The sequence below is a fragment of the Rhizobium rosettiformans genome (assembly GCF_016806065.1).
Taxonomy (GTDB): domain Bacteria; phylum Pseudomonadota; class Alphaproteobacteria; order Rhizobiales; family Rhizobiaceae; genus Allorhizobium.
The window spans coordinates 449676-506297 of the sequence record NZ_CP032405.1; the positions used below are offsets into that span (position 1 = coordinate 449676).

Sequence of the window (56622 nt, forward strand, 5' to 3'; positions counted from 1 at the left end):
ATCCCGGCCTTGCCGAAGATGCGGTACAGGAGGCGCTTGCGGGTGCGCTGCGCAACGCCAAGGCCTTCGCCGGGCGGTCCGCCTTTCGCACCTGGGTCTTTGCGATCCTGCGCAACAAGATTGCCGACCAGATCCGTTTCAAGCGCCGCCAGTCCCAGATGATCGCCATGCCGCTTGGTCACTTCCCGGACGAGGATGAGCCGCGCTACTTCGACGCCAAAGGCCACTGGGTACCGGAAAACAGGCCGAGCGACTGGGGAAATCCGGAGGTTGAATTGCTGGGCAAGGATTTCTGGCGGGTCTTCGAGACCTGCCTCGATCATTTGCCTCCCGACCAGGGCCGCGTCTTCATGATGCGTGAATTCGTCGAGATGGAGACATCGGAGATCTGCGCCGAGATCGGCATCACCACCACCAACATGCATGTCCTGATGCATCGCGCCCGGCTTCGCCTGCGCAATTGCCTCGAAGGGCACTGGTTTGCACCGGAGGAGAGCCTGTCATGATGTGCGAAAACGCCACGAAACTCGCCTCGGACGAACTCGATCGACGCCTGTCAATTGGCGAGACCTTGCGGCTGCGGCTGCATCTCTTCGGCTGTGACGCCTGCTCGGGCTTTGTCCGGCAGATCGGGATGATGCGCAAGGCAACACGCCGCTATGTCGCGACTGACGCATCCGATAAGGGAGATCGCTGATCAGCGCTCGCCAAGGTCCTCGATCGACAGAAGCAGATCGGTTGCTAACCTCGTCGCAGCGCCCGTCGCAATCGCCATCTGCGGCAGGATCATCCATTCGAGCGTCCAGGCGGCTCCGGATCTTTCCTGCTCATGCACCATCGCCTGATGCAGGCCCGCAATCTGCACGGCGTTGAACCGGGCGAGCGTCACAAGCACTTCCGCCTTCACGGGATTGCGCTTGTGCGGCATGGCCGAGGACGCACCGCCGCCGCCGATCACCGCGGTGCCATTGTCCGCCATCAGCGCCAGATCCTGCCCGATCTTGCCGAGGCTGCCGGTGATTTGAGCCAACAAACCGCCGATGTCCGCAATGACCCCGCGCTGGCTGTGCCATTGCGGGCGGTCAGCGAGCGACAGCAGATCGGCGAGCCGGGCGCGCACGGCAAGCGCCTTGTCGCCGAGCTTTTCGAGCGTGCCGGCAGCCCCGCCGAATTGCATCGGCAAACCCGATTCCAAAATGTCCTGGACGGCCGCCTTGTGGGCAACCACCGGCGACTTCCAGCTCGCAAGGCGATCCGAAACCGTGATCGGGATCGCCGCCTGCATACGCGTACGACCCATCAACCGCTTCGCACCGAAACGCGTATCCAGACCGTCCAGCGCATTGGCCACGGCTGCCAGTCTTTGATCAAGGATCGAAAGCACAGTCGTCAGCCGCAGCATGAGCCCCGTATCGATGGCATCCTGGCTGGTCGCGCCGAAATGCAGATGTTGGCCTTGTTCGCCGAGAGCGGCACGCCACTGCCGCACGAGATCGGGAATGACCACGCCGTCACGACCGATCGCCTGCTTCAGGGCATCGAGATCGGCAAGAAAGACCTCCGGCAGAGCCGCAATTGCGTGTGAAGCCTCGGCAGGGATCAGACCCTCCGCGGCCTCCGCCTCGGCAAGTGCCACCTCGAAACCGAGCATGGCTGAAAGCTCGGCTGCGGCCGAGAACTGCGCTCCGATCTCCTCGTCGCCCAGGAGGCCGGACAGGATCGGATGATCGAAGACAGATGCGCTCATGCAGATATCGAGGCCCTTCTCAGATGTCGAAGAAGACCGTCTCCTTCTCCCCCTGCAGGTGGATGTCGAAGTGATAGGTCGAACCGTCACGCTGCGCAATCAGCGTCGGCACGCGCACGCGGTGCTCGATGCGCGCGAGAATAGGATCCTCGGCATTGGCCGCCTCTTCGTCACCGAAATAAAGGCGCGTGTTGAGCCCAAGATTGATGCCGCGCGCGACGATCCAGAAGGAAATATGCGGCGCCATCAGGCGTCCGTCCCGGAACGGCACCCGGCCCGGCTTGATCGTCTCGAAACGGTATTCACCGGTCGTGAGATCGCAAGGGCAGCGTCCCCAACCAGTGAAGTTCGGATCCGCACTGCCGCGCGTCTCGGACGGACTATTGTAAAGCCCGTCGGCATCCGCTTGCCAGATCTCAATCAGCGCATCCTTGAGCGGCGTGCCGGAGCCATCGATGACACGACCGGTCACGGTGATACGCTCGCCGCGCGTCTTGTCGTTGACCATGGTGGTGCCGAGATCGACGGGATAGACGCCCTTGATGTCGGCGAAGTTCGGCGTAAGGCCGATGTGGACGTAAGGGCCCGCCGTTTGGCTGGCGCTTTCCTTGAGGTAGCCGAGATCCTGGACCATCAGTTCCCCTCCATCCGGTTTTCAAACAGGGTCGAGCGGCGACCGCGCAGAACAATGTCGAACTTGTAGGCGCGGGCATTCATCGGGATCGTTGCCGACCAGTCGAGGGCTGCCACAAGCTGCTCGATCGCCGCACGATCCGGGATCGTCAGCACGATCGGACACTTCCAGATCATCGGATCGCCCTCGAAATACATCTGGGTGATCAGACGCTGCGAAAAGCCGTGACCGAAGATCGAGAAATGGATATGCGCCGGCCGCCAGTCGTTGACGCCATTAGGCCAGGGGTAAGGACCGGGCTTGATGGTGCGGAAGGCGTAATAGCCGTTCTCGTCGGTGATCGTGCGCCCGCAGCCACCGAAATTCGGATCGAGGGCCGCGAGGTAGCTTTCCTTCTTGTGGCGATAGCGACCGCCGGCATTGGCCTGCCAGAATTCGACGAGAGCCCCCGGAACCGGCCGTCCACGCTCATCGAGCACGCGGCCATGCACGATGATGCGTTCGCCGATCGCGCTCTCGCCTGATTTGGCGAAGTTGTGGATCAGGTCGTTGTCGAGCTCGCCGAGCATGGAGTGGCCAAAAACCGGGCCTGTTATCTCGGACTTCGTGCCGTCAAGCGACAGAAGCGCCTTCTGCGGCGAGCGCAGGACGGAGGTCTTGTAGGTCGGGGTATAGGCGGGCGGATGCCAGTTGCGATCGCGCGCAAAGAAGGCGCCCGTCTCCGGCTTCTTGTTCGAAAGGTCAGTCATGGCTCCCTCCCCCGGTTTCCCCGGCGTCTATCCTATCAAACACGTGCTTGGCGATCTTGAAAGCCCTGTTGGCGGCGGGAACACCGGCATAGACGGCGACATGCATCAGCGCTTCAGTGATGTCTTCGCGGCTTGCCCCGGTATTGACGGTGGCGCGCACATGCATCGCGACCTCCTCGTCATGGCCGAGGGCTGCCAGTAAAGCGATGGTGATCATCGACCGCTCGCGCGGGCTGATGCCGGGACGCGACCAGACAGTACCCCAGGCACCCTCGGTGATCATCTCCTGGAAAGGCTGATCAAACGGCGTGGCGGAACCCGACGCGCGATCGACATGCGCGTCCCCCAGCACGCGCCGGCGTGTCGCCATGCCCTGTCGAAAGCGGTCGGAAGGACGAACAACGTCAGCCATGGGCTGCCTCTCCTGAGATGACGGGCGCGAGAAAGGCCTCGATGATGGTGGTGAGCATTTCCGGCTGCTCCACACAGGGAATATGTCCGGCGCCCTTGATGACTTCGTAGCGTGCGCGGGGCACGAGCTTGGCAAGCGAGAGCACCAGATCGGGTGGCGTGGCTCCATCCTGATCCCCGACCACGCAGAGCGTGGGCACTGCGATGCGCCCCGCGGCCTCGGTGTAGTCAGCATCGCGGATCGCAGCACATGTGCCGATATAGCCGTCGACCGGCTGGCGGAGCATCATGTTGCGATAGCCGGGGAAGGCCGGATCGCTGTTGCGGAAGGCCGGAGTAAACCAGCGCTCCATGACGCCATCGACGATGCCATCAAGACCGCCCTCCTCGATGGCTGCGATGCGGGCAGCCCACATCTCCGCCGTGCCGATCTTGTGGGCCGTGTCGCAGAGGATGAGCGCCTTCACCAGATCAGGCCGACGCGCATAGAGGCCTTGCGCAATGAGACCGCCGACAGAAAGACCACAGATGACGGCATTGCTGACCTTGAGATGCTCAAGCAAGCCGATCAGATCGTCGACATGATCCTCGATCGTATAGGGCGCCTGCCCGACATCAGAGAGACCATGGCCGCGCTTGTCATAGGTCAGCAGCGGATAGCTGCCGGCGAGCCGGACGATCACGTCGCGCCAGATGCGAAAATCGGTGCCCAGCGAATTGATGAAGACGATGACCGGCTTGTTTCCTGGCCCACCAATGATTTGGTGATGCAGGCTTACGCCGTTGAGCTGAACGAACTGCACGGGTTCCTCCTCCGTTATATGCATATTGCTCATGCGGTTTGGTTAGGTAAAATGATGTTTTCCATCTTATTCCTAACCGCAGGGTTATGTTTCCCGATGATCGACAACCGCGTGAAGTTTCGGCACTTGCAAACCTTCGTCGAGGTGGCACGTCAAAAGAGCGTCATGAAGGCAGCGGAACTCCTGCATGTCAGCCAGCCAGCCGTGACCAAGACAATTCGGGAACTCGAGGAGGTGCTGGGTGTCGCGGTGTTCGAAAAGGATGGTCGCGGCATCCGCATCACCCGCTATGGCGAAGCCTTCCTCAAGCACGCAGGCGCCGCACTGACAGCGCTCCGCCAGGGTTTCGATTCCGTCTCCCATGCCCTGCATGCCGATGCCCCGCCGATCCGGATCGGGGCGCTCCCGACGGTCTCAACCCGCATCATGCCGCAGGCGATGACGCTGTTCCTCAAGGAGGATGTGCCCGCCCGCATCAAGATCGTCACCGGCGAGAACGCCGTCCTTCTCGAACAGCTGCGGGTCGGCGATCTTGACCTCGTCGTCGGCCGTCTCGCCGCCCCCGAACAGATGACCGGCTTCTCCTTCGAGCATCTTTACTCAGAGCAGGTGATCTTTTGCGTCCGCGCCGGTCATCCGCTCCTCTTGGCAGGCTCCGACCTGTTCGGCGAGCTTGAGCGCTATCCCGTGCTGATGCCCACACGGGCTTCGATCATCCGCCCCTTCGTCGAGCGCTTCCTGATCGCGAACGGCATCTCCGGCATCCCCACCCAGATCGAAACGGTTTCCGACAGCTTCGGTCGTGCCTTTGTCCGCCAGACGGATGCGATCTGGATCATCTCAGCCGGCGTCGTGGCGACCGACCTTGCCGATGGCACGCTGGCAGCCCTGCCGATCGACACGAGCGAAACAAAGGGACCTGTTGGACTGACGGTCCGGGCAGACGCCGTCCCCTCCATGCCGCTTGCGCTTCTGATGCGCACGATCCGCGAGGCCGCCACCGAGGTGGCGAAGACCTGAACCTCAGGGCAAGAGCGGCTTCAGCCGAGCCTGCATCTCGCGCAGGGCCGGCAGGCAATGTGCCGGCAGCTCTGCAGCCGGCAGGATCGCGGCCGGCGCGCCGACATTGATGGCTGCCACCACCCGACCACGGTCGTTGCGGATGGGAACCGCGATCGAACAGAGGCCGATTTCCAGCTCCTGATCGATAACGGCATAGCCCTGCTCGCGGACCCGGGCGATTTCCGCTTTGAGCTGCGCAGGATCGGTCAGCGTGCGCGGCGTATGCGCTTTGAGCTGCGAGGCCGCCAGAATGGTATCGACCTCCGCATCCGGAAGCGCAGCCAGCAGCACCCGGCCCATCGAAGCGCTGTAGGCAGAAAGCCGCGACCCTGGCATCAGATTGATCGACATCACCCGCTTCTGTGCGGCGCGAGCGATATACACGATCTCGGTATTGTCTAGGATCGAGGCCGAGGCGCTGTGCCCGAGACGCTCGGACAGCTCATCCAGATGCGGCTGCAGAAGCACCGGCAGCGGCGTGGCGGACAGCCAGGCATGGCCGATCCGCAGGATCTTCGACGTCAGCGAGAAGAACTTCCCGTCATAATCCGCATAGCCCAGCTCGGCGAGCGTCAAGAGGCAGCGCCGTGTGGTCGCCCTGTCGAGGCCGCTCAGATCCGCAGCCTCGCTGATACTCAGGCGCTGGCGGTCGACACCGAAAGCTTCCAGCACCTTCAGCCCCTTGGCAAAACCGCCCATGAGATCCCGCTCTCCGATCCCCATATGCATCCCCAAAATGTGCGATTATCGAACAAATATCAAATATCGCACAAATTGCTTGCTGTCGATGGATGGAGGGACCTATTTGTTAGACGAGGAGCCGGGTGACCGCGCTCGAGGAAACGGGAGTTCCCATGGACAAGAGAATTGCAAGCCCGGCGGATGCCGTGGCCGGGATCGGCGATGGCGCAACCGTCATGATCGGAGGCTTCGGTGGCTCCGGCGCACCGATCGAGCTCATTCATGCGCTCATCGATAAGGGGCCGAAGAACCTGACGGTCATCAACAACAATGCCGGAAACGGGCGCATCGGCATTGCCGCGATGATCGATGCCGGCATGGTTAGGAAGATGATCTGCTCCTTCCCGCGCTCATCCGATCCCCGCGCCTTCACCGACCGCTATCTCGCCGGCGAGATCGAGCTGGAACTCGTGCCGCAGGGCACGCTTGCCGAGCGCATCCGCGCCGGCGGCGCCGGCATCCCGGCCTTTTACACCCCGACAGGCTTCGGCACGGAACTGGCCGAGGGCAAGGTGATCGCCGAGTTCGATGGCCGCAAATATGTTCAGGAACGCTGGCTGAAGGCCGACTTTGCCATCGTCAAGGCACATCTCGGCGACACCATGGGCAACCTGACCTGCCGGATGGCCGGCCGCAACTTCAATCCGCTGATGTGCATGGCGGCTGCCAAGACCATTGCCCAGGTCTCGAAGATCGTGAAGCCCGGCGAGATCGATCCCGAGCAGGTAATCACCCCCGGCATCTTCGTCGATGGCGTCGTCGAAGTCGCCAACCCGCAACAGGAAGAAGAGCTCATCCGGGCCGGAGTGGTATACGCATGACCGACGCAGCTGCAATCGACACCCGCGAAGACATCAAGCTCTCCAACGCCCAGATCGCCTGGCGGGCCGCTCAGGACATCCAGGACGGCGCCTATGTCAACCTCGGCATCGGCTTTCCGGAAATGGTCGCCAAGTTCCAGCCCGAGGGACGTGAGGCCATCTTCCACACCGAAAACGGCGTGCTGAACTTCGGCGAAGCGCCAGCCGCCGGCGAGGAAGACTGGGACCTGATCAACGCCGGCAAGAAGGCGATCACGCTGAAGCCGGGGGCGGCTTTCTTCCACCACGCCGACAGTTTCGCCATGGTGCGTGGCGGCCATCTCGATGTCGCGATCCTCGGCGCCTATCAGATCGCCGAAAACGGGGACCTCGCCAACTGGCGCGTCGGCTCCAAGGGCGTTCCGGCCGTCGGCGGCGCCATGGATCTCGTGCATGGCGCAAAGCAGGTCGTCGTCATCACCGAACACGTCACCAAGGACGGCAAGCCAAAGCTCGTCGAGCGCTGCAGCTTCCCGCTGACCGGCGTCGGATGCATCACCCGTGTCTACACGAGCCATGCCGTGATCGACATCGTCGACGGCAAGTTCGTCGTGCGCGAGAAGCTCGCTGCTATGACGATGGACGAGCTCCAGGCCATGACCGGCGCCAAGCTGCATACCGACGGACCGGTTGCTGACCTCGTCGTGCCCGCGCTGTAAGGATTACAAGTCATGACCGAAGCCTATATCTGCGATTACATCCGCACGCCCATCGGCCGTTTCGGCGGTTCGCTCTCCTCCGTCCGCGCCGATGATCTCGGCGCCGTGCCGCTGAAGGCGCTGATGGAGCGCCATGCGGGCATCGATTGGGAAGCCGTCGAGGACGTGATCTACGGCTGCGCCAACCAGGCCGGCGAAGACAACCGCAACGTCGCCCGCATGTCCGCTCTGCTCGCTGGCCTGCCCGTCTCCGTGACCGGCACCACGATCAACCGCCTCTGCGGCTCCGGCATGGATGCCGTGATCACGGCTGCCCGTGCCATCAAATCAGGCGAAGCCGAGCTGATGATTGCAGGCGGCGTCGAAAGCATGAGCCGCGCACCCTTCGTCATGCCCAAGGCCGACACGGCCTTCTCCCGCAATGCCGAGATCTACGACACAACCATCGGCTGGCGCTTCGTCAACCCGCTGATGAAGAAGCAATATGGCGTCGATTCCATGCCGGAGACCGGCGACAATGTCGCGATCGACTTCAAGATCTCCCGCGAGGATCAGGATGCCTTTGCAGTGCGCAGCCAGGCCAAGGCGGCAGAAGCTCAAGGCAATGGCCGGCTGGCAAAGGAAATCACGCCCGTCACCGTGCCGCAGCGCAAGGGCGACCCCGTCATCGTCGACCGCGACGAGCACCCGCGCGCGACATCGGTGGAAGCGCTCGCCAAGCTGAAGCCGGTCAATAAAATGGAAGGTGCCACCGTCACCGCCGGCAATGCGTCGGGCGTCAATGACGGGGCCGCCGCCCTGATCATCGCCTCGGAAGCTGCGGTGAAGAAATACGGCCTCAATCCCATCGCCCGCATCCTGGGTGGTGCGACAGCGGGTGTTCCGCCGCGCATCATGGGCTTCGGCCCGGCACCGGCCTCGAAGAAGCTGCTCGCTCGCCTCGGCCTCACACAGCAGCAGATCGACGTGATCGAGTTGAACGAAGCCTTTGCGAGCCAAGGCATCGCCACGCTCCGCGATCTCGGCATCGCGGACGACGACCCGCGTGTCAACCGCAATGGTGGCGCCATTGCACTTGGCCACCCGCTCGGCATGTCGGGCGCTCGTATCGCGGGAACGGCAGCGTTGGAACTGAAGGAAACCGGCGGACGCTATGCGCTCTCCACCATGTGCATCGGCGTCGGGCAGGGCATCACCATCGCCCTGGAACGGGTCTGATATCAGATCGAAGGCGCCCCATGCGGGCGCCTTTTCAATTCAGGGGTTGAGGAAAGCAAGGATCAGCTGATGCACCGCCCCTCCAGGTGACATCTCCACACGGTCATAGTCGCTGTGGCGCGCCACATGCGCATCCGAAATCGGCTTGAGTTGCGCCTGTAGTGCCGCGCGCACCTTCTTGCAGCCCGGATCGTTTTCATCGCGCAGCCCGATCGACACATCCTGGATGTTCTGGGTCAGATCCTTCATGAACTGCCCGTGCAGCTTTTCGTGCTCGACGATACCGTCGTAAAAGACCTGCCACTTTGCCGCCACGTCGGGAGAAAGCTTCTGAGCGGGCTTCGGCAGTGTATAGGTGATAATTAGCCTCGGCTTGGCCGAAGCAAGGACACAAGCCTGCCCCTGCTGCTGATAGTCCCGCTGCCAGGTCAGCTTGAAGGTCGTGTGTGCGATGACACGACCAAGGCTGAGCTTGGGTCCACGCTCGCCGATTGACTGGTAGAGCGCCATCGGCGTCGAACCATTGACGGTGTAGTGATCGACCTTTTCCGTCGCCTGCCACTCTTGGGCTGCGGCCGGTATCGCTGCACCGACAAAGACGAAAAGGCCGACGAACGCATGAAGTCTTGCTATCACGGTCAAAAAAGCTCCCTGGATCGGCCATCCTGATATCTGCGGCGCCAAGGAACTGCAACGAACATCTGGCTTGGAGAACGCCGATCGCCGGATTTTAATAATCAGCAATTTCCGTAATTTTAACGGAATCTCATATAGCTTTTCCGACTTGATGCTAAGGGGAGAAGGGGTGAGCGTGAGCGACAAAGGGACGATGACGGGCAACAAGTCACCCGCAGGACGCTGGCTCGAACTGTTGAAGGTTCCAAGCGGCAACCCCGCGCTGACCGTCGCTCAGTTCGAAGCCTTTTCGAAGCAGGTCCCGCTCCTCTATTTCATCCTTGCAACGAACATGATCTCGCTATCCTGGACCCACCAGGGTGCGGCGCCCGACTATCTCGTCGTCTTTCTGCCGGCTGTCATGGCTACTCTCTTTGCAATGCGCTCGCTGATCTGGTTGCGCGGGCGCAAGCGTGAGCGCACGCCGGAACAGGCCTATCGACAGCTTAAGGCCACGAATATCCTGTCCTTTCCGATCGCGGTGTTCTGCACCATCTGGTCGATCTCGCTCCTGCCTTATGGAGACCCCTATCAGAAAGCCCATGTCGCTTTCTTCATGGCGATCACCGTCATCGGCTGCATCTTCTGCCTGATGCATCTGAGGTCGGCAGCCCTGATCGTCACGGTCACGGTCAACTTGCCCTTCTTCGTGGTCATGTTGATGTCGGGCGAGCCGACGTTTATCGCCACAGGCGTGAATGTCATTCTGGTGACGATGGCGATGATCATGATCCTCGTCTCGCATTACCGCGACTTCCGCCAGCTGCACGAGTCCCGCAACGTTCTGATGTTGCAGCAGCAAGCCCTGCAGGAGCAGAACAAGGCGATGCAGGCGCTCTCCGACGAGAACCTGCGCCTTGCCAATCTCGACAGCCTGACGCTGCTCGCCAACCGACGCAGCTTCTTCCACATGCTCGAAACGGCCTTCAACCGCGCCAGCAGCAGCAATGGCCGGCTGGCCGTGGGTGTGATCGATCTCGACGGCTTCAAGCCTGTCAACGATCTCTACGGTCACTCAGCCGGTGACAAGGTCCTGATCGAGATCAGCAACCGCCTGTCGACGATCACGGACAAGCGGCTATCGGTCTACCGTCTCGGCGGCGACGAATTCGGTCTTCTGCTACAAGGCGACGTGGCCGAGGGCGACGCCATGGCGCTGGGCGAAAAGGTTTGCGAACTGATCGCCGAACGCATCAATATCGGGAGCGGCATGGTGCAGGTGACCGGCTCGGTCGGCTTCGCTCTCTACCCGGACGTGGGCGAGACGGGCCAGGAGATCTACGAACTCGCCGACTACGCCCTTTACACAGCCAAACGTCGTCATCGGGCCGGCACGGTCATCTTCAACGCGGTCCAGGCGAACGAGCTAAACCGGCAGAAGATCGTCGAGGAGGCGCTGGTCGCAGCCGATCTCGACAAGGAACTGTCACTCGTCTACCAGCCGATCACCTGCGTCGACCGGCGCATCTGCATTGGTTTCGAGGCCCTCGCCCGCTGGCAAAGCCCGCGCATCGGCCAAGTATCGCCCGCCGAATTCATCCCCGTGGCAGAGCACAACGGCCGCATCACGCTGATGACCCGCATGCTGCTGAAGCGGGCGCTGAAAACAGCCGCACTCTGGCCTGACAATGTCTATCTCTCCTTCAACCTTTCTCCGCACGACCTGACGTCACCGGAGAACACGCTGAAGATCGTCTCGATCGTGCTCAAGAGCAATTTCGATCCCCGCCGTATCAATTTCGAGATCACCGAAACCGCCGTCATGCACGACTTCGAGCAGGCGAGCGCCTCGATCCAGATGCTGCGTGAACTCGGCGCGGGCATCTCGCTGGATGACTTCGGCACGGGCTATTCGAGCTTGAACCACGTGCACAAGCTGCCGCTCACCAAGATCAAGATCGACGGGAGCTTCGTGCGCAATATCCATAACCGCAAGACGAGCTTCAACATCGTCAAGTCGGTGCTGGCGCTGTGCTACGAGATGGAGCTGGAAGCCATCGTTGAGGGAGTCGAGACCGAAGAAGAACTGCGCATCCTCGAAAACCTCGGCGTCCGAGCGGTCCAGGGCTACTACTTCGGCAAGCCGATGACGGCAGAGGAAACCCTGAAGCGGCTCGCCCTGCAGGATGCTCAGGCCCTTGCTTCCTGAGATCTCACAATGAACGCATCCTCATCGACGCCTTAAGACGCCGGACCGTGTCCGCATCCGTGCGACGAACGGATTGATCCTCAAAACCGAGCTCGACCAGTCGATCCTGTCCGCGGTCAACCTGGCTGCAAGAGGCATGCAGTTCTCGGATTTCAGGGACAGCAAGGAAATGGGCCGCATTCTCCGGCCGCACACCACCACCGGGCATGATCGAGATGCGTCCTGCACCGTGGCGGGCGAGACGTTCGATTGCGGCAAGCCCCTGCTCCGCATGCCGCGCGCCGCCTGAGGTGAGAACGCGGGAAAACCCGAGTTCGATGGCGAGATCGAGCGCGACCTGCATGTCGGCGACCACATCGATTGCCCGGTGGAGGGTCAGATCGAGACCGTCGGCCGCTTTGATCAGCCGCCGGATCGCGTCGATATCGAGCGCAGCAGTATCGGTGGTCGCACCGATCACCACACCGGCCAGCCCCGCCTCCCGCGCAGCATGAATATCCGCCTCCATCACGGCGATCTCATCCATCGAGTAGGTGAAATGCCCGGCACGCGGACGGATCAAGGCATGCACAGGGATCGGTGCGCGTGCAGCGATCGCCATGAACCCACAAGACGGTGTCAGGCCACCCGAGCCAAGCGCCGAGCAAAGCTCGATACGGTCGGCCCCACCGACAATCGCAGCTTCAAGACCCGCGAAGTCATCGACGCAGATTTCGAGTAGCAGTCCTGATGCTTTGCCTTGGGAAGTCGCGGCCACCTGTTCTTCACCCTTCTGTTTTGAGCTTCGGCGTCCTGTCGAGCACCCACAAGAGACCGACGCCGATGGCTCCCGCGATCGAGGCGATGATCGCCGTGCCCGCATAGTCGCTGATGCTGGTGCCGAGCGCAAACATCAGCGAGGCCATTCCACCGCTCAAGAAGATGTTGACGGCAATCAGCGAGCTGCCGAGACCGGCGCGGTCGGCGATCAGGTTCTGCAGATAGGTGATCGGGATCGCAATGATGCCGGCGGCGCCAAGGCCTGCAACGACAGTGAGCAGATAGACGTCCATCGGTCGGTCGGCGAGACCGAGGAAAACGAGATAGCTGCAGTAGATCAGCGCTGCCGTGACCATCGCAAAGAGGATGGAGGTGCGCGCTTCGACCCATCCCCAGAAGAGGATGAAGATGATTTCGAGAAAGGCCACGATCCCGACGATGACGCCGACATCAGCAGATGTGCCGCCCGCCTTGCCGGTGACGATCAGAGGCAGAACGGTGCCATTGGCATGCAGCATGGCCGAGATCAGCGAAATCGCCAGAAGCCTTGGCAGGACACTTGCCGAGCCGATCTGCCGGATGGAGCGGAAGAAGGAATAGTGCTGCCGTTCCCCCTCCTGCACGGGTTTGGAACGATCGAGCCCGAAGACGAAGAGCAAGAGACAGACGAGACAGGCGAGGCTTGCAAGCAGAAAGGCCGGCAGCATGCTGGGCCGACCGACGAGCAGCGCCCCGACAATGCCGGGCACGAGCACCCAGGAGGCGGAAAGGATGGCCCGGACGGCCGAATTCACCGCCATCAGCTCGCGTACCGCCATGCCGGAAGAAACCGCCCGGATATTGGCAAAGATCAGCGAGTTGATCGTGCCGAAAACCGGGATCAAGACCAGCGTCGCGATGGCAAACATGACAGGCGTCGGCACCACGTAGACGAGCCCGAAACCGATGATGCCGAAGATGGCGGCCAGGATCATCGGTGAGCGGAAATGGCCTAGCCGGTCAGCGATGATGCCGGCGGTTACGCTGGCGCTGACATTCACCACAGCCGCGAGGAAAATCAGCACCGAATAGACGGCGTCCGACAGTCCGAGTTCACGGATGCCGATCAGCGACATGTAGGGCGACGTCGCAGCGCCGGAGAAGCCGAAGAAGAAGATCGCGGCCGCACTGACCCGGATCGGCTTGTGGCGATAGACCACCGAAAAGGAGGACAACATCAAGGGTACAATCGGGTTGGGGATCGTGCCGCCGGAAGGGCGGCACCGACATCAAAGTCTCAAGGGAATCGCGTCGAGAAGAAGACTTGTGGCCTATAGCTGAAATCCTTGACGAAGGGATAGCTGGGCTGGTGGCGGCGATGGCTCGGCAGGTTCTCGATATCCTGGTTGATCACGCCATCAGTCAGCGCCATCAGGTTAGGATTGGCGATCGGCGCGAGCTCCGGCGAGAGATAGCCAGACTTGACGACGAGCAGCCGCACCGTGGTCGGATCGAGCCCGAGCCGGGTGAAATCCGAGATATTGTGATAGGGCCGACGCCGCGCTGCGAGCACCAGCGTGATGCCACCGATCCTGACGACGGCTTGACTGTTGGCAACCGAACCCGGATTGTCGAGGAAGACGACATCCGCCTCGACCTCGACGGAAGGGCTTGCCGGATCAAGCGAACCGCCAACCTTCAGCGAAACCCGCGCACCGGCACCTGCCGCAAAGCAGCGTTCGACGGCGGGTCGGTCGGTAATGCCGGCGATCAAGACATCATCGATCGACCGGGCCAGAAGCGCCTTCAGCACATCCGCCCGATCGCCAACGCCGCCCCCGGTCGGATTATCGCCGGAATCCGCCAGGATGACCGGCCGTGTCTCGGTGCGTTCAGCGATATCCAACATCTCCGCCAGCGGGCCCGTGACGGGGCCGAAACGGAAGTCTTCACGCGCATCCCAATAAGACTGCGCAATGGCAGCCGCGACCTTTTCCGCCGCAGCCTTATCCACGGCCGTGACGACGGCGCAGGCCGTGCCGCGGGGCTCGTCGGCCCAGACATAGCCCACCAGCAGGTTGGCATCCCAGATACCGGGCACGGCATCATGCTCCGGCAGCTTCAGATAGAGGCTCTTTGCCGGCTCATCCTCGGTTGAGGTCCGCTCGCCGGGCAGGAGAACCGGCACCGGCGCCCAGGCGACGCCCGGCTTTTCGCCGGTCTTCAGCGCCCGAACCAGCATCGACCAGGCTCGGACCATTGTCTCGCGCACATCGATATGCGGCGCAGTGCGATAACCGGCAAAGATATCGAGCTGATCGACGATCTTCTGCGTGACATTGCCATGCAGGTCGTAGCTCGCAGCAACCGGCACTTCCGGGCCGACAACAGCGCGGGCTGCCGAGATCCAGTCACCCTCGGCATCGTCCATGCCTTCGACATTCATCGCGCCATGCATGGCGAGATAGAGCCCGTCGATCGGCAGTGCAGCCTTCAGCCGCTCAAGGAACTCTGCCTTGAAACCTTCATAGGTAGCGCGCGCCAACGGACCGCCCGGAACCGCACGCGCATGCAGCAGCGGCAAATGCTCGATATCATCCGCTTCGAGGAAGTCGAAATACTCATGCGCGAGCAGATCCGGCCCACGCAGCACGCGAAAATCCTCCGGCTGCATCAGAACGGGAGACGAGGTCGAGCACTCGGTATGGATACCGCCGACGGCAATGCGGAAATTCATGGGGCTCAAATCCTCAGTAGTGGGGGCTTAGGCGGACGATGGCGGCAAAGCGCAGCCAGTCCTTGTTGTCCTTCGGCGTCCAGGCCGCTTCAGCGATGGCTGGAAGACGCGGGAAGACGAGGTGGTTGAAGTAGTCGCGGGTCAGGAAATGTTCGCACCAGATGCAGGCCTGCACGCCGCGCATGCGCGCTGCAAGCTCCGGCGGAAACTCGGCGACCGCCTCGTAAGTATAGGTATGCTTGGGCGGCACGGTGCCAGCCCAGCTGGCACCCGGCTCCTGGAAGGCCTCGTCCTGCACCATGTCGAGATAATAGGCCTGGCCCGGGGTCATGACGACGTCGTAGCCTTGGCTTGCGAGCTCCAGCCCGACCTCCGGCTTCTGCCAGGCCATTAGTAGAGTTCCCTCGGGATCAACGCCGCCGCCATGGCTGACCTCGTCCCAACCAGCGAGCTTGCGGCCGCGATCGGCCAACATCTTCTGGATGCGCTTCATGAAATAGCTCTGAAGCCCGAAGGTGCCTTCGATGCCTTCCTGCTCCATCAGTTTCCGCGCGAGCGGCGAAGCCATCCAGGTATTGGCCGCCACTTCATCACCGCCGATATGGATGAGCTTCGACGGGAAGAGCTCGACCATTTCGTCGAAGACCTTGCCCAGCACCTCGTAGGTGTATTCGATCGCGGGGTTCAGCGCATTGTTCGGATAGCCCTGCACCGAGCGATAGCTATCGGGCGCTTCCTGGCCGTCGACAAGCTCCGGCAGGGCCACCAGAATGGCCGTGCTGTGGCCGGGCACATCGATCTCCGGCACCACTTCGACCTGAAGGGCGGCGGCATGGGCAACGATGTCGCGGACCTCGTCCTGCGCGTAGAACCCACCGACAGGCTCGGCCCCATTGCCGAGCTGCGGCAGAAGCGGCTCGTCGGGGCCGCGCAACACGCCAAGGGTGGTCAGCTGCGGGAAGGCCGTGATTTCCAGGCGCCAGGCTTCGTCATCGGACAGGTGCCAGTGGAAGGTGTTCATCCGGAACCAGGCGAGGATGTCGATGAGCCGCTTGACGTCGGCGACGGGGAAGAACTGGCGGGAGACGTCGAGATGGCAACCGCGCCAGTCGTAACGCGGCTTGTCGGTGATTGTGCCGGAAACCGGGAAACGGAACGTCTCCGGCTGCGTGCGCGCACCATGCAGCATCTGCGAGAGCAGCGTCAGCGCGTACTGCAGGCCCGCGACATCGCCATAGGCAAGCGTGATGCCATCAGCGGCAAAGTCCAGCCGATAGGCGGAGGCGCCAAGCTCCTCGTTAGACTTGAGGGAGACCGCCCGCCCCTGATGAACCGGTGCAAGCGACAGCGGCGCATGGCCGACTGCGAAGAGACGGCAGAAGAGGCGCAGCACGTTTTCAATGGCGCGCAGCTCGACCAGCGAGGCGCCTTCTGCCGGATAAAGCGCGACGGGGAAGCCTTCGCCAGCCACCAGCTCGGCAGTTTCAGGCCAAGGCAGCATGGCGAAAGGCTGCGTGACCTGCCCCTCGGGCAGCAAGGCCGGCGGCGGTGCGCTGTGACCACCACCGAGCATCAGATCGGCCACCGCAACGGCCGCATGCTGACCGGTCGACAACGTGATGTAGGCGGATTTTGCCCCATCTGTCCGATGCTTGGCCGGCCGCCACAAACCGCCGACCCGAAAGCTCCAGGATTCACCCGGCTCCAGCACGAAGCCGGCCGGCGGCGCGAACTGGTGGAAATTGGCGTTGCGCTTCAGGAAGACGGCGTTCTCGAGGATCGGCTCTTCGGTATCCTTGACGCGGGTGAGCGACGTATAGGCCAGCTTGAAATCGGCAAGCGCCACATCGGAGAGATTGACCAGCGTGAAGACGAAGGCGCCGCAGTCGTCGCCCTCCACCGGATGCCACGCGTTTTCGAGGCGGAACTGAACGGCTGGTGCCATGGGGAATGCTCCTGGCTTCTTGATGTCAATAATTGTCGGATTGCGAAAAGGTGCGCGCGAGCTCGGCCTGACCGGCCGTCAGCCCGCAATCGACGGGCAGGCAGACGCCGGTAATGGCAGCCGCCTGATCGCTTACGAGGAAGAAGACGGCGTTGGCGATATCCTCGGCCGTGGCGATCCGCTGCAAAGCGTACCAGCGCTTGGCTTCCTCGAAGACTTGAGGATTGGTGGCAGCCCGCGCCTCCCAGGCCTGCGTGCGCACGGTGCCGGGTGCGACTGCATTCGCACGAATGCCGTATTTGCCGTATTCGACGGCAATCAGCTTGGTGAGGTGGATGAGCCCCGCCTTGGCGGCGCTATAGGCCGGATGGCCGAAAACGGCCATGCCATTGACCGAGGAAATGTTGACGAGAGAACCCTTGGCTTCCTTCAGCGCATTCTCGAAGGCGCGGAAGCAGAGGAAGGGCGCCTCGAGATTAAGCGCATTGTCCTTGCGCCAGATCTCGCCATCGGTATCGCCGAGGCTCACGGCCCGCGCCGCACCGGCATTGTTGACCAGTGTATGCACGAGACCGAGCGTGGAAATGCGTGCAGCGGTCTCGGCGAGATCCTTCTCGTCCGTCACGTCACAGACCAGCGAGGCGAAACGGACATCGTCACTGAGCTCGACCATCGCCTGGCCAAGCGCCTGGCAATCCAGATCGAGCAAAACGACGAGGTCATGACTGTCCGCGAGGCGCTTTGCGATCGCCCGACCGATATCTCCGGCAGCACCGGTCACCACGGCAACCTTATGCGTCACGGCAGATCTCCGATATCGATACGGCCATGGCTCAGTCTCCGAGAAGTTGCCGGTCGTCTCCGCCATCGCGGTGTTCGACCAGCTGTTGCTTGATATGGCGCAGCGTGACCTGCGACTGCTTGCGATTGCGGTAGGCGACCAAGCTCGCGATCACGTCGACGACGGCGAGATAGGCAAAACGCGTCGAGGTCGGCCGGAATATGTTTTCGCCCTCCGGCAGATCGATGCCGATCACGAGTTCGGATGCCTCGGCCACCAGGCTGTTGCTCTGGGTGAGCGCGATCGTGGTGATGCCGTTTTCGCGGGCGAGCTTGAAGCATTTGACCAGTTCGGCATTGCGCCCCGAAAATGACGAGCCGATCAGCACGTCGTTGGAGCGCGCAGCGGCTGTCAGCATCAGTTGCATGTTGTGATCGGCCGAGGCCGTCACCCGCGAACCCAAGCGGAAGAGACGGTTCTGGATCTCGCCCGAGATCATCGAGGAATTGCCGCCCGAGCCGAAGGCATAGACCATTTCCGCCCGCGCCAACCGGTCCGCCACCTTGTCGAGAATGACAGGATCGAGTGCCCGATGCACCATGAACATGGCGTTCTGAGCCTTGGTGATCACATCACTCGCGACGTCGGCGGGCTCCGTGCTCTGAGCCTCGGGGTTGAGATAGCGCACCCCGACATAGGCGGTACGGGCGAGATTGACCTTGAAGTCGGCAAAGCTCTGACAGCCGAGACGACGACAAAAGCGCGTCACCGTCGGCGGCGAGACCTCTGCCTTCTCGGCCAATTCGATGATCGAGGCATTGACCGCGAAGTCGAAGGAATTGAGCAGGATATCCGCGATGCGTTGCTCGGAGGCCGAAAACTGCCCTGCCTCTTCCTGAATGCGCGCGAAGATATCCAATGCCCTGCCCTCTCTGTTATTTCGAAGACTTGAAGGCTACGCAGTCGATCTCGACCTTGCAATCGACCATCATCGAGGCCTGAACGCAGGCCCGCGCCGGCGGATGCTCGCCGAAATACTGCTGGTAGATCTTGTTGAAAGTCCAGAAGTCGCGGGGGTCATCGAGCCACACTCCGCAGCGCACGACATGCTCGAGCCCGTAGCCGGCCTCGTCCAGAATGGCGATGACATTGGCGATCGTCTTGTGGGTCTGTTCGATGATGCCACCGGGGATGATCTCCCCGTCTTCCATGGCCACCTGGCCGGAGACATAAAGCCAGCCATCGGCCTCGACAGCGCGGGCAAACGGCAGCCGCTGACCACCGGCACCCGCCTTCTCGGCCCCGTAACGCTTGATCGTCATGGACACCTCTCATGCAAATTATTTTCTTCGATCGTTGACAAGCGACCACAAAAAACCGATTTTGACCAGACAAAATCGACATTCATGAAAAGAATTTAAAAGCGGGGAAGAAATGCGCGACCCATTCCAGAATCCATTCCCGGCATCGGACGAAGCACGCCACGCCATCTGGGAGATGCTCGTCCCCCGCGACATCGATGCCTTTCTCGCCGCCGACTGGAGCATGGTCGCCCATGACTTCGTCGAGGACGGCTTCATCGGCATCAGCGGCAATCGTGAGGGTGATCCGGACAAGTGGACGCTGGCCTTCCCCAATCTTGTCGCCTATCGCGACGAGTGGCTGAAGCAGGCGCATGACTTCGCCGCTCAGACCTATGGCGAGGACCCGCGCACCGCGATCTTCACCACGACGACGCTGGAAGAGATCGAGATTTCGGCCGAGACGGCGCTCGTGCGCAAGAAGTTCGACGGCGGGATCAAGAAGGCAGACGGCACACTCGACATCATGCGCTGGCAGACGCTCTATTATTGCCGCCTGCATGAAGGCCGGTGGAAAATCTCCGGCTTCACCGGTTATCTACCCAATCCGATGGGCAAGCGCTGAACCCGCCCTTACACACTCAAGACCCCGGAGGTCGGCCCTTGCGCATCTTCACCGCCGCGCTTGCAACGGAAACGAACACCTTCTCCCCGATCTGCATCGACCGGCGCGCCTTCGAGGATTCGCTCTATGCACCTCCGGGACAGCACCCGGCAACGCCGACGCTCTGTACCGCGCCGATCACGGTCGGTCGCAAGGTCTGCGCCGACAAGGGCTGGACGCTGATCGAGGGTACTGCGACCTGGGCGGACCCCGCGGGTCTCGTCAACCGACAGACCTTCGAGAGCCTGCGCGACGAGATCCTGGATCAACTCCGCGCAGCCATGCCCGTCGACGCTGTCGTGCTCGGTCTGCATGGCGCCATGGTCGCCGATGGTTATCTCGACCCGGAAGGTGATCTCTTGACCAAGATCCGCGAGATCATCGGCCCTGATATCCTGCTCTGCGCCGAACTCGATCCGCACAGCCACCTGACGGCGAAGCGCGTGGCAGCCGCCGATTTCTTCGTTGTCTTCAAGGAATTTCCGCATACCGATTTCGTCGATCGGGCCGAAGACCTGTGGCGCATCGCTGTCGACACGCTGGAGGGCCGCGTCAAGCCGGTCATGTCCGTTTTCGACTGCCGGATGATCGATATTTTCCCGACCTCGCGCGAACCCATGCGTAGCTTTGTTGACAGGCTTATGGCCATCGAAAAGGTCGATCCGGAGGTGCTGTCGCTTTCCGTCATTCATGGCTTCATGGCCGGCGACGTACCGGAAATGGGCACCAAGACAATCGCCGTCACCAATGGCCATCCGGAAAAGGGTGCCATTCTCGCACGCGAACTCGGCCTCGACCTGTTCTCCAAGCGCGGCACCTTCATGATGCCGCAGATCGACGAAAAGACGGCGCTTGATCAGGCGCTCGCCTACCCGGAAGGCCCCGTCGTCATCGCCGACATGTGGGACAATCCGGGCGGTGGCACGGCGGGTGATGCGACCGTGATCCTGGAAGAAATGCTGGCGCGTGGCGTGACCAACGCCGCGGTCGGCATGATCTGGGATCCGATTGCCGTTCAGATCTGCATGGCCGCTGGCGAAGGCGCCGAGATTCCGCTGCGGTTCGGCGCGAAATCAGCGCCCGGCACCGGCCATCCGATCGATGGCCTAGCGAAGGTGGTCAAGGTCGTGCCCAATGCCGAAATGCGGTTCGGCGACAGCATCGCGCCCTTCGGCGATGCGGCCCATATCCGGCTTGATGGCATCGACATCATCCTGAGCTCGGTGCGCGTCCAGAGCTACGACCCATCGCTGTTCACGGCACTCGGCATCGATCCGACGGAAAAGCATCTCCTGGTCATCAAGTCGACCAACCACTTCTATGCGGCCTTCTCGCAGATCGCCTCGGAAATCCTCTATTGCGCCGCGGGAACGCCCTATCCGAACGATCCGGCCAAGACCGCCTATCGCCATGTGCGCCGCGACATCTGGCCGATTATGGCCAATCCGCATGAGACGCCCGAAGGCAGCGAGGCGGCATGATGGAACTTCCCCGCCCAAAGTCGGGCCAGCCGATTGCCGAACTGTCGACACCGCTGCCGATCATCGACGAAGACAGGCTTGCCGCCAACATCGCCCGCGTCCAGACCTATATGGACAGCCACGGCCTCGCCTTCCGCCCGCATATCAAAACCCACAAGATCCCGGCCATTGCTGCCGAACAGGTGAAGGCGGGCGCGAGGGGCATCAACTGCCAGAAGATCACAGAGGCTGAGGTCTTCGCCGATCACGGTTTCGAAGATCTACTGATCACCTTCAACATTCTCGGGAGCGAGAAGCACAAGCGTCTCGTCGCCCTCAACACCCGGATTTCGGGCCTGAAGGTCGTCGCAGACAGCGAGGCAACCGTGCGCGGCCTCTCCTGCGCCTTCTCCCAGACCCGTCCGCTGACCGTTCTCGTTGAATGCGACACGGGTGGCGGACGCTGTGGTGTCCAGAGCCCAGAAGAAGCCATAGCGCTCGCCGAGACGATCGCTGCTGCCCCCGGCCTCACCTTCGGCGGCATCGTGACCTACCCCAAGGCAGACACAGAAGAAGCCGTCGAGGCCTTCTTTGCCGCCACACTTGCCGGTCTCGCGGCCCGCGGAATACCCTGCCCAATCGTCTCCAATGGCGGCACGCCCAGCCTTTTCTCTGCGCACAAGGTCACATCTGCGACAGAGCACCGGGCGGGCACCTATGTCTACAACGATCGCGCCATGGCGAGGTCCGGCCATTGCAGGCTCGACGACTGTGCCATGCACATCCTGGCCACCGTCGTCTCGCGCCCGACCGCCGATCGCGTCATCCTCGACGCCGGCTCCAAGGCGCTGACCTCTGACCTCCTCGGCTTCTCCGACTACGGCATGATTATCGAGTACCCGGATGCCGTGATTTCCGGCCTCTCCGAAGAGCACGGCACGGTCGATCTGTCGAAGGTTGAAGGGCGACGTCCCGAGATCGGCGAGAAGGTCAGGATCATCCCGAACCACACCTGCGTGGTATCGAACCTCTTCGACGTCATGACCTTCCACCGCGATGGCGTCGTCACCCGCGTGGAAGAGGTCGCGGCGCGCGGGCTTGTTTGGTGAAACGCCGCCACTAGGTAGAGCCTGCCGCAAATAGCTAAGGTCACAGACCGATTGGCATTCTCTCTCAAGACAGCTGTCTCAGTGAACGCGAGGAAACTTTGAAACGGCCGTGAAATCCGGTAGAATGGTAGAATTCTAGCTACCTGGGTAGAACGTGGTGTCGCGACATGAGTCTCAACATAAAAGATCCCGAAGCACATCGCCTTGCTCAGGCGATCGCCCTTGCCACCGGGCAGAGTATGAGCCGTGTTGTGACCGATGCTCTGCGCGAGCGGTACGCGCAGCTTGAAAAGCAGAATGGCAAGGCTTCCGTCGACGAGCTTTTGATGATCGCAAACCGGGCCGCAGCGCTTCTGAAGCAGCCTTACGCCGATCACGCCGAGCTTCTCTATGACCAAGACGGCCTGCCGAAATGATTGTCGACACATCAGCCATGGTTGCAATCTTCTACGGCGAACCGGAAGCTGCCGGCTTCACGCGACTGATCCACGACGCTGCAGTCACGCGGATCAGCGTCGCTAACCTTGTCGAGCTCTCCATGGTAATCGAAAAGCAGCTCGGCCCGGAGGGAATGAGGCAGGTCGAGGCTTTCTTCCGCCGCGCGGCAATCAGCGTTGAGCCAGTGACGGTCGAGCAAGGCAATCTGGCGCGGCAGGCCTTTCTCGATTTCGGCAAGGGCAGGCATAGAGCTGCACTGAACTTTGGCGACTGCTTTGCCTACGCCCTCGCCAAAGATCTCGATGAACCGCTGCTATTCAAGGGCAAAGACTTCACGGAGACGGACATTCGCTCGGCAGCGTAGTGCTGCGATGAACGGATTTTTGGCCCCAGCATGGAAGGACAAGCATGGCTGAGCACAGTCAGTTGCAGGGTATCCGCCGGCTGCGCGGCGGCTGCATGTGTGGTGCGGTGTCCTACGAAATCGCCGATCGCTTCCTCTATGCGATGAACTGCCACTGTTCGAAATGCCGCCGCACCACGGGCTCGGCCTTCAAGCCGATCGCCGGTGTCGCGGTCGAGGACTTTGCCGTGATAGCAGGTTCGGACGCTCTGTTTCGCCACGGCGATCCTGAGGGCATCCATGACATGCACTGTCACACCTGCGGCTCCCTCGTCTATTCTTAGATCGCCGAAAACGGCAGCGTGAAGGTCCATATTCCCATGGGAACGCTCATCGACCCACCCTCAATGAAACCCTCGATGCACATCTTCGTCGGCTCGAAGGCGCCCTGGTACGAGATACTCGACGACCTCCCGCAATTCGATGGCTTTCCGGATTGAAGAATGGAAAAGCCCAAGGCGGCTTCGCTCGTTGAGCTCCCGCCGCTTCTTGCAAACGGCGGGGGATTGCTTCGAGGAGGTGGATCGTCCGTCAGGGAATGAGTGCTGCGAGTAGATCAGTCTGGCCGAAGATCAAAACGATTGCCACAACAGCAATCGCAAAAGGACCTTTGGCCACCATTTCAGCAGCAGCAATCTTCAATCGAAACTCATTCTGGGGTTCTTTCATTCAGAGCCTTTCGTTGCACCTTTCCACACCGAGTCATTTCGATGATGCTTAAGTGTCCCCGACAGGACAGTGGAAAGGCAAGAGGCTCCAAGGTTTTCCACGCTCCGACCAGATCTCTACAGTTTGCCGGAACTGCCGCGCGTCACTTTGAGGACCAGCTCTGGCACCCAAACAAAAAAGGTCCGCCCGGAGGCGGACCAGGGGATTGGCCTTTGGCATGGCCGGGAGGAACTTTATTCGGCAGCCGTAACGGATGCCGGAAGGTCAAGGGTGCGCCAGTCGATGCGCCGTTCCAGCGCCTGACCATTGGCGTCGAAAAGATGGCAATCGGCGGCCATGATCCCCGTCGTCATCGGCTGCTCGGCGCGCACCGGCGCAGAGCCGGGCAAAAGCGCGCAATAGGGCTCGCCATTCGGCAGCGCGGCATAGGCAATCGTGTTGATGCCCAAACGCTCGATGACGGAAGGCGTCACCATGATGTTTATGTCGCCATCGCTGAGACGCGTGTGTTCGGGGCGAATGCCGAGCGTCAGCGTCTGGCCGACAAGATCTGGGCGCCCATCGACCGGGATCATCGCCGTCTGGCCTTCATAGGAAATCGTCACGCCGATCGCGTCAACGCCGACACAGGTGACGGGAACGAAATTCATCTTCGGATTGCCGATGAAGCCGGCGACAAAGGTGTTCTGCGGCTTGTGATAGAGCTCGAGCGGTGCGCCCACCTGGGCGATATTGCCCGCGTTCAACACCACGATACGGTCGGCCATGGTCATCGCCTCGACCTGGTCGTGCGTGACGTAGATCATCGTCGCTGCAAGGTCGCGATGCAGCTTTGTGAGTTCGATGCGCATGTCGGAGCGCAGGGCCGCATCGAGGTTGGAGAGCGGCTCGTCGAAAAGGAAGATCTTCGGTTCGCGCACGATCGCACGGCCGATCGCGACACGCTGGCGCTGGCCGCCGGAAAGCTGGCCGGGACGCTGCTGCAGGCGCTGATCGAGCTGCAGGATCTTGGCAACAGCGCCGACCTTCTCGCGGATCTGCTCCTCCGGGAGCTTCTCGACGCGCAGTGGAAAGGCGATGTTCTCGAAGACCGACATATGCGGGTAGAGTGCGTAGGACTGGAAGACCATGGCAATGCCGCGCTCGACCGGCGGCCTGTCATTGACGCGCTCGCCGTCGATCACGATGTCACCATCCGTCGTGTCGTCGAGGCCCGCGATCATGCGCAAAAGCGTGGACTTGCCGCAGCCCGACGGCCCGACGAAAACGACGAACTCGCCGTCCTTCACCTCGAGATCGACACCCTTGATGACCTCGAAATGCCCGTACGACTTGCGCACCTTTTTCAGAAATAGCTGACCCACGACCCTCAGTCTCCATTGCCGTTCCCTCAAAGGACCGGCCAAATCCGCTTGATGAAATCCGCGGGCCGATCCCGGCCCGCGGAGCCTCGGTTGCCCGAGATTACTTGTACTGCTCGAGATCGGCAGCAGCCTTCTTCAGCGCGTCAGCAGGCTCAGCCTTGCCGGTAACGACAGACTGGACCAGTTCGATCATGACGTTCTGGAAGCCCTTGTAATCGGTGAACAGCGGCTCCGGACCACCATATTCGATGCCGTCGATGAACGGCTTCCAGAAGGGCTCATTGGCGACGAACTGGTCGACAACAGCACCCGGTCGCAGCGGGGTGAGGCCAGCGCCGCCCTGCAGCTCGTATTCATGCTGGATATCGGTTGAGGTGATGTACTTGGCGAACTCGATCGCCTTTTCCTCGACGCCCGAACCCGAGAAGATCGCGAGGCTGTCGGTGATCAGCAGTGTGCCTTCACCCTGGGCCGACGGACCGCGCGGCAGCGGGGCAACACCCCAATTGATCTGGGTGTCCTTGAGGCGATAGGCAGCGCCCGAACCGGCCTGGATCATGCCGACCTTGCCATCGAGGAAGATGGCGCGGATTTCGTTCTGCTCATAGGCAGTCGCACCTTCAACGGAGTAAGGCGTGATGTCCTTGTAGGCCTGAAGGGCGGCGAGGACTTCCGGGCTGTCGATGACGATGTCGTCGCCGTCGATGACCTTGCCGTTGTTCGTGTAAACCCAGTGCATGAACTGGTGCATGGTGTTGTCGAAGGTCTTGGCCGGCAGACCGTAACCGGCGATGCCGGTCTTTTCCTTGATCTGCTTGGCGAATTCGATTTCTTCGGCCCAGGTCTTCGGCGGGGTTTCCGGGTCGAGGCCGGCCTGCTTGAAGAGGTCCTTGTTCCAGTAGAGTGCCTTGGTCGAGAAGGCGATCGGAACGCCCCACTGCGTGTCGTCAAACGTGACGGTGTCGACGATGTTCGGGTAGTAGGAGGCCTTCTCCTCATCCGTCATCGGAACCGGAACGATCAGCTCGTTCTGGGCGAATTCCTTTAGCGTGCGCGAGCCGACATAGGCCATGGCAACCGGCGTGCCTGCGACGGCGAGCGTGGTCGCCTTGTCCTGGCACTGCTCCCAGCCGACGACTTCTGGCTTGACCTTCCAGCCTTCGTTCTTGCCTTCCCATTCGGCGATATACTTCTGATGGATCGGATCGATCACATCACCGCAATAGATCCAGCTGATTTCCTGGTCCGCGGCAAGCGTGGTGAGCGCCGAGCTTGCGAGCAGGGCAAACGAGCCTGCGAGCATGGTCAGTTTTCTTGTCATCGGTAGTTCCCCTTTGTTGACAGGTTGAAAGCGTCCGGTTGGCCCGAATTTGATTGGCAGCCCTTACTTCACCGCGCCGGCGGTCAGGCCGCTGACGAGGTAGCGCTGCAGGAAGAAGATCACGATCATGGCGGGTGCGATGCCGACGAAGCTCGCCGCCATCAGCTCGTTCCAAATGACCTCCTGGCGACCGAAATAGGCAAACAGCCCGATCGGCAGCGGCATGTATTCGGTCTTGGAATTGAAGGTCAGCGCGAAGATGAACTGCTGGGCGTAGGCGCCGATAAAGGTGGTGATGGCAACGACGGCGATACCCGGCATGGCGAGCGGCAGGACGACCCGGCGGAAGGTGTAGAAATAGCTGGCCCCATCGACATAGGCCGCCTCTTCGAGCTCCCGCGGGATGCGCATCATGTAGGTGCGCAACAGCCAGATGGCAGTCGGGATGAGGAAGGCCACGCCTGGCACGATCATGGCGAAGTAAGTGTTGAGCACGCCCATCGTCCGCATCAGTCGGAAGAGCGGGATGAGCAGGACCGCACCCGAGAACATGTTGACCGCGAGAAACGCTCCGAGCAGCTGGCCACGGCCTTTGAACTCGAAACGAGCGAAGGCATAGGAAGCCGGCACCACGAGCAGAAGCACGATGAGCGTCGCAATCGTCGAGATGAAGAACGAATTGAAGATGTAGCGGGCAAAGCCCGGTACACTCTCCCACATCGTGAAGTAAGCATCGAACGAGCCGTTTTCCGGCCAGAAACGATAGGGTGAAGAGAAGAGCTGGCTGAGCGGCTTCAGCGACACCAGGAAACCCTCGACAAAGGGCGCAAGCACGAAAGTCAGGAAGAGCGCGATGCCTGCATAGATGCCGACCAGTTCATACCAGCGATAGCGGTTGATCAGGGCTGTCTTATCGTAGCTCATCGGGCATGCTCCTGCGAAAGACGGCTGGTCACGCGGAAATAGGCGACACAGAAGATCGACAGGAAGATGCAGATCAGAACCGCGCGGGCAGCACCTTCGCCGTATTTCTTCGAGCCAATTGCCGTATGATAGGTGTCGATGATCATGGTGGTGGTCTCGCCGCTCGGGCCGCCCCGCGTCAGGATCCAGATGATGTCGAAGGAGTTGAAGGTCGAGATCAGCGAAATCATCGACATGGTGATCATCGCGGGCAGGATCAGCGGTAGCGTGATGCGGCGGAAGCGGTAGAAGCGTCCAGCACCATCGGTCCATGCGGCCTCGTAGAGATCCTGCGGGATCGCTTGCATGGCAGCCAGCATATAGAGCGTCACCATCGGCACGCCGATCCACACATCGGTGATGATGGTCGCCCAGAAGGCGGTGGAGCCATAGGCGAGGAATGCCACCGGACCATCGACCACGCCAGTGCGCTGGAGCACGCCGGAGATCATGCCGAACTGGCCGTTATACATCCAGCCCCACATGAAGATGCCGATCGCCATCGGTACGATCCATGGCGGCATGGTCAGTACACGGAAGAGCGTACGACCGGGCACGGCCGTGTTCAGCATGGCCGCCCCGAAGGTTCCGATGATCATCTTGATCGCCACCGAGAAGAAGGTCCAGATGAAGGTCCTGACGATGACGGTGGCAAATGTGTCGTTGAAAATCTTCTCGTAATTCGTCCAGCCGACCCAGTTCGTCGTCCTGCGCAGAGACGCATCAGTAAACGAGAGAATGAAGGTATCGACAAGCGGATAGGCGACGATGGCCGTGATGTAGAGAAGAGCCGGCGCTATAAGCAGCCAGGCGAAGATGATGGCGCTTTGGCGAGCTTGCATCCGACCGCTCCTTCAAGCCGACCGAACGCGGGATGAGTTATCCGACGCGCCGTGCAGGCAGGCATCGAACTTCTCCCAGACCGGCTTCAGATCCACGACCTTGCGCCCGAGGCGTGCCTCGTCCATGGCAAGCGCCAGAATGCCGGCTTCGAGCGCATCGATTGCGGATACGGGCTGCTTTGCACCCGTCTGCACGAAGGCGATGACATCTTCGGCCATCTGCTCGTCCGCACCGTAGTGCTGCGACAGGGCGGACGGCGCCTTGTAGGTATTGGCAACCACCTTTTCATTGGTGCGCGCATCATGCACATCCATGAAACCGCGGACGAAATCGCCTTCCGCCATGCCCTTGGAACCGATCACGCAGAAGCGGCGGAACTCGTCGGGCACATTGAGATTGGTATGGAAGGTCATCGACACGCCGTTCTCGTATTCGACGATCGCGGTCTGGAAATCGATGATGTCGCCATCGCTGTCGAACACCTTGTCGGAGCCCTGCCAACCGCTCGGCTTGCGGTGATAGACGTTGAGATCGTTGACGCCGGAAGCCTCGGGCGCGTTCTCCGGCACGAAGCTCTTGCGGCCGCCGAAGCTTGCAACGAAGCGTGGGCGGGCACCGACGACACCGTTGTAAAGGTCGAGGTCGTGGCAGCACTTTTCCAGCATGAAGCCGCCAGCATAACGGCCAAAACGACGCCAGTCGCGCATGAAGAAAGCGCCGTGATAGGGCTGGATATGCTCCGACGCCTCGATCGAGACGACATTGCCGAGCCGTCCCTCTTCCTGCGCCTTGCGCAAATCACGATAGAGCGGGGAATAACGCAGCACCAGACCGACCAGCAGGCGATCATGGCCGTATGTGTTGAGCAGAGAGGCAAGCGCATAGCTTTCCTCGATGCTGGTGACGATCGGCTTTTCGGTGAAAACGGTCAGACCAGCCTCAAGGCCGAGCCGGATATGGTCGAGATGCAGGTGGTTGGGCGAACCGATCATCAGAAGATCGAAAGCCTCGCCGGCGATCAGAGCCTCGGGCGTCTCATAGGCCTTGCCGGGAGAGATACCATGCTCGTCGAGCGTCGCCATGCCGGCTGGCGCCGGATCGACATAACCAACGATCTCGAAAGTCGGGTCGATCTCCTTGAACACCCGACCCAGATATCCAAGACGGAATCCGAGTCCGATAATGGCGACCTTCATGATGCATTCCCCTGGTTTCGTAATTATTTTTCGCAGACTGCGTCAAAAATCCAACATCGTCAACACAGGAAGCGAAATTCCCACGCCAGATGAAAATAGTTTTCACATCAGTCGTCGATATTGGATGAGGAGCGAAAAATCACCGTCCTTCAGCACCGCACATTCCAGCTTCGCGGCAAAAGGAAAGGCTTTTTGATTGGCCCCTCTCCAATCGTTAATTTAAGATACCAAAACTAGTCCAATCGTAAAGCCAGAACCCTCAGAATCTGAGGATAAATCTTGCAAACGGCTGTTTTGGCGATGAAATTTCTGCGCTTCCCCATCATTGAACATGCTCTTTTCAAAACCATTTGCGAAATAGGTTTCGGGTTGGTATTGTTTTTGTAAGACCAGTGGGGGACAGAAACATGCCGATGTTGATGACGGGTTGCACATCACCCCTCCGCTTGCGGAAGATCGACCACAAGGCCAGAGGAACCGCATGAGCACGCCCCTTCCCCTGGAACAGCTTCAATCGGTTCGCGGCGGTCCGCTTTACGTCAAGCTCCGCAAGATGATTGAGGATGCCGTAGCCTCCGGTCGCCTCAAGCATGGCGACGCGCTGCCGGCGGAACGCGACATAGCGGAAGCCGCCGACATCAGCCGCGTCACGGTGCGCAAGGCAATCGATGAACTCGTGGAGGAGGGCCTGCTCGTCCGCCGACGCGGCTCCGGCACATTCGTCGTAAAACCAGTCCCGCGCATGCAGCAGCCTCTCAGTCAGCTGACCTCCTTTACCGAAGACATGCGCCGGCGCGGCATGGTCGCAGGCTCCCGCTGGCTGAGCCGCGGGCTGTTTTATCCGACGGCCGAGGAAACCATGATGCTCGGTCTCGTCGGTGGCGCGCGCGTCGCTCGCATCGACCGTTTGAGAACCGCCAACGACATGCCGATCGCGCTCGAACGGACCAGCCTGCCGGACGATCTGCTGCCGGATCCGGATAAGATTGAGGACTCGCTTTATCTCTGCCTGCTCGATGCCGGCATCCGGCCCGTCCGTGCCAACCAGCGGATCTCCGCTGTCCTCCTCAAGGACGAGGAAACCAAACTGCTTGGCGTTCCTCCCGGCTCGGCCGCATTGTCGGTACAGCGCATCGCCTATCTCGAAACCGGCCGCGTGATGGAAATGTCGCGCGCGCTTTATCGCAGCGACGCCTATGACCTGGTCGCCGAACTCGGCATCGGCTCGCCCATGAAGCCTCAAGACTGAAAGTTTGCCCGATGACCACAAAGATGCGTGAGGAGATCGACGAGATCCCCGCAGCAGCCGCCCGATTGCTGGAAAGCTCCAGAACCGTGATATCAGAGGCGGCAAACGCACTGCGCGCCGAGGATCCCGGCGTTGTCGTGACCATCGCCCGCGGCTCGTCCGATCATGCGGCGCACTTCCTCAAATATGCGATCGAGCTGCAGATGGGCCTGCCGGTCGCCTCGCTCGGGCCCTCGCTCGCTTCTATCTATGAGGCCCCGATGAAACTCGTTAAAGCCGCCGCTTTTGCCGTTTCGCAGTCCGGCGCAAGTCCCGACATTGTCGCGATGGCCAGAGGTGCCCGCGATGGCGGCGCAACCACGGTGAGCCTGGTCAACACCTTGCCCTCGCCGCTCGCGGAGGCGGCGACCTTTGCTGTCGACATCAAGGCCGGCCCGGAGATTGCGGTCGCCGCCACCAAATCCTTCGTCAATTCGATTGTCGGCGGACTTGCCATCCTCGCAAGCTGGAGCCGGGACGATGCGCTGACCCGCGCCGTGGACGCCCTACCCGAGCATTTCGACAAGGCACTCTCCCTCGACTGGAGCGCCCTGCTCGATCCGCTGAAGTCGGCAGAGTCTCTCTACATGCTCGGCCGTGGCCCGGCACTTGCCATCGCTGCGGAAGCAGCGCTCAAATGCAAGGAGACCTGCGAACTGCATGCGGAAGCTTATTCCTCCGCGGAAGTGTTGCACGGCCCGGTCTCAATCGTCGGCCGCGATTTCCCCGTCGTCGCCTTTGCCGCCCGCGACAAGGCCGAAGCCTCGATTGCCGGGACCGTCTCGAAGCTCGCGGCCAGCAATGCCACCTGCTTCATCACCTCGGATCAGGCGACGGCCGGTCATAAACTGCCCTTCGTCGCGACGGGACACCCGATCACGGATGCGCTGGCCCTGATCGTTCCCTATTATGGCTTTATCGAATCCCTCTCCCGTGCCCGTGGCTTCAATCCCGACAAGCCGGTCGCACTGAAGAAAGTTACCGAGACCCAATGAGACAAGCCTTCGCCATCACAGCAAGCCGCATCTTCGATGGGCACGCGTTCCACGACGATGCAGCCCTCCTGGTCGATAACGGCCGGGTCAAGGCTGTTGTCGCCCGAGCAGACTTGCCCGCGGGCATTGCCAAGCAGGATATGGGCGATGCGCTGATTGCCCCCGGCTTCATCGACCTGCAGGTGAATGGCGGCGGCGGTGTGCTGTTCAACAACGACCCGACTGTGACCGGTATCCGCACGATCTGCGAGGCCCATGCCCGCTTTGGCACAACAGCCCTCATGGTCACGCTGATCACCGATGCGCCCGAGATCAAGCGCGAGGCGATCACTGCCGGCGAGGCAGCAGCCAAGGTGGGCGAGCTGGGTTATCTCGGCCTGCATCTGGAAGGCCCGCACCTCTCGATCGCCCGCAAGGGAACCCATGATCCGGACCTGATCCGCCCGATGGCGCAAGCCGATCTGGACTACCTTGTCGAACAGGCAGGGCGTTTCGGCATTCCGATGATCACGGTTGCCCCGGAAAGTGTCACCCCGGATCAGGTCAAGCGCCTCGTTCAGGCCGGCTACCGCGTGAGCCTCGGTCACACCGACACGAGCTGCGCCAGTGTTGAAGCCTATGTCGAGGCGGGCGCCACGCTCGTGACCCATCTCTTCAACGCCATGAGCCCGCTCGGCAACCGGGAGCCCGGCCTCGTGGGTGCTGCCCTCACCTCGCCGGTCCTGCATTGCGGCCTGATCGCCGACGGTTTCCATGTCGATCCGGCGACCATGAAAATCGCGCTCGCCGCCAAGACCGGCCCCGCCCATATCTTTCTCGTCACCGATGCCATGTCGACCATTGGCTCTGATGAGACAAGCTTCGACCTTAACGGCCGGACTGTCTATCGCCGCGATGGTCGCCTGACGCTTGCCGATGGAACGCTCGCCGGCGCCGACATCGACATGCTCTCCTGCGTTCGCTACGTGCACGAGAAACTCGGCCAGCCATTGGAAGAGGCGCTGCGCATGGCCTCGCTCTATCCCGCAGAAGCCATTGGCACCCCGACGAAGGGAAGCCTGACCGAAGGCCAGGATGCCGACTTGGTCGTGCTCGGTCCGGATCTCGACATCCACTCGACCTGGATCGCAGGGACCTGCGTGTTCGCGACGGGCGCTGAACCGAGCCGGGTCTTCGCATGATCGTCTGTTTCGATATCGGCGGCACGGCCATCAAGGGCGCGCTCGCAAAGGGCCCCGAAGACATCCGCCCTTTCCCGCGACAGCCCACCCCGATCCACGATTTCGACGCTTTCGTCGCAACGCTCGCATCGGTCATCGCGGAAGCCGAAGCCATCGCCGGTGAGCGCGCTGCCTGCATCGCGATCTCGATCGCCGGGGTCATCGATCCCGACACTTTCAACGCCGTCGTCGCCAACATCCCCTGCATTCATGGCCGGCCGCTTCAGGCCGATCTCGAAGCCGCTCTCGGCCTCCCGGTCATCGTTGCCAATGATGCCGACTGCTTCGTTCTGGCCGAAGCCGGCATTGGCGCGGCACGCGGCCATCGGGTCGTGTTCGGCGTCATCCTCGGCACCGGCGTCGGCGGCGGCCTCGTCATCGACGGCAAGCTAATCAACGCGAGTGGCTTCGCCGGCGAATGGGGCCATGGGCCGATCCAGCCAACCGAAGCCGGCACGCCTCCGATACACGTGCCACGCTTCCAGTGCGGCTGCGGCCAGATCGGCTGTATCGATGCGATCTGCAGCGCGCGGGGCCTCGAAAAGCTGCACAAGCACATTCACGCCGAACAGCTGACGAGCGAAGAAATCATCGCCGACTGGCTGACGGGTGACGCGAAGGCCGAACGCACCATCGATGTCTATGTCGACATCCTCACCGATCCGCTCTCGGTCGTGGTCAATGTCACCGGAACCACCATCCTGCCCGTTGGCGGTGGCCTTTCGAATGTTCCGGAACTGCTGACCCGCATCGATAAGGCCTTGCGAGCACGCATCCTGCGCAAGTTCGGCAATCCGATCGTCGTTCCCGCAGCCTGCCGTGTGGAGCCGGGCCTCGTCGGCGCTGCCATCCTTGGCCTCGACTTCGCCAAAGACCACAGGGAAGACTGACATGGCCGCAGACATGCTGGTGAAGCTTTATGAGCTTAACGCCAATCCGGACCTTGAACAGCGTATGACGGCCCAGGGCGTGACCATAAGGCGCGCATTGGTACCCGAACTTGCCGGAATAACGGCCTGGATCGAGCATCGTTTCGGCGCCGGCTGGGCATCGGAGGCGACGGCGGCAATCATGCGCCAGCCTGTGACCTGCTGGATTGCCCATGAAGGCGAAACGCTGCTCGGCTTTGCCTGCCACAAGGCCACCATGAAGGGTTTCTTTGGCCCGACCGGCGTGGATGAGAAGGCCCGCGGCCGGGGCATCGGCCATGCCCTCTTGATCCGCACGCTCCTCGACATGCGCGACCAGGGATACGGCTATGCGATCATCGGCGGCGCCGGCCCCATGGGCTTCTATGAAAAGAGTGTCGGTGCCATCGCCATCCCCGGCTCTTCGCCCGGCATTTACAAGGATATGCTGCCGCTTGCCGCACCGTCAGGCATGGCGGACTGAGAAACCTCAGCCGAGTTCCAGTGTGGTGATCGCATAGACACCCGTCTTCTGCACGGACGGCGGCTCGCCTCGATACATGCGCGACGTCTGGAAACCTTGGCTGAAGCCGAGACGGCCGAGCAGGTAGCGAAAGCCTTCCTGGTATTCCGGCACATCCAGATGCACTTCCTCGCCCTTGAGGTTTGCAAGGCAGATTTTCAGCAGATCCTCAGCCGTTCGCCCATCGGTCGCAAACAGCGGCCCGATCTTGTAGCCGCTGAGGCAAGGTCGCATCACGGCATAGCCGGCCACCACACCCTGCCGACGGCAGAGGAAGGCCCGGCGCGGCGGCTTTAGCCAGTCTGTGAGGAAATCTTCTCTCGGCGCGGGGAAGAATGCCCGATCGAGCGCAAGGATCTCGGCGAGATCACCCTCGGTGATCGCCTCGCACCGGGCGAAGCTTGCAGGCAGTGCCGGCATGCGCTCGATGCTCCAGCGCACGGTATCATAGGCGGTCACAAAACCCATGCGGCCATAATTCGCCTGCTGCTCGACAACCCCGTCGAGGCCGATGACGCGATCCACCAGATGCGCCATTCCGGCTTCCCAGACCCGCCGGCCGAGGCCCCTGCCCCGAAAATCCGGATGGCAGATATAGAGCCCAATGAAGCCAAAGCCGTCTCCATAGCGCAAGGCCGAGATCCCGGCTGCGAGCCGGCCGTCGACAAAACAACCGAGGAAGCCCTCGGGATCGGCTGCACGGAAGGCTGCGGCATCGCCATGCCCCGGGTTCCAGCCTTCGAGCGCCGCCCAGCCAACGAGATCCTCGACGTCGCCAGCCGTCAGGACCCTGATCTGCACATCCTCCGCCACGCTCATACGCCCATGGCAGCGGGAGAGAAACGGGCAAGCTCGCCGTGATAGGCCTTGGAGACAGGCGTCGCATAGGCGCCGCGCTTGGCGGTCGACAAGCCCTGCGCGACAAGGCTCTCTGCCTGTTTCACGGCGGCCGCCACGCCATCGATCACAGGCACGCCGAACTCCTGCCGGAGTGCTGCCGTGAGATCCGCCATGCCCGCGCAGCCGAGCACGATCGCCTCGGCCCTGTCGTCCTTGAGCGCTGCCGATATCTCGCTGCGCAGCCGGTCGCGGGCGTTGGAATTGGGATCTTCGAGCGACAAAACAGGGACATCTGCCGCCCGCACCTTGCAGCGAGTGCCCATGCCGTAGCGATGCACGAGATGTTCGACCGGCAGCCGCGAGCGTTCCATGGTGGTCACGATCGAAAAACGCTGGGCTATGAATGCAGTGGTAGAGACCGCCGCCTCGCAGATGCCGATGACCGGGATACCCGCCAGCGCCCGGGCTGCATCGAGCCCCGTATCGTCGAAACAGGCAATCACGATGGCATCTGCCCCCTCGCGTTCCGCCTTGGCGATTTCCACCAGCAGGCCGGGCACCGCGAAGACCTCGTCATAATAGCCCTCGATCGAGACCGGCCCCATTGACGAGGTAACGGCCACGATCTCGGTTCCGGTATGGGCGACCCGCCGCGCAGCATCGGCAATGGTCGCAGTCATGCTGGCGGTCGTGTTCGGATTGATGACGGCAATCTTCATGCGATCACGTCCGCCCCCGACGGCGGTTCATGGCCATGATGAGCCCAAGCGTTCCCGCAATCACCAGGAAGGAGAAGAGCGTCGTCACCGTGCCGAGCGCATAAAGCACCGGCGTCGTGACATTGGTCGTCATGCCGTAGATCTCTAGCGGCAGCGTGTTGTAGGTCCCAGACGTCATCAGCGTGCGCGCGAACTCGTCATAGGAGAGCGTAAAGCCGAACAGCCCGACCCCGATCAAGGGCGGTGCGATCATCGGCAGAACGACATGCCGGAAGGTCTGCCAGGAGGTCGCACCAAGGTCACGTGCAGCTTCCTCATAAGCCGGCGAGAAGCGGTTGAAGATCGCAAACATGATCAGCACGCCGAAGGGCAGTGTCCAGGTGAGATGCGCGCCAAAGCCCGAGGAATACCAGGCCGGCTGCAAACCGAGCTGGCTGAACAAGACGCCGATGCCGAGCGAAATGATGATCGAGGGCACGACGAGGCTGGCAACCGAGAGATAGAAGAGCGCTGTCGACCCGGCGAACTTGCGACGGAAGGCAAGGCCCGCGAGCAGCGAAACGACCACCGTCACCACCATGACCATGACGCCGAGCGCGAAGGAACGGCGGAACGAACCGCCGAAATCACCGACCGCTTGCTGTTCGAACAGGTTGGCGAACCAGCGCAGCGAAACCCCGTTCAACGGAAAGGTTAACCCGCCATTCGGCCCCTGAAAGGAGAGGATCACGATTGCCGACAAGGGGCCGTATAGGAACAGTACAAAGAGGGTGAAGAAGATGGCGAGCACGTAGAACTCGCGCGACCGTTTCTCGGTGTTCATCTCAAAGCTCCTTCCGGATATCGACGACGCGGAGAATGGCCGCGACCATCAGCAGCACCAGTGCCAAGAGCACGACGGCGTTGGCGGCGGCTGCCGGATATTGCAGCAGCGACATCTGGTTCTTCATCATCAGCGCGACGGACGCGCTCTGCCCGCCGGACATGACCTGCACGGTGGAGAAATCGGCCATGACGAGGGTCACCACGAAGATCGTGCCGATCGCCATGCCGGGCTTCGACAAGGGGATGATGACATTGGTCAGGATCTGCCAGCCGCTGGCGCCTGCATCACGCGCCGCTTCGAGCAGCGAGCGGTCGATTCGCATCATCGTGTTGAAGATCGGGGTGACCATGAACAGCGTGTAGAGATGCACCATGGCGAGCACCACGGCGAAATCCGAATAAAGCAACCACTCGATCGGCTGTGGCACGATGCCGGCATTGACCAGTGCGGTATTGATCAGACCATTTCGGCCGAGCACCGGGATCCACGAAATCATCCGAATGATGTTGGATGTCAGAAAGGGCACGGTGCAGACGAGGAACAGCACGCCCTGCATGGTGGATGTTCGCACATGAAAAGCCAAGAAATAGGCGACCCAAAAGCCGACAAAAAGCGTGATCGCCCAGACGAGGAAGGCGAATTTCAACGTGTTGAAATAGATCTTCCAAGTGACCCAGGAGCCGAGCGTCTCGGTGTAGTTGAAGGTGACGAAGTCGGGATACATCTGGGCGAAGTCATAGTCCCAGAAGGACACCGTTCCGATCATCAGGATCGGCAGCAGCAGGAAGCAACCGAGGATGAGCATGAGCGGCGTGGCCTGCAGATAGGAGACCAGTCCGAGCGGCACACGGATCACGCGCTTCGGCTTAGGCTCGCCGACACTCGGAAATCGCACTTCCACCATGATTTTAGGTCTCCTGTCGCTTCGGAAAGAGCGGGCCGGGAAGGTTGCCCCTCGTCCGGCTGCCGCCATCTTCTCCCCGCAAGCGGGGAGAAGGCACTTGTGGCACGGTCGGCGACTCGCCCCTTCTCCCCGCATGCGGGGAGAAGGTCCCGGCAGGGGGATGAGGGGCCAGCGCCGCAGTAAGATCAAGCCGCGATGAATTCGTTCCAGCGGCGGACCATGTAGCGGTCTTCGTCCATGACGGAGTTCCAGCAGGCGACCTTACCCATACGCTCCTCGAAGGAGCCGCCGTCGCGGACTGCGCCTGCCTTTTCCATGACGACACCTTCCGGAGACATGATGTCACCGGTCGCGGCCTTGCCTTCGATCCAGTAGCCCCACTCGTCGGCGGACATGAATTCCTTCGCGGTTTCCATGCAGGCCGAGTAGTAGCCCTGGCGGTTGAGATAGCCGCCGACCCAGCCGGATGTGTACCAGTTGATGTATTCATAGGCCGCATCGAGCTGCGCGCCTTCGAGATGTGCGGCGAGACCCAGACCGCCGCCCCAGGAGCGGTAGCCTTCCTTGAGTGGCTGATACTTGCAGGCGATGCCCTTCGAGCGGACGGCGGCAACGGCCGGCGACCACATCGACTGGATGACGACTTCGCCTGAGGCCATCAGGTTGACGCTTTCGTCGAAGGACTTCCAGAAGGCGCGGAACTGGCCGTCCTGCTTGGCCTTGATGAGGAAATCGATCGTGGTGTCGATCTCGGCCTGGGTCATGTTGCCCTTGTCGGCATATTTGATGATGCCCATGGCTTCGCAGATCATCGCGGCATCCATGATGCCGATCGACGGAATATTGAGGATCGATGTCTTGCCCTTGAAGGCCGGGTCCATGATGTCGGCCCAGGAGGTGATCTCGCGACCAACCAGATCCGGTCGGATGCCGAGCGTGTCGGCATTGTAGATGGTCGGCATCATCGTGAAGAGTTCGGTCTCGCCGGATGCAAAGGTCTTTGCATCCTTGCTCTCGACATAACCAACCGTGTGCGGCGCGGTGCCTTGCGCGATCACGCTGTCGGGCAGGAGTTTGCCGTTTTTGAACAGCGGAACGACCTTGTCGTAGAACTTGAGCTTCGAGGTTTCCATCGGCTGGATGACGCCGGTCGGATAGACCTTCTTCAGGATCCAGTATTCGATGTCGGCAATGTCGTAGGAATTCGGCTGGGTCACGGCGCGCTGGGCTGCAGCGTCGGAATCCGTTGCCGTCATCTCGAGCGTGATGCCAAGGTCTTCCTTGCACTTCTGGGCGATGGCATTGATGTTCGACACTCCCGTGCCAAACTGGCGCAGCGTGATGGGGTTCTGCGCCCAGATCGTCGGGAAGCCGGTGATAGCACCCGAACCGGCGGCGAGGCCTGCCGCGGCCGATGCTGTCTTCAGGAATGTGCGGCGGGATACGCCCTTCTTCGTCTTGCTGCTGTCTGACATTGCGCTGTTCTCCTGGTTTTATTGGTTTGGTTTCACTTCACGATGCGTCCGAGGACGATCGAATCCGGCTGATCCCATGACAGGGTGACGCCTTCCCCGACGCGAACCGGAGAGGCAAAGAAGGCCGCGTCCGAAAGCACGGCGGTGAATTCGTCGGTGAAAGCGGTGGTGACGGTCAGCTTCACCTTGGCGCCGAGATATTCGACATTCGACACAACACCGTCGAAGCCGAGACCATCGGCCGGCACGCCGCCGATGCGCACATGGTCCGTCCGGATGGCGATGTCGGCCTGATCATCTTTGACTGGCGAGGCGCCGAGCGCGAAGAACCGCCCGCCACCGATCACCTCAATGAAGAGACCCTCGGACGTGCGTTCAACGATGCTCCCGGTGAGCACATTGTGGTCTCCCATGAAGCGGGCGACAAAGGCGGTCGCTGGCCGCTCGAAGACGGTGCGTGGCGTCGCCGCCTGCTCGATGCGTCCCTCGTTCATCACGACAATGAGATCGGCGAGCGCCATTGCCTCTTCCTGGCTGTGGGTCACATGCACGAAGGTGATGCCGAGCGAGGTCTGCAGCTTCTTCAGTTCGGCGCGCATGCGGATTTTGAGAAACGGATCGAGCGCCGAGAGGGGCTCATCGAGCAGCAGTGCCTCGGGCCTGGTGATCAGGGCACGCGCAAGCGCGACGCGCTGCTGCTGACCACCGGACAGCTGGGCCGGACGACGCTCGGCATAGGCCTCCAACTGCATCAGCTTGAGCATTTCAAGCGCTTGCGCGCGGCGCGCCTCCTTGTCGATACCCTTCATCTTCAGGCTGAACGCAACATTGTCGACAAGATCAAGATGTGGGAACAACGCATACGACTGGAACATCATCGCCGTGCCACGTCTGGCAGGCGGCAGATCCGTCACGTTTGAATTGCCGAAAAGGACATCGCCGGAGGAGACACTTTCATGACCGGCGACCATTCTGAGCGTTGATGTCTTGCCGCAACCGGAAGGTCCGAGCAGGCAGCAGTAAGTGCCAGCCGGGATCTTGAGGCTGATGGCATGAACCGCAGTCGACGTCCCGTAGGTCTTGGTAACGGCGGCAAGTTCGATGTCGGCGGCTTTCGTCATGGCGGCTCCTTCGTCTCGCAAAGGACGATGCATAAGCCGTGCCAGTTCCGCCCCGCAGCGTTAAGTCCTTGAATCCCATGATGACGATTGCTGCGGCGCAAAAGGAATGAGCATTCACTGAGACTGCATGCACAGGAATTAATCGATTGAGGCCAATTCAACGACACGATTGTATGCAATCCTGATAGAATTTGGTGTTGCTTCGATCTTTCGCGAATGTCGGCTCCCAGCTAAAAGGGGTGACAGACACCGGATGGACCCATGAACGCCAAGAGCTCGCTCCGCAGGCAACTCGACCCCAATCTCGAAGACCGCGCCCGGGCGATCCGCGACGCTTTGCGCGACGCCATCGTCGACCGCCGGCTGGCCCCCGGCACGAAGCTATCGGAGGCCGAAGTCGGCACGCTTTTCGACGTCAGCCGGACGGTCGTTCGCGACGCTTTGCAGATGCTGGCCTTCGAGGGCTTGGTCCGCACCGAGAGAAATCGCGGCGCCTTCGTCTCCAATCCGAGCACGGAAGAAGCCCGCCAGGTCTTCGCGTCGCGCCGCCTGATCGAGGCCGGCATCATTGCGGCCGCCGCTGAACGGATCACAGCTGACGATATAGCCGCCCTGCGCGAACACCTGAAGGAAGAGGCGCGATACCGCACCGAACGCGGCGCGAATGCAAGACGCGCCGAGATCAAGGCATCGGGCGATTTCCACCTCATGCTGGCCAAGGTGGCTGGCAATCAGGTGCTGGAAAAATTCATGGACGAGCTCGTCGCCCGCTCATCCCTCGTCATCGCGCTTTATGGCCGCACAGGCATTTCCAGCTGCGGACATGACGAGCACGACGAAATCCTGAATGCGCTGGAAAAGGGCGACGCTAAAAAGGCGACCCATCTCATGCTGCATCACATCGATCACATCGAGGCCGATCTCGATCTCACCATGGCCGAAGCCCGCACGCTCAAGGACGCGCTCGCCCTCTGACCTCGTCGTTTCGAGCGGGTCTTAAGAACATGTCAGCCGGATCGCTGCGCGACCTTGCGATCGTGCTCGATTGTTTCGAGCATGGCGGCTCTCGCTCCGGCTTCGTCGCCATATTCGATCCGGTTGACCAGCAACCGGTGTTTCTCGAGGAGCGCATCCAGAAGGCATGGATCCGGCGCCGCCATCAGCGCCTTGTAGGCCAGCGCATGGGCCAGCTCGATGACGCCGTATAGCGCCCGCACGAAAGGATTGTGAGCCGAGTCGGCGATGATGCGGTGCAGTTCGAAATCGGCGAGCGCGAAATTCTGAAGCGAACCGAGCGAGGTCTCCATCTGGTGGATCCAGTAGAGCATCAGGCGGATCTGGTCGGCGGTACGGCGCCGTGCCACTTCGGCCGCGGCCTGCGGCTCCAGCGAGCGGCGCACCTCGTGCAGACCCGACAGGAACTCGGCATCGACAGGGGCTTCCAGATGCCAGGCCAGAACCTGCGGATCATATAGGCTCCAGCGGCTCTTCTTGGCGACCTTGGTCCCAACCTTCGGGCGGGCTTCGAGCAGCCCCTTGGCCTCCAAAGTCTTCAAGGCCTCGCGCAACACCGTGCGCGAGACCTCGAATTCCTCCATCAATTCGGCATCGTTCGGCAGCGTCGTGCCGATCGGGTAACGGCCGGAGATAACCCCGGCCCCGATCTCGTTGATCACATGCGAATGGTAGTTGCGCGCCGTCGACCGCCCGGACAGGGAGCGAAGAAGGCTCCCCGGCTCACTCATGCAGGGGCCTTCTTCAGGCGCGTACGCCCGGTCTGCGCGGTAAACACCAGCTTCTGAAGCAAGATGAACATGAACAGCAGGAACCCGATGGCGATTTTAGTCCACCAGCTGGAGAGCGTCCCATCGAAGACGATGTAAGTCTGGACAAGGCCCTGCAGCATGACCCCGATCAGGGTTCCGAAGATGAAACCATAACCGCCCGTCAACAGGGTTCCGCCTATCACCACGGCTGCAATCGAGTCAAGTTCGATGCCGACCGCCGCCAGCGGGTAGCCCGCCGAAGTGTAAAGCGAGTAGACGATCCCGGCGAGCCCGCCCAGGAAGGACGACAGGGCATAGATGCCGATGGTCACTTGCCCGGTCGGAACGCCCATCAGCGAGGCCGAATTGGCATTGCCGCCGATCGCATAGACATAGGAGCCGAACCGCGTCTTGTGGGCGATGAACCCGAAGACGATGAAGGTGGCGAGCATCAAGAGACCGATGAAGCTCAGGCGCCCACCACCGGGCAGTCGATAGTATAGGCTGGAAATCGTCCGGTAGAACTCGTGATCGATCGGGATGGAATCCTGGCTGAGCACCGAGGCCATGCCGCGCGCCAGGAACATGCCCGCCAGCGTCACGATGAAGGGCGGCACCTGCAGGAAGTGGATGACCGCCCCCATGGATGCCCCGAAGGCTGCGGCCAGAACCAGAACGATTGCAAAGACCGCCATGGGATGCAGGCCGACCCAGGAAATCAGAATGGCCGTGATGACGCCGGTCAGGCCGATCACCGCACCGACGGAGAGATCGATGCCGCCGGAAATGATGACGAAGGTCGCACCGACTGCAGCGATGCCGAGAAAGGCGTTGTCGGTCAGAAAGTTGCCGAAGACGCGCGTCGACCACATGCCCGGATATTGGGAAATGCAGATGGCATAAGCGATCACGAAGATGAGGGTGGTCGCGGCGAGAGGGCGATAACGCGGATTCATCGTGCCTGTCCCGAAGTTTGGGTCTTGGTCTGGGTCGGTGTCGTGGCCGGTGCCTGACGCGGGCCGAATTTGCGCCCGAGCACCTGGGCGATCCGGGCCGATTGCAACACCAGGATGATGATGATCATGCCCGCCTTGACGATCAGGTTGAACTCCGGCGGAAAGCCGGAGACGAGCACGCCGGTATTCATCGCCTGAATGATGATCGCGCCGAGCACCGACATCGGGATCGAGAAGCGACCGCCGAGCAGCGAAGTGCCACCGATGACGACCGCAAGGATCGCATCGAGCTCGAGCCAGAGGCCGGCATTGTTGGCATCCGCCCCGCGAATATCGGCGGCCGCAATGATGCCGGCCGTCGCGGCACAGAAGCCACCGAAGGCATAGATGCACAGAATGACGACCTTGCTGCGCAAACCGGTATAGTTGGCGGCCGACAGATTGATGCCGATGGCTTCGATGAAGAGGCCGACGGCTGTCCGGCGCATCACGAAATGCGCGACCACCATCAGCACGATGGCAATGACAGCCGGCATAGGCAGACCGAACAGATTGCCGGTCCCGACGAAAATAAGTGCCTGATCGGAGAAGGTGACGATCGAGCCCTCGGTGATCAGCTGCGCCACCCCTCGCCCCGCCACCATCAACACCAGTGTGGCGACGAAAGGCTGGATGCCGAGATAGGCGACCAGAATTCCGTTCCAAAGACCGCAGAGAATGCCGACGGCAAGCGCTGCCGCGAGTGTCACGATCAACGGCTGCCCGGCAACCGCGCAGGTGGCGGCAACCGCACCGGCAACCGCCATCACGGCACCGACCGAGAGATCAACGCCTTTGGTCGCAATGATCGCCGTCATGCCGATCGCCAGGATCGCGACAGGTGCGCCGCGATTGATGACGTCGATCAGGCTGCCGAACAGCCGGCCATCCTGCCAGGTCACATTGAAGAAGCCGGGAAAGACCAGCCAGTTAAAAAACAGCACGCCGGCAAGAGCCAGAAGCTGTGGGGAAATGATGCGGGACATGGAAAGCCTTTTCATGCCTCGGCCTCCGCCGGCTGGGCGGCAATGGTCTGGACGATGACACCCGGGGTGATGTCGGCGCCATGCAGTTCGGCGACCATTTTGCGATCACGCATGACGACGACACGCGAGGAATAACTGACGATTTCGTCGAGTTCGGACGAGATCACGACGAGGGCCAGTCCGTCTTCGCGCAGCCGGCTGATCATGCGCACGATCTCGGCATGGGCGCCGACATCGATGCCGCGTGTCGGCTCGTCGAGGATGAGGAAACGCGGATCGGTCGCAAGCCAGCGGGCGAGGATCACCTTCTGCTGGTTCCCACCCGAGAGCAGCTTGACCGGCAGTTCCGCCGAGGCCGTGCGGATGTCGAGCGCCTCGATGAAGTTGCCGGCGATCTCCAGCTGTTCGTCGCGATTGAGCGCCTTGAACCAACCGAGCCGCGCCTGCATGGCGATCACGATATTCTCGCGCACCGAGAGGTCGCCGAAGATACCATCGATCTTGCGATCTTCAGGGCAGAAGCCGAAGCCGAGTTCGACGGCCTCGCGCGGATTGCGCACCTGGCGGCTTGAACCGTCAATCTTGATCGAGCCGCTATCGGCCTGATCGATGCCGAACATCAGCCGCGCCATCTCGGTACGACCGGACCCCAGGAGACCGGCGACGCCGACGACTTCGCCGCGATGGATCTTGAGATCGAAGGGCTGCACGCTGTTCGAGAGACCGAAACCTTCGAATTCCATCAGCGTCTCGCCCACCTCGCCCTCTTCTCCGAGCACGTCGTGGTGATGAAAGGCGAGGTCCTTGCCAAGCATCATGCGCACCAGACTGGTGCGATCGAGCGAGGCAATCGCCTGCGTCCCGACGAGTCGTCCGTTGCGCAGGACCGTCACGCGGTCAGAAAGCTCGAAAACCTGGTCGAGGAAGTGGGTAATGAAGACAATCGCGAGACCACGGTCGCGCAGCTGCCGGACGATGCTAAACAGCTTTTCGACCTCGGACCGGTCGAGACTGGCAGTCGGCTCGTCGAGGATCAGCACCTTGCCGGAGAGCTCGACGGCACGGGCGATCGCAATGATCTGCTGGACGGCGACGGAGAATGTCGAAAGCTCCGCCTTCACGTCGATGTCGAGGCCGTAGGTCGCCAGGATCTCGCGCGATTCCCGCTCCATACGAAGTTTGTCGACCAAACCAAGGCGGTTGGTCGGCTGCCGGCCAATGAACAGATTGTCGACGACGGTCATATTCGGCAGGAGATTGACCTCCTGATAGACCGTACCGATGCCGAGCGTCTGGGCCTGCTGCGGCGTCGTGAAATTCACAGGCTCGCCATCGACGGTGATGGTCCCGCCATCCGGGATATAGGCACCGGTCAGGATCTTGATCAGCGTGGATTTACCGGCACCGTTTTCGCCGAGAAGCGCATGCACTTCGCCGCGATGAAACGCGATATCGACAGCGTCGAGCGCCGTATGATTGCCGAATGTCTTGGTGATGCCCGCCGCCGCAAGCACGATCGATGAATGCTCGGTCATATGCCTCTTCCCCCACTCCCACGAAGCTAGCCCACGACGATGCCGCGAGAAAGCGACAGAGACCCCGCCACCAGGGAGGGCGGGGTCTCTGCCGGGAGGGTTACCTTAGTAACCGAGGCCCTTGCGATTGTCATACTCGCCCTGCGGGTTGTCCGCAGGCGTGTAGAGCTTGGATTCCGTGATGATGAACTTCTCCGGCTCCTTGCCGTCCTTCAGGAAGGCGTCGAGCGCGTCGAAGGCCGGACCCGCCATGTTCGGGGTCAGTTCCACGGTCGCATTGGCTTCGCCGGCAACCATGGCAGCGAAGATATCCGGAACGGCGTCGATCGAAACGACGAGGATGTCAGTGCCCGGCTTCAGGCCGGCATCCTTGATCGCCTGGATGGCGCCGACGGCCATGTCGTCATTGTGGGCATACATCGCGCAGATGTCCTTGCCGCCATTTTCGGCCTTCAGGAAGCCTTCCATGACTTCCTTGCCCTTGGCGCGGGTAAAGTCGCCGGTCTGGCTGCGAGCAATCGAGATGTTGGACTTGCCGGCGATCGCTTCTTCGAAGCCCTTCTTGCGGTTGATGGCAGGCGTCGAACCGACGGTGCCCTGCAGCTCGACCACCTTGCACGGCTTGTCGCCGACGGTGTTGACCAGCCATTCGCCGGCAACACGGCCTTCCTTCACCTGGTCGGAAGCGACCGAGGTCAGGTAAAGATCCTGCGGAGCGTCAACGCCGCGGTCGAGCAGGATGACCGGGATTTCGGCTTCCTTGGCTTCGGTCAGAACGTCTTCCCAGCCGGTTGCGACGACGGGAGCAACCAGGATGGCGTCAACGCCCTGGGCGATGAAGCCACGGATGGCCTTGATCTGGTTTTCCTGCTTCTGCTGGGCATCGGCGAACTTCAGTTCGATGCCGCGCTTTTCAGCTTCGAGCTTGGTGACGGAAGTTTCAGCAGCGCGCCAGCCGGATTCCGAACCGATCTGCGAGAAGCCAACGGTCAGGTCTGCAGCCATGGCAGACGAGCAGCCGAGTGCGATCACGCTTGCGCTGAGCGCAAGCTTGCGAAGAAATGTCATGATGTCCTCCCTTGAAAAGACACCGCCTCCACGGTGCCTGGCATTATGCATAGGCAAAGCTTCGAGACCTGTAAAGTCCAAAAGTACTATTATATGTTGTGCACTGCAGCATAAGCTTGAGCTACACTTCGCAGCCCCTCGTCAGGACCTCGGGGGCCGAAAGGTTAACATGGTCCAAAAGCACTGGCCGAGTATAGGCAAAGCAGGCGAACGCGAAAGCCCTGAAATACAGGGGTTACAGCGACGCCTCCCCAATTTTCGTAATTTCCTGTTAACCAGTTTTCTTTATATTTCCCAATGCACGATGGCTGTGCCTCCGCATGAGCGATTCCGGCTCCCGCTATTCGAGACAGGAATACCAAATGGCAGTGATCACCTTCGCGAATACGAAGGGCGGCGCAGGAAAGACGACTGCGGCCCTTCTTCTGGCCACCGAACTTCTCCACCGCAACTACCGAGTTTGCGTGATAGACGCCGACCCCCAGCGGTGGTTCTCCAAGTGGTACGAAGGCGCTGCATTGATGCCGAGGCTTTCCGTCGAGACCTATGTCTCCGCACCAACCATTCAAAAGATCGTCCACGAGCGCCGCAGCCAGTGGGATTTCGTCATCGTCGACCTTCCCGGCCTCCAGTCACCCCTGCTCGCCTCGGCCGTTGGACTATCGGATCACGTCATCGTTCCGATCCAGGGCTCGAGCATGGACGCGCAGGGAGGCGCCCAGGTGCTTGATCTCCTGCGCTACCTCGACCGCAAGGCGGGCATTCGCATTCCGCATTCCGTCGTCCTGTCCCGGGTCAATCCGGCCATCACGACTCGTTCGATGCAGGCGGTGAAGCGTCTGCTGTCGGAGCAGGACATCCGCGTCTTCGACACACCGATTGCTGAACGCGCCGCATTCCGGGAAATGTTCGACATGCATCGCCCGCTTCGAAAGCTCGACAATGCCCCGACCGCGGGTGGCGAAAAGGCAATCCTGAACGCACGGGCCTTCGCCGACGAGGTCCTGTCGCACGTCAATATTGGCAAGGCAGCAGCCCCTGCTTACGCTGCAAGACGCAATCTGCAGACACTGGAGACCGCCGCCTGAGGGCTCCATCACAACACAACCAACGGAAGCAGAAATTCTTGCGAGGCGTCGCGGCCAACAGCCCGGCGCCTCCTTTCGTTTTCTGGTCATTTTGCGACAGCGATGTCGCTGCTGCAATTTTGCCCGATAACTTCTCTAGCCTTCGCCAAATCACGATTCCGTCAGGCGTCGTGAAAGGCAACAAGGAGATTGCGACGTAAGAGATGACGGAACAACGCGGGCGATGGGCGAAATCGCCACATTCCTGCCGGATTTCATAGTGGCCTTGAGCCCGGCCCACGCGAAATTCTCATCTGTCATTCCTTATAAAGCAGCTATCGAAAGGACCGCTGGTGCGCCAAAAAGATACAATTTTTCGCAGCGCAAAATTGCATTGGTACCATTCGCAACCGATTTGGGGCGCGCTGAGAAGTCAACTAATGCACTGATAGAAATACGTATTTTTTCGCAAAAGTGACATGACACGCCAAAACCGGATTTTGCAGCCCAACAATTTGTCTAGAATTTTCGCGGCACTGCAACATCTTGACACCATGGACGTTCTCCCGGACCATTCCCGCACTTGGCTAGGTGGGTGAGACTTGTTCAACCGGTTGTGACCGGAGAAGGGTTTTGTGGCGTTGTCGAAAGATTGGAGCTGCAATGGATTACACTAGCAAGATCAGGGTGCTGGTTCTGGACGACAACCCGGTTCTCATCGACGGGCTGAACTTCCTCATCAACTCTACCCGCCAACTGCATGCGATTATCCTGCCGCAACGCAATCAAAAGCTGTGCGAAGCCATCGAAAAGCTCGAGCCCGACGTGATCGTGGCAGACCCGAACTTCCTGGACGGACTGGTCTCCGAATGCGGCCTGCAACTGCAGGACCTTCGCGCCAGGACCAAGCTGATCGCTTATTGTGATGCGCGAGAAACGCAGTCTGGAGAGACCTATATAAACCGTGGCTACAGTGGTGTGGTCACGAAGACGGTTGCCAGCCCACGCCTCCTGCGCGCGATCAAAAGCGTCCATGCCGGAGATGTCGTCATCGACGAAACAGTGCTCGCGCTGTCGGATCGACCGTCCAGACCCTGCGCAATCGACCAGCGGAAGCTGTCCATGAAGGAAGAGTTCGTCCTTCGCCATGTGGCACTCGGCAAAGCGATGAAAGAGATCGCAGCTGACATTCAGCTAAGCGCAAAGACGGTCGAGACATATAAGTATAGAGCAATAAAAAAGCTCGATCTTCGGACAAGATCAGATATTGTAAATTATGCAATAAGCGTAGGCTGGCTTCAGCACTAGTAATTCCCACATAGACATTAGAAAAGCCGCGTCATTTTGATTGCGGCTTTTTTGCGTTTTAATTTGCTATTTATCATGAAATTCTGAAATTTACTTTTTAGAAGACGGGAAATTCCTGACAAACGTCGTATTTTCCTGACTTTGATCAGGACAGCAATACTGCCAATTCTACAGCCGACATTAACGGAAGTTAACAATCGGCAAGCCCCAAGCTCGGGTTCTGCCGACCGGATAGAGGGCAGCAAATGGCTAGGATCAGCGTATTTGGGATCGGTTATGTCGGCGTCGTCGCCGCGGCATGCCTGGCAAAGGACGGCCATGAAGTGGTCGCGGTGGATATAGATCCTGCCAAGGTGGATACGATCAATCGCGGCAAGACCCCCATTGTCGAAAAGGGCCTTGAACCGCTGATCGAGATGACGGTGGCCAATGGCAGCCTCCGGGCCACGCTCGATATCGACGAGGCGATCGCCGCGACCGACCTCTCCTTTGTCTGCGTCGGCACACCGAGTGCGCCGGATGGTTCCGTCGGCCTGACCTATGTCGTCAAGGCCTGCGAGGCGATTGCTGCTGCGATCGCACGCAAGAAGGCTTTCCATTCCGTTGTCGTTCGTTCGACCATCGTGCCCGGCACCATGGACAAGGTCTGCATCCCCGCTCTGGAAGCCGCCTCCGGCCTGGTTGCTGGCAAGGATTTCGGGGTCGGCTACTACCCCGAGTTCCTGCGCGAAAGCACCGCCATCGAAGACTACTACGATCCGGGCCTGATCGTGTTCGGTGCGATCGACGAAACGACCGACAAGATCCTGCACGAGATCAATGCCGGTCTGCCTTGCGTCTGCCACTCTGTGCCGCTCGCGACCGCCGAGATGATCAAGTATACCAGCAACTCCTGGCGCGCCGTGAAGGTCACCTTCGCCAACGAAATAGGCAACATCGCCAAGGCCTGCGGCGTCGATGGCCAGCAGGTCATGAAGATCCTGTGCTCGGATCTCAAGGTCAACATTTCCCCCTACTTCATGCGCCCGGGTTTTGCCTTTGGAGGCTCCTGCCTGCCCAAGGACGTGCGCGCGCTCCGCCATCTGGCAAAGGAAGCGCATGTCGAAAGCGCCCTCCTCGACGCAGTCCTCGAAGCCAACGAAGCCCAGATCGACCGCGCAGAGACCATGGTTTCCCAGATGGGCGGCCAGACGATCGGGATGGTCGGCATCAGCTTCAAGACGGGCACCGACGACCTGCGCGAGAGCCCGCTGGCGAGCCTCGCCTCCCGCCTGATCGCGAAGGGCTATGACCTGAAGATCTACGATCCCTTCGTCCAGCAGGCCTATGCCGAGGGCATGAGCGGGGCCGGTCGCGGCAACGACACTTCGATCGACCTGAAGAACCGGCTGGTCGGAGAACTCGACGACCTCATCGACTCCTCGGATGTCATCCTCGTCGGCAATCACTATGCCGAGGCGATGCAGGCTCTCGACCAGTCGAGCGATAAGGTGCCGATGGTCGACCTGTTGCGCATCCGGCCGGACATTCGCTCGTCCGGCACCTACCAGGGCATCTGCTGGTAAGGAGCGCCGATATGCTGGCCCACGTCATCTATCTCTTGTCCATGACGATCCTGGCGCTCAGCGTGCCGCACCCAACCGTATCCGCAGTCTCCGGCACCCTGATCACCGTCGGACTGATTGGCGCCTGGCGTTATGCCTGGGCCGGGATCAACCTGGCGCGGGCCGCCTATTTCCTGAACTTCGCCTATCCTCGGCGGCGCCGTCAGGCCGCCGAGGCCTACAAAGCCCGGGGTCTGAAGGATCATGCCTACTTCCTGGTCACGACCTACAAGATCGCCCCTGAGATCTCGACCCGCGTCTATCGCTCGATCTTCGAGGCCGCCTTCAGGGCAACCGGCGGCGCGACCATTGTCGCTTCCATCGTCGATGAGGCAGATGCGCGCCTCATCCGTCGGGTCATGGCATCGGTTGCCCTCCACCATCCCGGCCGCGAAGCGACCGTCGGCCTGAAGATCGACAAGATCGAGGGTACCGGCAAGCGTGACGCGCTCGCAACCGCGCTCCGCTCGATCGCAAGGCTCAATCCCGGCCGCAACGACATCGTCATCTTCGTCGACGGTGACAGCTGCGTGCCCCATGATGTCGTTGACCGCAGCATTCCCTTCTTCACCGATCCGAGCATCGGTGCCGTCACCACCGACGAACTCAGCGACACCCAGGGCGGACGCCTCTTCCGCGACTGGTTCGACCTCCGCTTCTCGCAGCGCCACGTCATGATGTCGTCGATGTCTTTGGGCGGACGTGTGCTCACCCTTACCGGCCGCATGTCGATCTTTCGCGCAAGCCTTGCGACCGATCCCGGCTTCGTCGACCTCGTCCGCAACGATTTCATCGACCACTGGCGTCTCGGCCGTGTCCACTTCCTGACCGGTGACGACAAGTCCACCTGGTTCTGGCTGCTGCAGCGCGGCTACAAGATGCTCTACCTGCCGGATCTCTGCACCCTGTCGATCGAGACCCAGCCCAAGGACGGCTTCTTCGAATCCGCCACGACGCTGATGACCCGCTGGTTCGGCAACATGCTGCGCACCAACGCTCGGGCGCTCGCCCTTCCCGCCTCGCGCATCGGCTATTTCACCTGGTGGTCGATCCTCGATCAGGCGCTGTCGATCTGGACGACGTTGGCCGGCCCCGCGAGCATCCTCTTGGCCGCTTTCTTCGTCAGCCCCTGGATCCTGCCGATCTACATCGCCTGGGTCATGTTCACCCGCTACCTCTTTTGCACGGTCATCATGGCCTTCCGCGGCGAGAGCCTCCCGATCACCTACCCCTTCCTCCTGTATTTCAGCCAGGTCGGCGGCGCGATCGTCAAGAGCTTCATTCTCTTCCGCCTCGATCGCCAGAGATGGACCCGTCAGTCGGGCTCCGGCTCAAACCGGACCATCCCACTTGGCCAGCGCTGGCGCGCCATGAGCTCCACCTACATGCACTGCCTTGCCCTCGGATGGCTCATCCTCGGCGTGGCCTATGTCGGCAACATCATCTAACCCCGAAGGACCGTAACCATGGATATCGAAACGAAGACCGTACGCGACACCGCTTCCACGGGCTACGCCGGACAGGCAGAAAGCTTCCCGATCCTGCTCGACACGGGCACCGAACACCCGAAGACCAACATCCCCTTCGTCACCGTGATCGACGGTCGCCAGTTCACCGGCCGCAGCCTTTCGCTCGTTTCGGCCACCGTCTCCGGCCTTGCCGGTCCGGAGCTTGAGGGCAAGGAGCGCATTGCCGTCCTGCGTTTCGATTTCGATGGCTACACGATTTCCCTGCAGGTCGATGTCCGCATCAGCCGCACCCATGCCGAGACCGGCGAAGTGCGCCTCGATTTCCTCGAGCCGACCGGCGAACATCTGCCAACCCTGCGCTACCTCCTGAACAGCTATATCGCGGGTGACATCACCTCGGTCGACGGCATCATCAGCCTGCGAGAGAGGGCCGCAGTCAGCGGCAGCAAGAAGCAGGCGGGTCAGGCGAGCATCGGCAACATCGTCGGTCGCGGCCTCAAGATGGCCGCAACCGTTGCCTTCAGCCTTGCCCTTGCCGGAATCGCCGCCAACCTCATCTACGAGCGCGTCTTCTCCAAGGAGGTGAAGCAGCTTGCGGTGCTGTCTGCCGGCGGCCAGCCCTTGCGCGCCATTGCAAGCGGCCAGATTTCCTATCTCGATCTCGGCGCGACCCGCGGCGAAGTGCTTTACACTCTGCAATCGGTCTCCGGCACGACGCTCAGCGTCAACATGCCCTGCGATTGCCGCATCCTGCCGACCCGCGCCGGTGAAGGCTCGACGGTCATGGCCGGCGACGCGATCGTCGAGGTTGTCGACGAAACGGCAACCCCGGTCGTGCAGGCCGTCGTTTCCGCCGAGCAGGCCAAGCAACTCGTCTCCGGTGACATCGCCGAACTGCGTTTCTCGGACGGCCAGGTCGCCTTCGGCAGCCTCGCACAGAATGTCGAAGCCCTGACGGCAGTTGGCAACGAAGGCGAGATGCGTGCCTTGATCGAGCCGAATACCGAGCTCGGCAGCGAAGCCGTCGGCTCCCCCGTCTCCGTCCGCATCATCAGCCAGCGCATCTTCACGCTCCGCCAGAAGCTTGGCCAGTGGTTCAGCGAAGGAGCGGCAAGCTGAGTAGCCCGTCCAGGCAGACTATCCCGCGCAATCACTCCAACGGATTCACAGGAGCAGCCATGCAAGACGTTCATCCCCTTATCCTCTGCGGAGGAATCGGCACGCGCCTCTGGCCTCTGTCGCGCACGGAACATCCCAAGCAGTTCCAGCGCATCGACGGCAATTCGGAGACCACCTTCTTCCACGCAACCGTGGAACGCCATCGCGCGCCGGGCTTCGCTGACCCGATCGTTGCCGTCAGCAGCGCCCATGTCGCAACCGTGCTACGCCAGCTGAGCGACCTCAAGTGCCCGGCCCGCGTTCTCGCCGAGCCGATCTCGCGCAACACCGGTCCGGCCGTGCTCGCAGCCGCCCTGACACTTGCCAAGACCGATCCGGCATCGCTGATCTGCGTCATCCCCTCCGACCACATCGTCAAGGGAGACCTGCCGGCCAACGTGCTCGCCGCTCGCAGGGCCGCGGAACAGGGCCACATCGTCCTCTTCGGCGTTCCGCCGGAATACCCGGAGACCGGCTATGGCTACATCGTCGACGGCGGCGCCCTCGAGGATCTCACCTGCGCCCGCAAGGTGTCGAGCTTCATCGAAAAGCCGCCGGTGGAAGTCGCAACGGCCCTCATCGACGCCGGCGGCGCTTACTGGGCCTCGGGCTTGAGCCTCTTCAGAGCCGACGTCCTGATCGAAGAGTTCAAGCGCCTCGATCCAACGACCTTCGAGGCCGTGAAGAACGCGCTCGATCATGGCTTCGAGACCGAGCACGCATTCTATCTCAATGCCGAGGCACTGCAGCCGGCCGCCAATCTGCCAACCGAGTCCATCGTCTTCGAACATTCGCCCCGCACCGTGATTGCTCCCCTGCTCGTGGCATGGAGCGATGTCGGGGCCTGGAATGCCCTGCACCACATCGCCGAGAAAGACGATGACGGCAACGTCCTGAGCGGTGACGTCATCAGCATCGACACTCGCAACTCCTATGTGCGCGCATCGAGCAAGCTGGTTGCCGTTGTCGGCATGGACGATGTGGTCGTGGTCGACACCGACGATGCCCTGCTCATCACGACGCGGGATCAGGCCCAGCAGGTCAAGCAGATCGTCAAGAAGCTTGAGAGCATCAAGCGCCGCGAACTCGCCCAGCACATGCGCAACCAGATGGCCTGGGGTGAGGTCCGCCGTGTCCAATCAGGCCCGGGCTACGAGCTGCGAATGATGACGCTGCGCCCCGGCACCATGCTGCCGATCGCAGAAGATGCCTCGTCACACCGCATGGTGACGGTGACGACAGGATCCGGGCTTTTGAAGACCGGTGCCGTCACACGGCCGCTGCGCATGGGTGACAATTTCGAGGTGCCAGCCGGCGAGGCGGCGTCGATCTATTGCGGCCCGGAAACCGAAATGCAGTTGGTCGAAGTCGTCTGCGAAGTCGCTGTCGCCGCATCCGTCGATGCGGTGGCCACCCTGCAACTCGTGCACAGCTGAGGAATGGCGATGCGCAAGGGGCTCCCTCTTCTTCTGACACTCTTGATGACGTCGACCGCTCCCGGCCTGCGCGCCGAGAGCTTCGGCCACGCTGACGTGGACGGACTGACCCGGACAGTTTCGGAGATCAGAGGACAGCTTCGCGACCCCGCCTCCCGAAAGGACGACTTGCGCGCGCTCCTCTCCGGTCGCTTGGCCGAGGTTCGACAGGACGGCGCTGAAACGCCCCTCGCCCTCGACCGCCTCGCGACCGCCGGGAAGCTGCATACGGTGCCCATCGACTTCATGCTGGCCCAGCTGCGCTTGCAGACGGCAAGGCATTTCAATGTCGAGATCGAAAAGGCGCTGGCCAACCGCGCGGCACCGGCGCTCTTCATCCGCGGCGGCTCGATGACGCTCGACCAGTTGCTGGCCGAAGCAGCAAACAGTCATCCCGGCGCTTTGGAGCAGAAGGGAGAGAAAGTCGTCTCCCATTGGCCGATCGTCATTTGGTCCGATTCCGCGCTGGTGATTGCCCCCGGGCAGTCGCTCGAGCTGTCGACGGAGGATGGTGCCTTTATCCTGAATTCCGGGCTTCTGACCGTGGACGGCGGCGAACTCTCCGCTTCGGACGGCACCAACCCGGGTCTCAACGCCTTCCGTCCCTTCGTGGCGACTGCGATGACCGGCGCCGTGCAGGCCCGGCGAGCCCATTTCAAAAACCTCGGCTTTGGCGGTTCCGGCGCAACCAGCGGCCTCTCCGTGCTCGGCGCCGCCCTCTTCCCCTCCAAGATTGCCTCCTATCTGACGGACAGCAGCTTCGAGAACATGTCGGGCATCAGCCTCGAAAACACCCATCGGGTGGTCGTTTCGGACAACCACTTTTCCGGCGGAACAGGCCCGGCCATCGCATTGAAAGGCGTCACCGGGGCACAAATCCGGGACAACGTGATCACCGGCACCACCGAGGCCCAGGCGATCGATGTGCAGAACACCAGTTCTGCGATCGACGTTACCGGCAACATCCTGATCGGCAATCGCGGCAGCGGCATCTTCGTCGCCAACGATGCGCGCGACATTGCGATCACCGGCAATCTTCTGTCGGGCAATGGACGCGGCGGTGTCTCCGTCGTTCGAAGCGCCTGCGTGACGATCGCCGACAACATCGTGCTGTCGAACAGCCAGGTCGGGATCAAGCTGCGCGCCAGCCACGCGCTGACCCTGTCGCGCAATGATCTCGTCGCCAATGCCGGCGCGGGTGTCTCGATCATCGACCAGGATGAGAACGCCCGCGTCGTCGTCGACGGCAATGTCTTTACTGGCAACAAGTCCGGCATTCATGGCGGCGCAGCGAGCGAAGTGGCGCTGACGGCCAATGATTTTGGCGGCCAGTCGCCGATCCTGCTCGACGGCGAATTCGCCCCCTATGTGCCGCATCTCCTGCGGGCAGCCGCCGGCCCCGATGCGGACAGTCGCGCCCTCACCATTCACGCCAACACGTCATCCGCCGATCCGGTGGACTGCAAGACCGGGAGCTGACAATGGTTTTCTCGTCAGAGACTTTCCTGTTTCTCTTTTTGCCACTGTTCCTGGCCGCCTATTACCTGACCCCGGACCGGTTCAAGTCCTGGACCATTCTGATCGGGTCCTACCTCTTTTACTGCTGGTGGCGACCGGACTTCCTCTTGCTCTTCGTCGGCGTGACGGCCTGGGCCTATGGCTGTGGCCTGATGATCGAGCGGTGGGAAGGCCAGGCCAAGGCGAAGATCCCCCTCGTTCTCGGTGTGGTGGG

At 61.3% G+C, this 56622-nt stretch carries 58 protein-coding genes and 1 pseudogene (2 of these 59 running past the window's edge); 28 read left to right on the plus strand and 31 right to left on the minus strand.

All coding sequences use genetic code 11. The features are described 5' to 3' along the window. Together D4A92_RS02240 and D4A92_RS02245 are read left to right on the plus strand one after the other, a co-directional pair. A protein-coding gene (locus D4A92_RS02240) for a sigma-70 family RNA polymerase sigma factor (protein WP_203017820.1) crosses the window boundary here: on the plus strand, positions 1-506 show its 3' portion. The gene continues 127 nt to the left of window position 1, outside the view; 506 of the gene's 633 nt are visible here — the last part of the coding sequence; its start codon lies off the left edge, out of view; its stop codon occupies positions 504-506. Further along, positions 503-697 (plus strand): zf-HC2 domain-containing protein, encoded by a 195-nt coding sequence (locus D4A92_RS02245; protein ID WP_203017822.1) that lies wholly within the window; start codon positions 503-505, stop codon positions 695-697. Before D4A92_RS02240 ends, D4A92_RS02245 begins: the two co-directional genes overlap by 4 nt. On the opposite strand, the gene D4A92_RS02250 is transcribed toward D4A92_RS02245, so the two are convergent. The 5 genes from D4A92_RS02250 to pcaD are packed head-to-tail and all read right to left on the minus strand — an operon-like array spanning position 698 to position 4344. Then, a complete protein-coding gene (locus tag D4A92_RS02250) occupies positions 698-1747 on the minus strand; it encodes a 3-carboxy-cis,cis-muconate cycloisomerase (protein WP_203017824.1) in 1050 nt (349 codons plus the stop codon). A 19-nt stretch (positions 1748-1766) separates the two neighbouring features. Beyond that, positions 1767-2381 carry a protocatechuate 3,4-dioxygenase subunit alpha gene (pcaG, locus tag D4A92_RS02255; RefSeq protein ID WP_203017825.1) on the minus strand — a complete coding sequence of 205 codons (615 nt, stop codon included), beginning with the start codon at positions 2379-2381 and terminating at the stop codon, positions 1767-1769. After that, positions 2381-3130, minus strand: a complete 750-nt coding sequence (gene pcaH, locus D4A92_RS02260; protein WP_203017827.1) for a protocatechuate 3,4-dioxygenase subunit beta — start codon at positions 3128-3130, stop codon at positions 2381-2383. Before pcaH ends, pcaG begins: the two co-directional genes overlap by 1 nt. After that, positions 3123-3542 (minus strand): 4-carboxymuconolactone decarboxylase, encoded by a 420-nt coding sequence (gene pcaC / locus D4A92_RS02265; RefSeq protein WP_203017829.1) that lies wholly within the window; start codon positions 3540-3542, stop codon positions 3123-3125. Before pcaC ends, pcaH begins: the two co-directional genes overlap by 8 nt. Beyond that, complete coding sequence (pcaD, locus tag D4A92_RS02270) at positions 3535-4344, minus strand: 3-oxoadipate enol-lactonase (protein ID WP_203017830.1); 810 nt, start codon at positions 4342-4344, stop codon at positions 3535-3537. Before pcaD ends, pcaC begins: the two co-directional genes overlap by 8 nt. 96 nt (positions 4345-4440) lie before the next feature. Here pcaD and pcaQ point away from each other — a divergent pair, with 96 nt between their 5' ends. Further along, positions 4441-5364: a pca operon transcription factor PcaQ gene (pcaQ, locus tag D4A92_RS02275; protein ID WP_203017831.1), complete on the plus strand. Its 924-nt coding sequence runs from the start codon at positions 4441-4443 to the stop codon at positions 5362-5364. A 3-nt stretch (positions 5365-5367) separates the two neighbouring features. On the opposite strand, the gene D4A92_RS02280 is transcribed toward pcaQ, so the two are convergent. Continuing rightward, entirely contained in the window at positions 5368-6129 is a 762-nt protein-coding gene (locus D4A92_RS02280) for an IclR family transcriptional regulator (protein WP_425958433.1), read from the minus strand. Positions 6130-6260: 131 nt separating this feature from the next. Between D4A92_RS02280 and D4A92_RS02285 the strand changes: the two genes are divergently transcribed. Genes D4A92_RS02285 through pcaF form a run of 3 tightly spaced genes read left to right on the plus strand, consistent with a single transcriptional unit; the run spans position 6261 to position 8884 of the window. Then, a complete protein-coding gene (locus tag D4A92_RS02285) occupies positions 6261-6968 on the plus strand; it encodes a 3-oxoacid CoA-transferase subunit A (RefSeq protein ID WP_203017832.1) in 708 nt (235 codons plus the stop codon). Beyond that, a complete protein-coding gene (locus D4A92_RS02290) occupies positions 6965-7666 on the plus strand; it encodes a 3-oxoacid CoA-transferase subunit B (RefSeq protein ID WP_203017833.1) in 702 nt (233 codons plus the stop codon). Before D4A92_RS02285 ends, D4A92_RS02290 begins: the two co-directional genes overlap by 4 nt. A 12-nt stretch (positions 7667-7678) precedes the next feature. After that, the gene (pcaF, locus tag D4A92_RS02295) at positions 7679-8884 is read left to right on the plus strand and encodes a 3-oxoadipyl-CoA thiolase (RefSeq protein ID WP_203017834.1); all 1206 of its coding nucleotides are present in this window, start codon (positions 7679-7681) and stop codon (positions 8882-8884) included. Between the two features lie 39 nt (positions 8885-8923). Here the strand turns inward: pcaF and D4A92_RS02300 are convergent, their stop codons facing one another. Then, positions 8924-9724: a DUF922 domain-containing Zn-dependent protease gene (locus D4A92_RS02300; RefSeq protein WP_348649887.1), complete on the minus strand. Its 801-nt coding sequence runs from the start codon at positions 9722-9724 to the stop codon at positions 8924-8926. Between D4A92_RS02300 and D4A92_RS02305 the strand changes: the two genes are divergently transcribed. Next, positions 9696-11708, plus strand: coding sequence for a putative bifunctional diguanylate cyclase/phosphodiesterase (locus D4A92_RS02305; RefSeq protein WP_246754012.1), 2013 nt, complete (start codon positions 9696-9698; stop codon positions 11706-11708). The genes D4A92_RS02300 and D4A92_RS02305 overlap by 29 nt on opposite strands. 4 nt (positions 11709-11712) lie before the next feature. Here D4A92_RS02305 and D4A92_RS02310 read toward each other — a convergent pair whose 3' ends face one another. From D4A92_RS02310 to D4A92_RS02340, 7 genes are read right to left on the minus strand one after another with little or no spacing between them, the layout of a single operon-like run. Next, complete coding sequence (locus D4A92_RS02310; protein WP_246754013.1) at positions 11713-12465, minus strand: copper homeostasis protein CutC; 753 nt, start codon at positions 12463-12465, stop codon at positions 11713-11715. A gap of 7 nt (positions 12466-12472) precedes the next feature. Then, on the minus strand, positions 12473-13684 hold the full coding sequence (locus D4A92_RS02315; protein ID WP_203019809.1) for an MFS transporter: 1212 nt from the start codon (positions 13682-13684) through the stop codon (positions 12473-12475). 59 nt (positions 13685-13743) lie between these two features. After that, positions 13744-15183 (minus strand): M81 family metallopeptidase, encoded by a 1440-nt coding sequence (locus tag D4A92_RS02320; protein WP_203017835.1) that lies wholly within the window; start codon positions 15181-15183, stop codon positions 13744-13746. Between the two features lie 13 nt (positions 15184-15196). After that, the gene (locus D4A92_RS02325; RefSeq protein WP_203017836.1) at positions 15197-17128 is read right to left on the minus strand and encodes a beta-N-acetylhexosaminidase; all 1932 of its coding nucleotides are present in this window, start codon (positions 17126-17128) and stop codon (positions 15197-15199) included. A 25-nt stretch (positions 17129-17153) separates the two neighbouring features. Next, positions 17154-17930, minus strand: a complete 777-nt coding sequence (locus D4A92_RS02330; protein ID WP_203017838.1) for an SDR family oxidoreductase — start codon at positions 17928-17930, stop codon at positions 17154-17156. A 31-nt stretch (positions 17931-17961) separates the two neighbouring features. Then, entirely contained in the window at positions 17962-18828 is an 867-nt protein-coding gene (locus D4A92_RS02335; RefSeq protein WP_203017840.1) for a MurR/RpiR family transcriptional regulator, read from the minus strand. 16 nt (positions 18829-18844) lie between these two features. Continuing rightward, positions 18845-19231, minus strand: a complete 387-nt coding sequence (locus D4A92_RS02340; RefSeq protein ID WP_203017842.1) for a RidA family protein — start codon at positions 19229-19231, stop codon at positions 18845-18847. 112 nt (positions 19232-19343) lie between these two features. Here D4A92_RS02340 and D4A92_RS02345 point away from each other — a divergent pair, with 112 nt between their 5' ends. The 6 genes and pseudogenes from D4A92_RS02345 (at position 19344) to D4A92_RS02370 (ending at position 23724) form a co-directional block, all read left to right on the plus strand. Continuing rightward, the gene (locus tag D4A92_RS02345) at positions 19344-19835 is read left to right on the plus strand and encodes a hypothetical protein (RefSeq protein ID WP_203017844.1); all 492 of its coding nucleotides are present in this window, start codon (positions 19344-19346) and stop codon (positions 19833-19835) included. A 38-nt stretch (positions 19836-19873) separates the two neighbouring features. Then, entirely contained in the window at positions 19874-21355 is a 1482-nt protein-coding gene (locus D4A92_RS02350) for a M81 family metallopeptidase (protein ID WP_203017846.1), read from the plus strand. Beyond that, positions 21352-22443 (plus strand): D-TA family PLP-dependent enzyme, encoded by a 1092-nt coding sequence (locus tag D4A92_RS02355; protein WP_203017847.1) that lies wholly within the window; start codon positions 21352-21354, stop codon positions 22441-22443. Before D4A92_RS02350 ends, D4A92_RS02355 begins: the two co-directional genes overlap by 4 nt. Positions 22444-22610: 167 nt before the next feature. Beyond that, a complete protein-coding gene (locus D4A92_RS02360) occupies positions 22611-22859 on the plus strand; it encodes a type II toxin-antitoxin system VapB family antitoxin (protein WP_203017848.1) in 249 nt (82 codons plus the stop codon). Further along, the gene (locus D4A92_RS02365; RefSeq protein WP_203017849.1) at positions 22856-23245 is read left to right on the plus strand and encodes a type II toxin-antitoxin system VapC family toxin; all 390 of its coding nucleotides are present in this window, start codon (positions 22856-22858) and stop codon (positions 23243-23245) included. The genes D4A92_RS02360 and D4A92_RS02365 overlap by 4 nt, the downstream gene beginning before the upstream one ends. A gap of 44 nt (positions 23246-23289) precedes the next feature. Continuing rightward, positions 23290-23724 (plus strand): annotated as a pseudogene (locus D4A92_RS02370) (GFA family protein). Between the two features lie 91 nt (positions 23725-23815). On the opposite strand, the gene D4A92_RS02375 reads toward D4A92_RS02370, so the two are convergent. The 6 genes from D4A92_RS02375 to D4A92_RS02400 form a co-directional block, all read right to left on the minus strand. Continuing rightward, positions 23816-23953: a hypothetical protein gene (locus tag D4A92_RS02375; protein ID WP_203017850.1), complete on the minus strand. Its 138-nt coding sequence runs from the start codon at positions 23951-23953 to the stop codon at positions 23816-23818. Between the two features lie 233 nt (positions 23954-24186). Further along, on the minus strand, positions 24187-25317 hold the full coding sequence (locus tag D4A92_RS02380) for an ABC transporter ATP-binding protein (RefSeq protein WP_203017851.1): 1131 nt from the start codon (positions 25315-25317) through the stop codon (positions 24187-24189). Positions 25318-25417: 100 nt separating this feature from the next. Beyond that, complete coding sequence (locus D4A92_RS02385) at positions 25418-26638, minus strand: ABC transporter substrate-binding protein (protein WP_040299437.1); 1221 nt, start codon at positions 26636-26638, stop codon at positions 25418-25420. A 63-nt stretch (positions 26639-26701) separates the two neighbouring features. Further along, complete coding sequence (locus D4A92_RS02390) at positions 26702-27562, minus strand: carbohydrate ABC transporter permease (RefSeq protein WP_203017852.1); 861 nt, start codon at positions 27560-27562, stop codon at positions 26702-26704. Continuing rightward, positions 27559-28443: a carbohydrate ABC transporter permease gene (locus D4A92_RS02395; RefSeq protein ID WP_203017854.1), complete on the minus strand. Its 885-nt coding sequence runs from the start codon at positions 28441-28443 to the stop codon at positions 27559-27561. The genes D4A92_RS02390 and D4A92_RS02395 overlap by 4 nt, the downstream gene beginning before the upstream one ends. A 12-nt stretch (positions 28444-28455) precedes the next feature. Then, on the minus strand, positions 28456-29640 hold the full coding sequence (locus tag D4A92_RS02400) for a Gfo/Idh/MocA family protein (RefSeq protein WP_203017856.1): 1185 nt from the start codon (positions 29638-29640) through the stop codon (positions 28456-28458). Between the two features lie 481 nt (positions 29641-30121). Here D4A92_RS02400 and D4A92_RS02405 point away from each other — a divergent pair, with 481 nt between their 5' ends. Genes D4A92_RS02405 through D4A92_RS02425 form a run of 5 tightly spaced genes read left to right on the plus strand, consistent with a single transcriptional unit; the run spans position 30122 to position 34535 of the window. Beyond that, positions 30122-30889, plus strand: coding sequence for a GntR family transcriptional regulator (locus D4A92_RS02405; RefSeq protein ID WP_203017858.1), 768 nt, complete (start codon positions 30122-30124; stop codon positions 30887-30889). An 11-nt stretch (positions 30890-30900) separates the two neighbouring features. After that, the gene (locus D4A92_RS02410; RefSeq protein WP_203017860.1) at positions 30901-31923 is read left to right on the plus strand and encodes an SIS domain-containing protein; all 1023 of its coding nucleotides are present in this window, start codon (positions 30901-30903) and stop codon (positions 31921-31923) included. Continuing rightward, entirely contained in the window at positions 31920-33104 is a 1185-nt protein-coding gene (gene nagA, locus D4A92_RS02415) for an N-acetylglucosamine-6-phosphate deacetylase (protein ID WP_203017862.1), read from the plus strand. The genes D4A92_RS02410 and nagA overlap by 4 nt, the downstream gene beginning before the upstream one ends. Then, positions 33101-34033 carry an ROK family protein gene (locus tag D4A92_RS02420; protein ID WP_203017864.1) on the plus strand — a complete coding sequence of 311 codons (933 nt, stop codon included), beginning with the start codon at positions 33101-33103 and terminating at the stop codon, positions 34031-34033. Before nagA ends, D4A92_RS02420 begins: the two co-directional genes overlap by 4 nt. A 1-nt stretch (position 34034) precedes the next feature. Next, positions 34035-34535, plus strand: coding sequence for a GNAT family N-acetyltransferase (locus tag D4A92_RS02425; protein ID WP_203017866.1), 501 nt, complete (start codon positions 34035-34037; stop codon positions 34533-34535). Between the two features lie 6 nt (positions 34536-34541). On the opposite strand, the gene D4A92_RS02430 is transcribed toward D4A92_RS02425, so the two are convergent. From D4A92_RS02430 to D4A92_RS02455, 6 genes are all read right to left on the minus strand, one after another. After that, complete coding sequence (locus D4A92_RS02430) at positions 34542-35393, minus strand: GNAT family N-acetyltransferase (RefSeq protein ID WP_203017868.1); 852 nt, start codon at positions 35391-35393, stop codon at positions 34542-34544. Further along, positions 35390-36133, minus strand: coding sequence for an aspartate/glutamate racemase family protein (locus D4A92_RS02435; RefSeq protein ID WP_203017870.1), 744 nt, complete (start codon positions 36131-36133; stop codon positions 35390-35392). The genes D4A92_RS02430 and D4A92_RS02435 overlap by 4 nt, the downstream gene beginning before the upstream one ends. Before the next feature lie 4 nt (positions 36134-36137). After that, positions 36138-36956, minus strand: a complete 819-nt coding sequence (locus tag D4A92_RS02440; protein WP_203017872.1) for an ABC transporter permease — start codon at positions 36954-36956, stop codon at positions 36138-36140. 1 nt (position 36957) lies between these two features. Then, positions 36958-37863 carry an ABC transporter permease gene (locus tag D4A92_RS02445; protein ID WP_203017873.1) on the minus strand — a complete coding sequence of 302 codons (906 nt, stop codon included), beginning with the start codon at positions 37861-37863 and terminating at the stop codon, positions 36958-36960. A 185-nt stretch (positions 37864-38048) separates the two neighbouring features. Continuing rightward, positions 38049-39338: an ABC transporter substrate-binding protein gene (locus D4A92_RS02450; RefSeq protein WP_203017874.1), complete on the minus strand. Its 1290-nt coding sequence runs from the start codon at positions 39336-39338 to the stop codon at positions 38049-38051. A 32-nt stretch (positions 39339-39370) separates the two neighbouring features. Further along, positions 39371-40459, minus strand: coding sequence for an ABC transporter ATP-binding protein (locus D4A92_RS02455; protein ID WP_203017875.1), 1089 nt, complete (start codon positions 40457-40459; stop codon positions 39371-39373). Between the two features lie 261 nt (positions 40460-40720). Between D4A92_RS02455 and D4A92_RS02460 the strand changes: the two genes are divergently transcribed. Further along, the gene (locus D4A92_RS02460; RefSeq protein WP_203017876.1) at positions 40721-41434 is read left to right on the plus strand and encodes a GntR family transcriptional regulator; all 714 of its coding nucleotides are present in this window, start codon (positions 40721-40723) and stop codon (positions 41432-41434) included. Positions 41435-41466: 32 nt separating this feature from the next. Here the strand turns inward: D4A92_RS02460 and D4A92_RS02465 are convergent, their stop codons facing one another. From D4A92_RS02465 to ytfQ, 5 genes are all read right to left on the minus strand, one after another. After that, positions 41467-42204 carry a FadR/GntR family transcriptional regulator gene (locus D4A92_RS02465; protein WP_006724778.1) on the minus strand — a complete coding sequence of 246 codons (738 nt, stop codon included), beginning with the start codon at positions 42202-42204 and terminating at the stop codon, positions 41467-41469. Then, complete coding sequence (gene yjfF / locus D4A92_RS02470; protein WP_203017877.1) at positions 42201-43181, minus strand: galactofuranose ABC transporter, permease protein YjfF; 981 nt, start codon at positions 43179-43181, stop codon at positions 42201-42203. Before yjfF ends, D4A92_RS02465 begins: the two co-directional genes overlap by 4 nt. Further along, complete coding sequence (locus D4A92_RS02475) at positions 43178-44221, minus strand: ABC transporter permease (RefSeq protein ID WP_203017878.1); 1044 nt, start codon at positions 44219-44221, stop codon at positions 43178-43180. The genes yjfF and D4A92_RS02475 overlap by 4 nt, the downstream gene beginning before the upstream one ends. Further along, positions 44218-45741, minus strand: coding sequence for a sugar ABC transporter ATP-binding protein (locus D4A92_RS02480; RefSeq protein WP_203017879.1), 1524 nt, complete (start codon positions 45739-45741; stop codon positions 44218-44220). The genes D4A92_RS02475 and D4A92_RS02480 overlap by 4 nt, the downstream gene beginning before the upstream one ends. Positions 45742-45846: 105 nt before the next feature. Next, positions 45847-46809, minus strand: a complete 963-nt coding sequence (ytfQ, locus tag D4A92_RS02485) for a galactofuranose ABC transporter, galactofuranose-binding protein YtfQ (protein WP_203017881.1) — start codon at positions 46807-46809, stop codon at positions 45847-45849. A gap of 362 nt (positions 46810-47171) precedes the next feature. Here ytfQ and D4A92_RS02490 point away from each other — a divergent pair, with 362 nt between their 5' ends. From D4A92_RS02490 to D4A92_RS02530, 9 genes are all read left to right on the plus strand, one after another. Further along, positions 47172-47897 carry a ParA family protein gene (locus tag D4A92_RS02490; RefSeq protein ID WP_203017882.1) on the plus strand — a complete coding sequence of 242 codons (726 nt, stop codon included), beginning with the start codon at positions 47172-47174 and terminating at the stop codon, positions 47895-47897. A gap of 223 nt (positions 47898-48120) precedes the next feature. Continuing rightward, positions 48121-48354, plus strand: coding sequence for a hypothetical protein (locus D4A92_RS02495; protein WP_203017883.1), 234 nt, complete (start codon positions 48121-48123; stop codon positions 48352-48354). Positions 48355-48539: 185 nt separating this feature from the next. Then, the gene (locus tag D4A92_RS02500; RefSeq protein ID WP_203017886.1) at positions 48540-49184 is read left to right on the plus strand and encodes a LuxR C-terminal-related transcriptional regulator; all 645 of its coding nucleotides are present in this window, start codon (positions 48540-48542) and stop codon (positions 49182-49184) included. Between the two features lie 245 nt (positions 49185-49429). Further along, entirely contained in the window at positions 49430-50749 is a 1320-nt protein-coding gene (locus tag D4A92_RS02505; protein WP_203017888.1) for a nucleotide sugar dehydrogenase, read from the plus strand. 11 nt (positions 50750-50760) lie between these two features. After that, complete coding sequence (locus D4A92_RS02510; RefSeq protein WP_203017890.1) at positions 50761-52236, plus strand: glycosyltransferase; 1476 nt, start codon at positions 50761-50763, stop codon at positions 52234-52236. An 18-nt stretch (positions 52237-52254) separates the two neighbouring features. Then, positions 52255-53376: a pilus assembly protein PilZ gene (locus tag D4A92_RS02515; RefSeq protein ID WP_203017892.1), complete on the plus strand. Its 1122-nt coding sequence runs from the start codon at positions 52255-52257 to the stop codon at positions 53374-53376. 59 nt (positions 53377-53435) lie between these two features. Further along, positions 53436-54851 (plus strand): mannose-1-phosphate guanylyltransferase, encoded by a 1416-nt coding sequence (locus D4A92_RS02520; protein ID WP_203017894.1) that lies wholly within the window; start codon positions 53436-53438, stop codon positions 54849-54851. A gap of 9 nt (positions 54852-54860) precedes the next feature. Next, on the plus strand, positions 54861-56369 hold the full coding sequence (locus tag D4A92_RS02525) for a NosD domain-containing protein (RefSeq protein ID WP_203017896.1): 1509 nt from the start codon (positions 54861-54863) through the stop codon (positions 56367-56369). Positions 56370-56371: 2 nt separating this feature from the next. Next, positions 56372-56622, plus strand: the start of a protein-coding gene (locus D4A92_RS02530) for an MBOAT family O-acyltransferase (protein ID WP_203017898.1). 1198 nt of this gene lie beyond the right edge of the window; the window shows 251 of its 1449 coding nt (coding positions 1-251); its start codon is at positions 56372-56374; its stop codon lies beyond the right edge, outside the window.

Bases quoted from the DNA above. Each gene is read 5' to 3' on its own strand.
- D4A92_RS02515 (WP_203017892.1), top strand. From the start codon at position 52,255: ATGGATATCGAAACGAAGACCGTACGCGACACCGCTTCCACGGGCTAC.
- pcaC (WP_203017829.1), bottom strand. From the start codon at position 3,542: ATGGCTGACGTTGTTCGTCCTTCCGACCGCTTTCGACAGGGCATGGCG.
- pcaF (WP_203017834.1), top strand. From the start codon at position 7,679: ATGACCGAAGCCTATATCTGCGATTACATCCGCACGCCCATCGGCCGT.
- D4A92_RS02400 (WP_203017856.1), bottom strand. From the start codon at position 29,640: ATGAAGGTCGCCATTATCGGACTCGGATTCCGTCTTGGATATCTGGGT.
- D4A92_RS02480 (WP_203017879.1), bottom strand. From the start codon at position 45,741: ATGACCGAGCATTCATCGATCGTGCTTGCGGCGGCGGGCATCACCAAG.
- D4A92_RS02435 (WP_203017870.1), bottom strand. From the start codon at position 36,133: ATGAAGATTGCCGTCATCAATCCGAACACGACCGCCAGCATGACTGCG.
- D4A92_RS02420 (WP_203017864.1), top strand. From the start codon at position 33,101: ATGATCGTCTGTTTCGATATCGGCGGCACGGCCATCAAGGGCGCGCTC.
- D4A92_RS02410 (WP_203017860.1), top strand. From the start codon at position 30,901: ATGACCACAAAGATGCGTGAGGAGATCGACGAGATCCCCGCAGCAGCC.
- D4A92_RS02430 (WP_203017868.1), bottom strand. From the start codon at position 35,393: ATGAGCGTGGCGGAGGATGTGCAGATCAGGGTCCTGACGGCTGGCGAC.
- D4A92_RS02290 (WP_203017833.1), top strand. From the start codon at position 6,965: ATGACCGACGCAGCTGCAATCGACACCCGCGAAGACATCAAGCTCTCC.
- D4A92_RS02525 (WP_203017896.1), top strand. From the start codon at position 54,861: ATGCGCAAGGGGCTCCCTCTTCTTCTGACACTCTTGATGACGTCGACC.
- D4A92_RS02365 (WP_203017849.1), top strand. From the start codon at position 22,856: ATGATTGTCGACACATCAGCCATGGTTGCAATCTTCTACGGCGAACCG.
- D4A92_RS02455 (WP_203017875.1), bottom strand. From the start codon at position 40,459: ATGACGAAAGCCGCCGACATCGAACTTGCCGCCGTTACCAAGACCTAC.
- D4A92_RS02375 (WP_203017850.1), bottom strand. From the start codon at position 23,953: ATGAAAGAACCCCAGAATGAGTTTCGATTGAAGATTGCTGCTGCTGAA.
- D4A92_RS02505 (WP_203017888.1), top strand. From the start codon at position 49,430: ATGGCTAGGATCAGCGTATTTGGGATCGGTTATGTCGGCGTCGTCGCC.
- D4A92_RS02245 (WP_203017822.1), top strand. From the start codon at position 503: ATGATGTGCGAAAACGCCACGAAACTCGCCTCGGACGAACTCGATCGA.
- D4A92_RS02390 (WP_203017852.1), bottom strand. From the start codon at position 27,562: ATGAGCTACGATAAGACAGCCCTGATCAACCGCTATCGCTGGTATGAA.
- D4A92_RS02450 (WP_203017874.1), bottom strand. From the start codon at position 39,338: ATGTCAGACAGCAGCAAGACGAAGAAGGGCGTATCCCGCCGCACATTC.
- D4A92_RS02475 (WP_203017878.1), bottom strand. From the start codon at position 44,221: ATGAAAAGGCTTTCCATGTCCCGCATCATTTCCCCACAGCTTCTGGCT.
- pcaQ (WP_203017831.1), top strand. From the start codon at position 4,441: ATGATCGACAACCGCGTGAAGTTTCGGCACTTGCAAACCTTCGTCGAG.
- D4A92_RS02440 (WP_203017872.1), bottom strand. From the start codon at position 36,956: ATGAACACCGAGAAACGGTCGCGCGAGTTCTACGTGCTCGCCATCTTC.
- D4A92_RS02340 (WP_203017842.1), bottom strand. From the start codon at position 19,231: ATGACGATCAAGCGTTACGGGGCCGAGAAGGCGGGTGCCGGTGGTCAG.
- D4A92_RS02520 (WP_203017894.1), top strand. From the start codon at position 53,436: ATGCAAGACGTTCATCCCCTTATCCTCTGCGGAGGAATCGGCACGCGC.
- D4A92_RS02385 (WP_040299437.1), bottom strand. From the start codon at position 26,638: ATGACAAGAAAACTGACCATGCTCGCAGGCTCGTTTGCCCTGCTCGCA.
- D4A92_RS02360 (WP_203017848.1), top strand. From the start codon at position 22,611: ATGAGTCTCAACATAAAAGATCCCGAAGCACATCGCCTTGCTCAGGCG.
- D4A92_RS02425 (WP_203017866.1), top strand. From the start codon at position 34,035: ATGGCCGCAGACATGCTGGTGAAGCTTTATGAGCTTAACGCCAATCCG.
- D4A92_RS02405 (WP_203017858.1), top strand. From the start codon at position 30,122: ATGAGCACGCCCCTTCCCCTGGAACAGCTTCAATCGGTTCGCGGCGGT.
- D4A92_RS02495 (WP_203017883.1), top strand. From the start codon at position 48,121: ATGGGCGAAATCGCCACATTCCTGCCGGATTTCATAGTGGCCTTGAGC.
- D4A92_RS02490 (WP_203017882.1), top strand. From the start codon at position 47,172: ATGGCAGTGATCACCTTCGCGAATACGAAGGGCGGCGCAGGAAAGACG.
- D4A92_RS02445 (WP_203017873.1), bottom strand. From the start codon at position 37,863: ATGGTGGAAGTGCGATTTCCGAGTGTCGGCGAGCCTAAGCCGAAGCGC.
- D4A92_RS02320 (WP_203017835.1), bottom strand. From the start codon at position 15,183: ATGAATTTCCGCATTGCCGTCGGCGGTATCCATACCGAGTGCTCGACC.
- pcaH (WP_203017827.1), bottom strand. From the start codon at position 3,130: ATGACTGACCTTTCGAACAAGAAGCCGGAGACGGGCGCCTTCTTTGCG.
- nagA (WP_203017862.1), top strand. From the start codon at position 31,920: ATGAGACAAGCCTTCGCCATCACAGCAAGCCGCATCTTCGATGGGCAC.
- pcaG (WP_203017825.1), bottom strand. From the start codon at position 2,381: ATGGTCCAGGATCTCGGCTACCTCAAGGAAAGCGCCAGCCAAACGGCG.
- D4A92_RS02465 (WP_006724778.1), bottom strand. From the start codon at position 42,204: ATGAGTGAGCCGGGGAGCCTTCTTCGCTCCCTGTCCGGGCGGTCGACG.
- D4A92_RS02285 (WP_203017832.1), top strand. From the start codon at position 6,261: ATGGACAAGAGAATTGCAAGCCCGGCGGATGCCGTGGCCGGGATCGGC.
- D4A92_RS02355 (WP_203017847.1), top strand. From the start codon at position 21,352: ATGATGGAACTTCCCCGCCCAAAGTCGGGCCAGCCGATTGCCGAACTG.
- ytfQ (WP_203017881.1), bottom strand. From the start codon at position 46,809: ATGACATTTCTTCGCAAGCTTGCGCTCAGCGCAAGCGTGATCGCACTC.
- D4A92_RS02345 (WP_203017844.1), top strand. From the start codon at position 19,344: ATGCGCGACCCATTCCAGAATCCATTCCCGGCATCGGACGAAGCACGC.
- D4A92_RS02500 (WP_203017886.1), top strand. From the start codon at position 48,540: ATGGATTACACTAGCAAGATCAGGGTGCTGGTTCTGGACGACAACCCG.
- D4A92_RS02325 (WP_203017836.1), bottom strand. From the start codon at position 17,128: ATGGCACCAGCCGTTCAGTTCCGCCTCGAAAACGCGTGGCATCCGGTG.
- yjfF (WP_203017877.1), bottom strand. From the start codon at position 43,181: ATGAATCCGCGTTATCGCCCTCTCGCCGCGACCACCCTCATCTTCGTG.
- D4A92_RS02250 (WP_203017824.1), bottom strand. From the start codon at position 1,747: ATGAGCGCATCTGTCTTCGATCATCCGATCCTGTCCGGCCTCCTGGGC.
- D4A92_RS02460 (WP_203017876.1), top strand. From the start codon at position 40,721: ATGAACGCCAAGAGCTCGCTCCGCAGGCAACTCGACCCCAATCTCGAA.
- D4A92_RS02280 (WP_425958433.1), bottom strand. From the start codon at position 6,129: ATGGGGATCGGAGAGCGGGATCTCATGGGCGGTTTTGCCAAGGGGCTG.
- D4A92_RS02510 (WP_203017890.1), top strand. From the start codon at position 50,761: ATGCTGGCCCACGTCATCTATCTCTTGTCCATGACGATCCTGGCGCTC.
- D4A92_RS02395 (WP_203017854.1), bottom strand. From the start codon at position 28,443: ATGCAAGCTCGCCAAAGCGCCATCATCTTCGCCTGGCTGCTTATAGCG.
- D4A92_RS02315 (WP_203019809.1), bottom strand. From the start codon at position 13,684: ATGTTGTCCTCCTTTTCGGTGGTCTATCGCCACAAGCCGATCCGGGTC.